The following is a 55728-nucleotide window of genomic DNA, read 5'->3' as shown; positions in this document are numbered from 1 at the left end:
CTTGTACTCGAAGACCTGGCCGCGAGCCAGGTCGCCGCCGCGGACGTGGTGTCGATGGTCGAGGATTCCGTCGTACAGCGGCGCTGGTGGGTGGAGCAGTGGCCGGAGGGCGCGGAGTTCGTGGCGGGCCTGGTCGCGCAGGACGTCCAGGACGCGCTCCTGGAGCGCCACGGCCGCTGGCCGCTGTGCCCGGTGTGCGGTTCCGGTGACCCGCACGCCCTGGAGGTCGAGCCCGAGCTGGGCCCCGCCCCGCACTGGGTGTGCCACCAGGCGGGCGTGAAGGTCGCGGCGATCGGCTCGCTCGGGACCGCGATGGGCGGGATCTCCTCCTCGTGACCGTCTACATCGACCCACCCACCTGGCCGGGCCACGGCCGCATGTGGTCCCACCTGATCAGCGACGCCTCCTTCGAGGAACTGCACACGTTCGCCGAGGAGTTGGGGGTGCCTGCGCGGGCCTTCGAGCGGGACCACTACGACATCCCGTCGCACCGGTACGCCGACGTGGTCGCGGCGGGCGCGGTGGAGGTGAGCAGCCGGGAGGTCGTGCGGTTGCTCACGGGGGCGGGGTTGCGGCGGCCGAAGGGGCGTTAACCGGCCCCGCCGGACAGCACGTACAGCCACAGCCCCGGTTCCGTCTCCCCGTACGCGTGCTCCTCCTCCACGGTCGCCCGCGCGAACCCGGCCCGGGCGATCACGCGTTGGGAGGCGGCATTGTCGGGCTCGATGGTGGCGCACAGGCTGCGCACGTCGTCGCGGGCCAGGGCCCAGTCGCTCAGTGCGCGCAGGGCCTCCGTGGCGTAGCCCTGGCCGCGGGCGCTCTCGGCGAGGTCGTAGCCGACCTCCGCGCGGCCGTCCTCGTCGGGGGCGCCGTGGAAGCCCATGCCGCCGATCGCGCGGCCGTCCTGCCGTCGTACGAGGACGAAGAGGCCGAACTCCGGGCGGTGCACGCCGGCTTCGTAGGCCTTGATGGTCATGCCGGCGGCCTCGCGGGTGCCCTCGAAGGGGCCGTCCTCGACCCACTCGAAGTCGCCGTCGCCGCCCGCGGCCAGTTCGGCGGCGGACGCGGGCGTGACGCCCTGGAGGGTCAGCCGCTCGGTGTGCAGGACGAGGTTGTTGCTCCAGCGCCACTCGGTGCGCGGCGCGCGGCCGGGCAGGTCGCCGCGACCGGTGGTCCACAGGAGGGTGCGCCAGGGGTCGGGGCCCGGCTGGACATCGGGGAAGATCCGGGTCAGCACGTACTCGGGGAGCCGGGCGGGGGGCTCGTACGCCAGGCCCAGGCCGTCCGCGATGTCGTACGTGTGCAGCAGGACCTCGGCGACGCCCATCGCGGCGAAGCCCACGCGGTTCGCGCTGCGGAAGGGGTACGGGTGGAAGGCGCGGGCCTCGCGCGGGGTGCTGCGGATCGTCGCCGCGAGCAGTGTGCCGGCCGTCTCGACGACCTGGAGGGCCCCCTCGGCGTCCGTGTCGTCGTCCAGGAAGATCTCGAAAGGGACCCACGTGTCCTGCGCCCGGCCCGCCAACTGCCCCGCGTACGCGATCAGATTGCCCGCGATGTGCTCGGCCGTCTTCAGACAGCTCCACTCCACCCGGCCGGCCGGCACCCCGGCCCAGTCGCGGTCCACCACCGTCCGCAGGACCGCCACCGCGTCCGCGACAGCCTCCGTCACCCGTTCCGCGCCCTGGTCCGCGCCCATGTCTGCCATGCGGGCAGGCTAAGGCGCCGGACGCCTCAGAGCGACAGCATTTCCAGCTCCGAGGTGAGGTTGTAACGGGCCGTGGCCTCCCACTCCCGCTCCCCGTACGGCGTCCTGTACAGCCGTGGCAGGTCGAGCAGTTGGCGCAGGATCGCGGACCGGCCCTCGCGGAAGGCGTCGCTCGGGACGAAGCCGTACTCCTCGCGGACGGCGGCCGTGTAGGCGGCGTACGCGGAGGGCGGGGCGGCGAGGATCGCGAGGTCGGCGTCGCAGAGGACCTGGCCGTCGCGGTCGTCGTCGGCGGGGTCGTGAGCGGTGGTGAGCCGGACCAGACGGGCGACCTCGGCCGTCGCGGCGGCCGGGACCCCGGCTTCGGCGAGGGCGCGTTCGGCCAGGCGGGCGGAGCGCTCCTCGTTCTCCGAGCGGTCCGGGAGGTAGACGGCGTCGTGGAACCAGGCCGCGAGCCGGACCAGGTGCGGGGCGTCCGCGTACTCCGCCAGCACGTCGACGTGGTCGAGGACCGCCGTCAGGTGGTGGACGGTGTGGTACCGCCGCTGCGGCTCCTGCCAGCGGGCGAGGAGATTGTCGGCGTACGGCGCCGGATCGGGGCCGACGGTCCCGGGGCGGGCACCCTCCAGGGCACGGGCGAAACGGTCGCGGAGGTCGTCGAGATCGGCCATGCCCTCATTGTCCCCCCGGCCGGGGCGTCCGGTGGCGGGGCGGGCGTACGAGCTCGCGGGGGCCGACGCGAAGGAGCTGAACATCTTCGGCTGAGACGCACTGGTGAGAGGGACTCCATGGCGGCGTATTCTGGAATTGGACTAGACCTGTAGCCGCCCGAGACCGTCGACGAATGGGGCCCCATGAGCAAGCGTGCAGTCCTGGAGGTGATCGCCCTCGACGCCGAGGACGCGATCGCCGCCCAGGCCGGAGGCGCGGACCGGCTGGAACTGGTGACCGACATGGCGGCGGACGGTCTGACGCCGACGGTCTCCACGGTCACCGCCATTCGGGCCGCCGTGTCCATCCCGCTGCGGGTGATGCTGCGGCTGTCGGACGGATTCGCGGCGGGTGACGTCTCGCGGGTGGCCCGGGCGGCGCGGGAGCTGCGGGACGCCGGGGCCGAGGAGTTCGTGCTCGGCTTCCTGAACGCGTCCGGTGAGGTGGATCTGGCAGCCGTGGAACGGATGGCCGAGGAGCTGGACGGCTGCCGCTGGACCTTCCACCGCGCCATCGACCACGCGGCGGACCGGGACGCACTGCGCAAGCAGCTCGCCGACCTGCCGGGACTGGACACCTACCTCACGGCGGGCTCCGCGGCCGGGGTCGACGACGGGCTTGCCGTGCTGCTCGCGGAGGCGGCGAGGGCGGGGGAGCCGGGCTACGAGCAGCAGTTGCTGGTGGGCGGCGGGCTGCGGCTGGAACAGGTGCCGCGGCTCCGCGCGGCGGGGATCGACGCGTTCCACATCGGCGGAGCGGCGAGGCCGGGCGGCTGGGAGGCGCCGGTGTCGGTGGCGGCGGTGGGGGAGTGGCGGCGGGTGGTGGACGGACGCTAGCCCTTCAGAGGGTGCAGACACAGGGGCTTGTCGTGGCCCTTGCTGTACATCGGGCCGACGGAGTGGTCCCCAGAGGCGCACGAGTCGTTCGTCCAGGGACGGACGACGTACTGCGCGGTCGAGGAGCCACACGGCTCGGGCTTGAGCTTCTCGTAGGGCCACGTGGCGTCGTTGCGGGCGCAGGAGCCCATCGTCAGGGTCGGGTAGACGTCGTTCGGGTAGTCGGTAAGACCCTTGCCGCTGCTTTCGCTGCTTGCTCCGTTTTCCGTGCTCTCCCTGCTCGGGCCCGCCACCAGTCCGACGACCAGGAGCGCCGTGAACGCGAACACCGCCAGGCCCAGCAAGCCCATCGGGATCAGTGCCAGGATGCCCGCCGGGCGCTTGAACACCGGCTTGCCGGGGTCCAGGGGCGGCCGGAACCCCGGTGCGACCGGTTCCGGGACCCGTCGGATTCCGGACAGCGCGCCGAGGTTGGCCAGCAGGGTGAAGGGCGTGATCAGCACCGACAGCGGGCCCCACCAGCCCAGCACCATCGTGTCCGCCTGCATGTCCCGGAAGCTCGCCAGCGCGCAGGTCCGGCAGAACATCCCCTCACGCTTCAGGAACCGCATGATCACCACCATCCCCTGGTGACCCCGGACCGTCACGGGCGCGGCAGGCGCCGCCCCGCAGATCTGACAGAGGGCCGGACCGGGAGTGGGCACGGAAGTGTGCTGATACGGCCCGGGGGCGGGCGCCTGCTGATAGGGCCCCGGGGGCGGTGACTGGGGGTACGCGCGCGGGGTCGGTGGCTGGGGGTACGCGCCCGGGGTCGGCGCTTGCGGGTACGCGCCCGGTGTCGGCGCCTGCTGATAGGGCCCCGGGGTCGGTGGGTGCGGGTATGCCCCTGGGGCGGGTGCCTCTTGATGCCCGCCTGGCGCCGAGGCCTGCGGGTACGCCCACGGGACCAGCCCTTGTTGATGCCCGCCCGGCGTCGGGGCCTGGGGGTACGCGCCCGGAGTCGGCGCTTGCTGATAGGGCCCCGGGGTCGGTGGGTGCGGGTATGCCCCTGGGGCGGGCGCCTGCTGATAGGGCCCCGGCGTCGGTGACTGCGGGTACACCCCCGGTGTCGGCGCCGGCTGATAAGGCCCCGGCGCCGGCGGATACGCGGGGTGCGAGGGGGGTGGCGTGGTCAACAGGGGGCCTTTCAGGGGGACTCACGGGGACTCAGAGGGCTCACGGGAACATCGCGGAGCGGTTCCGCACCCTACCCGGCCAGCGCCGCGGGCAACGGTGCCGCGTGCGTCACGATCAGGCCCGACACCGCTCGGGTCAGCGCCACGTACAGCCGCCGCAGCCCGGTCCGCTCGTCCGGTTCGCCGTCGACCACCGCCTGGGGCTCGTCCAGGACGACGTAGTCGTACTCGAGACCCTTGGCGAGAGACGCCGGGACCAGGGTCAGCCGGGTCTCGGCCGTGGTCTCCTCACCCGGGGCGAGATACGGGATCCCCGCCGCCGTCAGCGCCTGGGCGAGGACCGGTACCCGAGCGTCCGCCGCGATCAGACCGGTAGAGCCCTCGTTGCGCAGCAACTCCTCGCACGCGGCCACCACATCCGCCGTACCGGAGTTCTCCCGCAGGTCGAAGAAGCCCGGGTTCTCACGCACCGACGCGACCGGGGTCAGGCCCGGCGCGATGTGCGGCAGGAGCCGGGAGGCGTAGGTGATGACGTCCGTCGGCACGCGGAAGCCGGCCGTCAACTCCTCGATCACCCCGTCGGACTTGCCGAGGTGGGCCAGCGCCTCGTCCCAACTCCGCGTCGCCCACGGCGTGGTGCCCTGCGCGAGATCGCCGAGGACGGTCGCCGAACCGGTCGAGCAGCGGCGCCCGACCGCCCGGTACTGCATGGGGGACAGGTCCTGCGCCTCGTCCAGCACCACATGCCCGAGCGAGTGCGTACGCTCCACTAGGTCCGTCGCCTCGTCGATCAACACCGCGTCCGCCGAAGACCACTTGGCCGACTTCACCGACCGCACCGGCTTCGCCCACAGGATCGTCTTCTGCTCGTCCTCGTCGAGGACACCCTCCGCGTGCTCGGCGAGGAAGTCCGCGTCCGTCAGCAGCCGCAGCACCAGCTTCGCCGGATCCACCGGCGGCCAGATCGCCTTCACCGCCGCCTTCACCGCCGGGTTGCGGGCCACCGCGTCCTGCACACGGTCGTCCGGCGCCTCCCCGGACCGCTCCATCTGCACCAGCACGGCGTGTGCGATGCGCTGCGGGAGCGCCTCGCGGGCGGCGCCGTACCGGATACCCCGGTGGAGCAACTCCCTTACGGTCTCCTCGATCTCGTACGCCGGGACCCGCCACCTGCGTGACCCGCGCACCACCATCACCGGCTCGGTCGGCATGGTCACATGGGAGTAGACGGCCCGCCTCAGCACCTCCGCCATCCTCGCGTCGCCCTTGAGGACGGCGGCGGGCGCCTCGTCGGTGCCGCGCACCTCCAGGCCCGTGGCCACCAGGTCGTCGACGGTCGCCTGCTTCACCGTCAACTCACCCAGTGCGGGCAGCACCTGCTCGATGTAGTGCAGGAAGGACCGGTTCGGTCCGATGACGAGCGTGCCGGTGCGCGCGAGCCGCTCGCGGTGGGCGTACAGGAGGTAGGCGACCCGGTGCAGGCCCACTGCGGTCTTCCCGGTCCCCGGGCCACCCTGGACGCAGACCGTGCCGCCGAGCCCGGACCGTACGATCTCGTCCTGCTCGGGCTGGATCGTCGCCACGATGTCGCGCATCGGGCCGACGCGCGGGCGCTCGATCTCCTGCTGGAGCAGCTTGCTGGTGGCCGCGGCCTCGGCGGGATCGGAGAGGTGCTCGTCCTCGTAGGCCGTGATGTCCCCGCGGGTGTACCCGAAACGGCGGCGCAGCCCGACGTCCATCGGGTCCTTCTTGGACGCACGGTAGAACGGCTGCGAGACCGGCGCGCGCCAGTCGATCACCATCGGGTCGCCGTCGTGGTCGTGGACGTGCCGGCGGCCGATGTAGAAGCGCTCGCCCTCCGCGCCTTCCGCCCGGTCGGCGCCGGGGGAGTGCAGGTAGTCGAGGCGGCCGAAGAAGAGGGGGGTGTCGCTGAGGTCGGCCAGCGACTTGATGCGCTCGCCGATCTGGCGGGCCAGGACCTCGGCGTTGACCCAGTTCGCGGTGACGTCCTTGATGTCCAGCGACTCGACGTCCTCACGCATGGCGCGCAGCGCGGCACGGGAACCGGCGAGGTGGGAGCGTTCGCGGGCGAGGGGGTCGTCGTCGATGGGCGCGGGCAGGGCAGACAAGGGGGTGCCTCCGAAGGCGCTGCGGGGTGGGTGGCTACCGGGTGGGTGGCAGCGAGGTGCCGACCGGTTTCCGTCCGGGCGGCGGCACTCCGAGAGGGAGGCGGGCAGGAGCGGAGATTGTAGAGGGACCGGGTGAGAGGGGTCCAACGAATTACTCCGGCCCGCTGTTCTCCGGCCCCCTTCTCCAGCCCCCCTTCTCCAGCCCCTGTTCTCCGGCCCCGTTCTCCGGCCCCCTAAGGGATCGCCCCTCCTCCTCTGGGGGTGGCTCCACCCCCAGGCGGTACTCAGGTAGCACAGAAAGGGGCTACCTGGGACCGATGCCCTCTTTATGCCTGCTCGGCCACCATGGAGGCATGAGCGCAGCGACCTTCACCCCAGCACCTGGTCGCCCGTCCGGGGCGACTCCCCTCTCCGGTAACCACACCACCCACCGCCTGGGCAACGCCCTCCGGGCGGTCCGCGTCTTCGCCGGCGCCGCTTTCGACGTCGTCATACTCGGCGAGTACGGCGAGGAGGCCGGCGTCCGCCGCCGTTGAGCGGGTGGCGCCGGCTCAGGCCCCGTCCGCCAGCAGCTCGTCCGCGTCCACGATCCGGTAGGCGTACCCCTGTTCCGCCAGGAAGCGCTGGCGGTGCGCGGCGAAGTCCTGGTCGATGGTGTCCCGGGCGACCACGGAGTAGAAGTGGGCCTGGTGGCCGTCCGCCTTCGGGCGCAGGACCCGCCCGAGTCGCTGAGCCTCCTCCTGACGGGAGCCGAAGGTCCCCGACACCTGGATGGCGACCGTCGCCTCCGGCAGGTCGATGGAGAAGTTCGCCACCTTCGACACCACCAGCACGCTGATCTCACCCTCCCGGAAGGCGTCGAAGAGCTTCTCCCGCTGGGCGTTGGAGGTCTCGCCCTTGATGACGGGGGCGTTCAGATGCTCGCCGAGTTCATCGAGCTGGTCGATGTACTGGCCGATCACCAGGATCTGCTGCCCCGCGAATCGCTTGACGAGCGCCTCCGTGACCTTCCGCTTGGTCGCGGTCGTGGCGCAGAAGCGGTACTTCTCCTCCTGCTCGGCCGTGGCGTAGGCGAGCCGCTCGGAGTCGGTCAGGTTCACCCGCACCTCGACACAGTCGGCCGGCGCGATGTAGCCCTGCGCCTCGATCTCCTTCCACGGCGCGTCGAACCGCTTGGGCCCGATCAGCGAGAAGACGTCCGACTCCCGCCCGTCCTCCCGCACCAGGGTCGCGGTCAGCCCGAGCCTGCGCCGGGCCTGGAGATCGGCGGTGAACTTGAAGACGGGCGCCGGAAGCAGGTGCACCTCGTCGTAGACGATCAGCCCCCAGTCCCGGGAGTCGAAGAGCTCCAGGTGCGGGTAGACGCCCTTCCGCCGGGTCGTCAGCACCTGGTAGGTGGCGATGGTGACGGGCCGGATCTCCTTCCGCGTCCCGCTGTACTCGCCGATCTCCTCCTCGGTCAGCGAGGTCCGCTTCACCAGCTCGTGCTTCCACTGCCGGGCCGAGACCGTGTTGGTGACGAGGATCAGCGTGGTCGACTTGGCCTGCGCCATGGACCCGGCGCCGACCAGGGTCTTCCCCGCCCCGCAGGGCAGCACCACGACCCCGCTGCCGCCGTGCCAGAAGTTCTCCACGGCCTGCTTCTGGTAGGGCCTGAGCGCCCACCCGTCCTCGGCCAGCTCGATCGGGTGCGCCTCGCCGTCGACGTACCCGGCGAGGTCCTCGGCGGGCCAGCCCAGCTTCAGCAGCGTCTGCTTGATCTGCCCGCGCTCGGAGGGGTGCACGGCCACGGTGTCCGGGTCGAGCCGCGCCCCGACCAGCGGGATGATCCGCTTCGACCGCAGGATCTCCTCCAGCACCGGCCGGTCGGTGGTGGTGAGCACGAGCCCGTGGGCGGGGTGCTTGCTGAGCGTGAGCCGCCCGTACCGGTCCATCGTCTCGGCGACGTCGACGAGCAGGGCGTGCGGCACCGGATACCGGCTGTACTGCACCAGCGCGTCGACCACCTGCTCGGCGTCGTGCCCCGCGGCACGCGCGTTCCACAGCCCCAGCGGTGTCACCCGGTAGGTGTGGATGTGCTCCGGCGCCCGCTCCAGCTCGGCGAACGGCGCGATGGCCCGACGGCACTCGTCGGCCAGCTCGTGGTCGACCTCGAGCAGCAGAGTCTTGTCGGACTGGACGATGAGAGGACCGTTCACGTACATGCATCCTTCCGCACGGGCCAAACGTCCAGTGTGCCTCAATCAGGGACGATCAAGGGAGGGCGAGGGCGGTCGGGGAAGACCGAAGCGGTCTCCCGGGCAACCCCGGCCCCCGCTCGGGTGTCTTGACTGGCGGGAGCGGGCCGGGGAGGACACATGGGTATGTCTGCGGGCAGCTGGGCGGTCGGCGGGGGCGCGGTCGTGGTGCTGGTGGCGACCGGTGCCTGGGCGGTACGGCCGGTGGGCGCCGACACCCAGCTGTGGAACCGGGTGCGGCCGGTCATCGAGGCACGGCTCGTGGACCAGTCGCGCGGCGCCGGGTACGGGGAGAGCGAGCCCGGGCTCCAGACGCGGTGGTTCTGCCGGGCCGAGGAGGTGGACCTCGACGAGCGGGACGGGCTCGTGCGGGCCGGTGTCAGCACGTTGTGCGTCGAGTACGGGGTGCGCGCCGGACACCTGGTGGAGTGCTCGGGCGCCGAGGTACCGCAGGTGCTGCGGCTGCGGCGGGAGGCCGACGGCGACTACGTGGTCGTCTCGCAGGAGGAGCCGCCCGACGGCGCCGGCAACGCGCAGTGGCTGACGTCCCACTTCGGACACGCCACCACCGCCGCGTTCGGCGACGCCGTGCCGTCGGCCACCCTGGAGTCCGCCGCCCGCATCCACTTCGGCCTGCCCGCGGACTCCCCGGTCACGGAGTGCTGACGCGGGACCCGGGCCTGTCCCGAAGGACCTACTCCTCCGCCAGCTCCGCCACCCCGGTCACCCGGTGCAGCGGATACGTGCGGACCTCGTCCGCCGTGTGGTCGTACGCCGTCACGAAGCCGCCCTCGACGCGCACGGGGGCGATGACGCGCTGGCTCGCGGCCCCCTCGGCGTTGACGTAGCCGATCCACAGGGCCTCGCCGGTGAGGACGGCGGCCTGCATGGTGGCGAGGGTCTCGGCGGAGCTGGTGCGGGGGAGTTCACCGCCGGCGGGCAGGGACCGGTCGGTCTGTCTGCGGGGGGTCGTCGAGGCCAGGTCGCCGGCCCGGATGGCCCGGATCGCCGCCGACAGGAGGGTCGCGTCGGGGATCGGCGGGCCGTCCGGGACGGGTTCGGGGGCCGTGCGCGGCGGGGTGCGGTGGGCGTGGGCGCGGGTGATCAGCACATCGCCCTCCGCGGACTCGGCGGCCGGGGCGAAGCCCATCGCGCGCAGGCCCTCCAGCAGCGACGCCGGGTCGGCCTGCGCGGCCAGCACGGTGGGGGCCAGACGGCGCAGCCGCAGGCCCGCGGCGCGCTTGTCGGCGAGGATCTCGTTGAGCACGGCGTCGTCGTCGCAGCGGACGTACGCGGAGGCCGCGCCCACCCGCAGATGACCGTGTCTGCGCGCCACGTCGTCGATCAGATAGGTCAGCGGCTGCGGCACCGGGGTGCGCGCGTGCGCGGCGAGGAAGGCGTGCAGGTCGGAGGCGGACTGGCCGGCGTCCAGGGCACGGCGTACCGAGCCGGGGGTGAAGCGGTAGACCGTCGCCCCGCCCTTCGACTCCACGTCGGCCAGCACGTCCAGCACCTCGGCCAGCGACCGCCGCAGGGGACCGGGGGCCACCGCCGTCAGGTCGGCCTGGAGCAGGACGTGGTCGAGCGGCTCGGGCAGGAGCGGCGCGAGCAGCCGGGCGGCCGCGGCGGACGCGGTGGCCTGCTCGGCCGGGGAGAGGGGCTCCGTGACGGTGGGGCCCTGGTGCACGGGAAGGACGGTGGAGCCTTGGTGCACGGGACCGACGGTGGAGCGGTGGTGCACGGGAAGCTTGTCGCCGGGGCCCTCCGGCACCCTGTCCGGAGTCTTCGGCACGGTCGCGCCCAGCAACGCCCGCCCGTGCCCCGACAGCGCCCCCCGCCCCGTCACTCCCAGCAGCTCCGCCTCCGTCAAGGTCCACTCGGCGAGCCGGGACCGCAGATCGTCCTCGCGCTGCGGCCCCCGCAGCGGACGCTCCCAGCGCAGCCGCGCCAGCACCGACTCCCTCGACGGCGACGCCCCCTCGGGCAGCCCCGCGAGCAGCGTCAGCACCCGGCGCCGTACCTCCGGCGCCGCGCTGCGGTCGAGTCCCGGGCCCAGCGTCGACAGCGTGCGGTCCTTCGCGTCCCGGCCGCCCACCAGCCCTGACACCCGCGTCGCCGTCAGCCACGCCTCCGCCAGGTGGGCCCAGCGCCGCGCCGGGGGCTGCTCCAGCCACTCGTCGTGGGCCGGGGTCGCCGCGTACCGCTCGTCGGCCTCGCCGTCGGAGGCCAGCAGGCCCGCCGCGTACGCCAGCTCGACCCAGAACGCGGCGACCGGTTCGGCCACGTCCAGGGCGACGGCGGTGCGCTTGAGGTCGCGCACGCTCAGGCCGCCCGCCCGCAGCACGGCGGGCCCGCCCTCGTCCCAGTCCTTCAGCAGCTCCTCGACGGTCGCGAGCGCGGTGTACGCCTGCCCGGCCGCCGTCGCGTCCACCACCTGCGGACGGTGCGTCGCCGCGGGTGACACGGTCGGCGGCAGCGGCTCCACCTCCCGGTGCGCGCGGCCGCCGCGCAGATGCAGGGCCACCTCCCGGGGGAGTACGACCGTCCCGGGCGCCGTCGGCACCAGCAGCCCCAGATCCAGCAGCCGGCGCAGATGGGCCGCAGGCTCGGCGGTGACCTGGCCGTACGGCGGACCCCACACCAGCCGCGAGAGCACCTCCCGCGACTCCTCCGGGAGCCCGGCGAGCAGCGCCGACATCCGCCCGCGGTCGGTGAACAGGGCCGTCAGCGACGCCACCGCGGACACCGAGTCGTGGGTCGAGCCGAGCCCCGCCGCCGTGACGATGTCCTGGATGCGGCCCGGCGACATCCCCGACGTGGCCTCGTGCACGGTCGGCCCGAGCCCGGTCGGCGACGGATGCTGCGGTGCGGGCGCGAGCAGCTCACGGGCCGTGCGCACCAGCCGCAGCCGGTCGTCGTCGCCCCACACCAGGGCCTGCTCCCGCAACGTGCCCAGGGCACGCGGGAGCGCCGCCGAGACGGCCGGGTCGCCGCCGTCGCCGGTCAGCAGCGCGAGCAGTTCGCCGTTGGACGCGGGGTCCGCCGCCACCGCCAGCGCCTCCGCCGTCTGGAGCGCGAAACGGTCCAGCCGCTCCAGCGCCCGCACCACCGACGCCCGCGTCCCGGCCCGGGTCGCGAGCTGGGTGAGATCGGTCGGCACCGGGGTGATGAGGTCGGGGCGGGCACGCAGAAGCGCGGCCAGGGAGACGTCGTCCCTGGCCCGGAGCGCTTCCGCGAGGGAGCGCGGCGGTACGGCCGGGTTGCTCATCCGACCAACGTTAGCGGGTGGGGGGCCGGGGCAGGGGTGACGTACCCCGCGCCCGCGGAACCGTCCCCGTCGGCGCCGGGGCCCGTCCGATCGGCGGCGGCCTGCGCTAACGTCGTCCCACGGGGTATCCAACGCACCCGCCCCGGAGGGGACTTCGTGGGTATCGAGAGCGATCAGGTCGTCTACGAGTATCTGAGCCGCGTCGGCGATGTCGCGCAGCAGCGGCAGTTGCCGTCGTCGACCCGAATGCGGCTCGTCTCGGAACTGCGCAACGAGATCGACCGGCGGCGTGCCAAGGTCACCGTGGACTCGCCCGCCGCCGTCCGCCGCATCATCGCCAAGCTGGGCAGCCCCGACGAGGTGGTCACCGCCGCCGGCGGCACGGCGGGCAGCGCCCCGCAGGCGCCGGTCGTCGCCATGCCCGTACAGCGGGACCGGGAGACGGAGGAGACCGAGCGGCCCAAGGGGCTGCGCAAGGTCGTCCCCCGGCCGCGCCCCGGCACCCCGCAGCAGCCCGCCCCGGCCGCCGACCGCGACACCTCCCACGGACCCCACCAGGCAGGCCTGGACGAACTCGGCGACACCGCGATGCAGCCCGACTGGTGGCGGGTCGACAGCAGCCCCTTCGGCGTCGGCGACAGTGTCCCGGGGTTCGTGGGCGGAGTGGAGATCCCGGAACTTCTGAAGCCACCGCCGCCCAAGGAGGAGAAAAAGCCCGAGCCCGCGCCCGCCGTGGAGCCGACGGCGCCCGTGCCGGTGGTGAGGGCCCGGACGGCCTGGTGGAAACCGAGGACGGTCGCCAAGGCCGCGGAACCCGCTGTCGAGGCCGTCCCGGCCCGCCGACGCCGCTTCTTCCGGGCCGGGGGCTCCCGCGCCGACGGCTCCCGCGCCGGAGGTTGGAGCAATCCCCTCCTCCTGCTCGCCGCCGCCCTTCTCGTCGCCGGTGCCGTGCTCGGCAACCTGCTCGTCCTCGTCGTCGGCTGGCTCATCGCGTGGGCCTCGCGCCGGCTGACCGACGCCGAGACCAAATGGGCCGTCGTGTTCCTGCCGAGCCTCTCGCTCACCGCCGGGGTCGTCTGGCTCTGGGGGAGGAACGAGGGCCGCTGGGGCGAGCCGATCGCCCAGGGACACCTGAACGACGCGGTCGCCGAGACCTGGCCATGGGTCGTGCGGGGAGCGGCCGTGGCGTCGGCGCTGTTCCTGGTGTGGCGCTCGCAGCGGCGGCGTTAGGTCATGGGAATCCGGTCACGGGAAATCGTTGTCCGACGGGCGTACCGCTTGGGCACAATGGCTCATATGGCCTCTACAAGCACCTCCGCGCCGACCGTCGGCTTCGACCTCGACATGACGCTCATCGACTCCCGACCCGGCATCCACGCCTGCTGGGTGGAACTGTCCGAGCGGACCGGGACGTACGTCGACGCCGACCTGGTGGTCACGCGGCTCGGGCCGCCGCTGGCGGAGGAGATGGCGTACTGGTTCCCGGCGGACCGGGTCCCGGCGATGTCGGATCTCTACCGCGAGCTCTACCCGTCGTACGCCATCAGCGGCAGCCTGGCGATGCCCGGCGCCCGTGAGGCCATAGCCGCCGTACAGGCCGCCGGCGGACGGGCGATCGTCGTGACGGCGAAGTGGGAGCCCAACGCCAGGCTGCACATGAAGCACCTGGGCCTGGAGCCCGACGCGGTGATCGGCAACCTGTGGGCCGAGCAGAAGGCGGACGCGCTGCGCGAGCACGGCGCGAGCGTGTACGTCGGCGACCACATCGGTGACGTCCGCGGGGCGCGCAGGGCCGAGGCACTGTCGGTCGCGGTGGCCACCGGGCCGTGCAGCGCGGCGGAACTGACCGAGGCCGGTGCGGACGTGGTGCTCACCGACCTGACGGAGTTCGAGGAGTGGTTTTCGGACTACGACGGCTGACGTCCGGCCCGCGCCTGACGCCTTCCCGCCGCGATCGATTGCAGTACGCCGGCACCGGCCACCACGAAGCCGACGGCCATGAGCATGCTCAATCCGAACATGTATGTCGGAAAAGGTGTCGTTCCGATCAGGAACGGGGCCACGGTGACCAGAGTGGCCACCGCACCGACGAAGAACACGATGGCTCCGACACGGATCAGCCGGTCACCGGGAGCCGCGGAATTCGTTTGGGTTTTGTCACGCACCGGACCAGGGTAGTTCCCTGCGCGAAGGAACAACCGGGCGACGTCTTGTCACCGGCCTGAAGACCATTAGCCTTGGTACCGGCGGGTCCCGACGACCCGCCCCAGTGCTATCAAGAGCCGTTCCAGAAGCAGTTTTCCGACGAGTACGAGGACGAGGACAGACATGCCCACCGGCAAGGTCAAATGGTTCAACGGCGAGAAGGGCTTCGGCTTTCTCTCCCGCGACGACGGCGGTGACGTCTTCGTCCATTCCTCGGTCCTCCCCGCCGGAGTCGAGACGCTGAAGCCCGGGCAGCGGGTGGAGTTCGGAGTGGTCGCCGGGCAGCGGGGTGACCAGGCCCTCTCGGTGGCCATCCTGGACCCGACCCCCTCGGTCGCGGCGGCGACGCGCAAGAAGCCGGACGAACTGGCCTCCATCGTGCAGGATCTGACGACCCTCCTGGAGAACATCACGCCGATGCTGGAGCGCGGCCGTTATCCCGACAAGGCCGCCGGCGGGAAGATCGCCGGCCTCCTGCGAGCGGTGGCCGACCAACTCGACGTGTAATGAGCGACATACGGACCGAGGAGCCGTCCCCGCAGCTGCTGGAGCAGATCCGGCGGCAGCGGCGCCACACCCTGGAACTGCTGACCGTCTGCGCCATAGGTCTGGTCCCGTGGACGGTCCTGCTGGCCTTCACGCTGCCCAGCGGGTACACGGTCCGTCAGTGGCGCACCACGTGGGTCGGCTTCGACGTGCTGCTTCTCCTCGCGATGGCCGCCACGGCCCTGCTCGGCTGGCGACGCCACCGGGGGGTCGTGGTGGCGGCCGTGTCGACGGGTGCCCTGCTGGTCTGCGACGCGTGGTTCGACGTGTCGCTGGCCCTGGGCACCCCCGACGTCTGGTGGTCGGTGGCATTGGCGGTGTGCGTGGAACTCCCGCTGGCGGGCTTCCTGATCCACCGGGTCCTGGGAATGTTGAAACTGGCCCAATGGCCGATCGTCCCGAAGCGCGTCAGATAAAAGACAACGCGTCGGGCTGCAAAGCCGGTACAAGACCTTCGGCGGCCGCCCGGGTCAACAGCCCTCGAATCGCCGCATATCCGTCTTCCCCGAGGTCCGCGGTGAACTCGTTGACGTACAAACCAATGTGCTGATCGGCGACGGCGGGATCCATCTCCTGCGCGTGTTCCATGACATAAGGCCGGGAAACTTCGGGCTCGTCCCAAGCGGCCCGCACGGACGTACGGATGGACTCGGCGAGCGACGACAACCGCTCCGCCCCCAGCGACCGCTTCGCGATGATCGCCCCCAGCGGAATCGGCAGCCCGGTTGTCGACTCCCAGTGCTCGCCCATGTCCGCGAGCTTGTGCAGACCGTAGTTCTGGTACGTGAACCGCGCCTCGTGGATCACGAGCCCGGCGTCGACCTTCCCGTCCCGCACCGCCGGCATGATCTCGTGGAACGGCAGCACGACGATCTCCCCGACCCCGCCCGCGAGGACGTCCGCCGCCCACAGCCGGAACAGCAGATACGCCGTCGACCGCTCGGACGGCACGGCGACGGTACGGCCGGTCAGGTCCACGCCGGCCTCCCGCGTCAGCACCAGCGGCCCGCACCCGCGCCCCAGCGCACCCCCGCACGGCAGCAGCGCGTACTCGTCGAGGACGTACGGCAGCACGGCGTACGACACCTTCAGCACATCGAACTCACCGCGCTCGGCCATCCCGTTGGTGACGTCGATGTCGGCGAAGGTCACGTCCAGCGCGGGTGCCCCGGGTACCCGGCCGTGGGCGAGGGCGTCGAAGACGAACGTGTCGTTCGGGCAGGGGGAGTACGCGATCTGCAGTGGCTCAGTCGTCATGGTCTTTCCAACTCTCCAGTACGGGCGTCAGCTTCCCGAACCCCTCCGTCAGGGCCGCGAGCGCGTCGCCGATGCGCCAGGCGGCCCGGTCGCGAGGACCGACCGGGTTGGACACGGCGCGGATCTCCAGCACGGGCACCCCGTGCGCCCCGGCCGCCTCGGCGACCCCGAAGCCCTCCATGGCCTCGGCCAGGGCGGTGGGGTGGCGGTCTCGCAGGGCGGTCGCGCGGGCGGCCGTGCCGGTCACCGTGGAGACGGTGAGCACGGCCCCGGCGCGCGCCCCGGTCGCGGTCACCACGACCCGTACGAGTGTCTCGGGCGGACGGTGGGTGACGGTCCCGAACCCCAGCTCGGTGACGGGCACGAACCCGTCGGCGGTCTCCGCGCCGAGGTCGGCCGCGGTGATCTCGTCGGCGACGACGAGGGAGCCGACCGGCGCGTGCGGCAGGAAGCCGCCCGCGATGCCCGCGGAGACCACGAGGCCGTAGGGAGCGCCCTCCAGGGCGGCCCGGGTGAGCGCGGTGGCGGTGCGGGCGGCGGCGAGGGCGGGTCCGACGCCCACGGCGAGGACGTCGAGGGCGGGTGCCGGGCCCGCGAACGCGCGGACCACCGCGTCCCGTTCTACGGGGACGGCGGTGGCCACGAGGATGCGCATCGGGATACGGCGGATCAGTAGTCGGAGTTCTCCAGCTTGAAGTTCCACACGCCCTTGTACGCCTTGCTCTCGCCGGAGGACTGCTTGTCCTGCTCGACGATGCTGATGTACAGCGTCTTCTGCGGGGCCTGGCCCTGCTGCTGGGCGAAGAGGTCGACGCCGTCGAAGGCGTAGTACGACTTCTTGTACGCGTACGTCATCTGCTGGCCGTTGATCCACAGGGCCCAGCCGGTGTCCGCGATCTTCTGGTCGACGCCGACGCGCAGGGTCTCGCTCTGCTTGACCTTGATCGTCTTGACGTCCGACTTCTCCAGGGCGCACTTGGTGGCCTTCGCCTTGCCGAGGTCGTTGCCGTCGTCGTAGCAGACGGCCTCGGAGCTCACCGAGGTCGATCCGACCGTGACGGTGACGCGCGGCGTCGGCTTGTCGCAGGCCGACAGGACGAGCAGTCCGGCGGAAACGAGGCCGGCGGCGGCGACGGCGCGGCGGCGTCGCACAGCGGATTGCAGCGTGGTCATGGCCGAAGGCTATCGGGCCTGCCCTACGGTCCCTTTATGCGGGGTACGGCGTGCCGTGCGTCGGGGGCCTGGTTAGGCCACTCGCGCCTTGGGCGCGCTGCCGTGCCGTGCCGAGCTGAGCAGCCCTCTCGCGGTGGCCAGCCAGCCCGCGGCCACGACCGCGGCGGCCACGGACAGGCCCAGGTAGCCGTTGAGCGGCATCACGATGCCGACGGCGCCGCCGAACACCCAGGAGACCTGGAGCAGGGTCTCGGAGCGGGCGAACGCCGAGGTGCGGACCAGTTCGGGCACATCCCGCTGGATCAGCGCGTCCAGGGACAGCTTGGACAGGGCCTGCGAGAAACCGGCGACCGCCGTCAGACACGCCACCAGGAACGCCCCGAAGAAGATCGCCGCGGTGATCGCCGCGCCCAGCACGATGGCCACCACCGTCAGGATGATGATCTCCGGCGCTCTCGACCTGAGCCAGGCGCCGACCGCCGTGCCGAGCGCGTTGCCCACGCCCGCCGACACGGCCACCAGGCCCAGGGAGACCGCCGCGCTCTCGCCGGTCAGCGGGTGCTCGCGCAGCAGGAAGGCGAGGAAGAAGGTGAGGAAGCCGGAGAGCCAGCGCAGGGCCGCGTTCGCGCCGAGGGCGTGGGTGACGGCGGTGCCGACCGTGCGCAGTCCGGGGCGCTTGACCGGTTTGAGGTGCGGTCCGTGCAGATGTTCCTCGTCGGCCGCGAGCAGGGCCACGTCCTCGCCCTTGGCCGAGTCGACCTTCGGCGGCAGGGAGAAGGACAGGAACGTACCGGCGATGAAGATCACGAAGGCGCCGTAGAGCGGCCAGCGCGGTCCGACGGCCTGGAGTCCCGCGCCGATGGGGGCCGCGATGCCGGTGGCGAGGAGGCCGCCGAGGGTGACGCGGGAGTTGGCCTTGACGAGGGAGAAGCGGGGTGGGAGCAACCGGGGCACCACCGCGCTTCTGACGACGCCGTACGCCTTGGAGGCGACCAGTACGCCGAGGGCCGCGGGATACAGCTCCAGGCTGCCCGTGGCGACCGCCCCGGCGATGATCAGCGCGAGCATGGCGCGGGCGAGCATGGCACCCGCCATGGCGGCGCGGCGGCCGTGCGGGAGGCGGTCCAGGAGCGGGCCGATCACGGGCGCGAGGACGGTGAAGGGCGCCATGGTGATCGCGAGGTACAGGGCGACGCGTCCACGGGCCTCGTCGGTCGGTACCGAGAAGAACACCGTCGAGGCGAGGGCGACGGTGATCATCACGTCCCCCGCGCCGTTGACGGCGTGCAGTTCGATCAGCTTGCCGAGGCCGGACTCGCCCGCTCCGTGCGCATGGGTCGCCTTGCGGATGCCGCGGGCCGTACCGGTGAAGGGGGAGTGCAGGGCACGGCCGACAGCGCGCACGGACCCCGTCATCCGGCCCGTACCGCCACCGATCCCGGTGGCTCCCTGGTGTGTCCTCGAGGCTGCCACCCCGTCATAGTGCCCCGAGAAGGCTGTGAGTAGTGCGGTTACCGCGCGTATGAACGCATATGAAGTGTCGCCGCGGGCCCACTGGAGGCAACGAACCATCACGTCGGTGTAGGCCGAGCGGCAGCGAACAGGTAGCGTGCGTAGCGCGCCGTGGCGAACGTTCTCGGCCGCGCGCCTCTCTGACATCCCGCAGAATGGATGGGAGTAGGTGCGCCCGAGCGCGATCGGGCGCGGACGTCGACGCGGTCCTCCGGTCCGCTCCGTCCGCACCCACCGCCTTCAGGCCGGCGCACCCGAGTGACGGCGTAGGAGAGAAGCGATACCTGTGAGCGCAGCGACAACGCGAAGCCGCACCCCCGACCGCCTGTGCGCCGAGGCCGTCGACCTCGCCCGTGCCGCCGCCGAGGAGGCCGCCGCGCCCGGTGTGGTGGGCGAGCACTCGGGCCTGGTCTCCGAGGGAGACCGTGTCGTGACGCACTTCTTCGAGTGCAAGGAGCTCGGCTACCGGGGCTGGCGCTGGGCCGTGACGGTGGCGCGCGCCTCCCGCGCGAAGCTGGTGACGCTGGACGAGGTCGTCCTGCTGCCCGGCCCGGACGCGCTGCTGGCGCCGGAGTGGGTGCCGTGGAGCGAACGCCTGCGCCCCGGCGACATGGGCCCCGGCGATCTGCTCCCCACCGACGCCGAGGACCTGCGCCTGGAGCCCGGCTACACCGGCGAGGACGAGCCGCTGCCGAGCGCGCCCGTCTCCGAGGAGATGGCCGAGCTGGTCGAGGCGGAGGACGCGGAGCTCACGGCGGGCACCCCGTCGAACCTGCCCGTGGCCCCGACCCGTGGGTCGATCGCCGCGGTCGCCGAGGAACTGGGCATGCGCCGGGCCCGGGTCCTGTCCCGCTACGGCCTCCATGTCGCCGCCGACCGCTGGGAGGAGTCCTTCGGCGCGAAGACGCCGATGGCCCAGGCGGCCCCGGCGCCCTGTGTCAGCTGCGGATTCCTGGTGCCGCTGGGCGGCTCGCTGGGACAGGCCTTCGGCCTGTGTGCGAACGAGTTCGCCCCCGCGGACGGCCGCGTGGTCTCACTGTCCTACGGCTGCGGGGGCCACTCGGAAGCGGCCGTCATGCCCAAGCCCCCGCAGCCGGCGGAGCCGGTGATCGACGAGACCCGAGTGGACCCGTTCCCGCTGCGCCCGGCACCGGACTCGGGCTCGGTGCCGGTGCTGGCGGACGAGGACACGGCGGAGCTGGGGCACTCGTAGGTCGGCGACGGCTTCGGGGCCGGCAACTGCCGAGGGTCGATGGGCTCTTCGCGAACCGGCGGGTCAGGTGGCAGGAGATCGTCTGATGGCGATGGCGGAATGCCCGCAGGGTGGCCTGGGCCGGTTTTCTGCCGTACCCCTCAAGGAGCCGCTCCTGCCAAGCGCGAAAAGGCCGCCCGCCGGTCGTATTCCGGCGGGCGGCCATTTCCTGGTCATCCGCGTCCTATGAGGCCATGGATCGCGAAAGGGCGGACTTCGCATCGCCCAGAGGCGCCGCGTCCTCGGGCCGCAGCTCGATGGTGCCGCCCGTCCGGTCCAGCAGTACGAGCGACGTGACGAGCAGACCGTGGGCCAGTTCTCGCATGACCTCGTTCGAGGTGGCCGCATACAGGCCGTACAAACGCTCGACGAAGACCTGGAACATCTCGCGATCCACCGCGCAGCCACCCTGAGGTGTCGCCGTCAGTCCTGACGGCACGTCCAGGAATCGGGCTGCTCCCGGAGCAAGGGAGGCATACAGCTTTCCGCTGTGGTAGCCCGCGTCCCAGATTGTCTCGTTGCCGTACTCGAAGGGATAACTCAATCTGCGATCTCCAGTCTGAGGTCGAGATCCGGGTAGGCCTGCCTGAGCTCGGCGAACCGCTGCTGCAATGCCGCCCGGAAACGCGAGTCCATTCCTGACGTCGTGAAGCGGAAGCCGATCGGTGCGCTCTCGTAGCCGGGAAGCAGCGCACGGCATTTCAGGTAGTTGGACAGCTTCAAGTCGATGTGTTTGTCCAGCCACGCGGCATCAGCGTAGGTGGCCGACTTGAGTTCCCACATCACACCGTTCTCGAAGAGGTCGATGTCGGTGATCTTGTTTCCCGTCACGGGATCGAAGACGTCGTGGTCGATGGCGCCTTCCAGGCAGCCGGACACACCACCGTCCGCCGCCTGCGCCGCCACCGTGAACGCCGCCGACCGCACCGACGCCCGGTTGACCGCCTTGCAGCCGCGCTTCAGGAGCTTCAGTTCGTCATAGGCCCGGTTGAGGATCTTCAACTTGCCGCCGAGGACGTCCACCGCGAGGCCGCTGCAACTGTCGAAGTCCTTCTCGCGCAGGCACTCCTCGAGGTCGCTGATGCCGAGGAGCTCCTTCTCGATGTTCCAGAGCATCTCGGCCGCGTCGCTGAACTCGTCGGCGTGCGCGAGGAGGTCGCAGTAGATCTCGTTGTGCTGGCACCAGCGGGCGAAGTCCACCGGGTCGCAGGGCAGGATCGACTGCTGGCAGCGGTACAGCTCGGCCGGCGTCATCCCCTGGTTCTCGGCCGCCTCCTTCGCGGCGACCGCTGCCTTGCGACGCTCCTCCTCCTCTTCGCGGTACTTGGCGACCGCGGCGACGAACGCCTTGGTGGACGCCTCCAGCGCCGCGTCCGCGTCCTTGCCCGCCGCGATCTCCGACTTGCGCGCCTCCTCGGCGTAGTAGGCCGCGGTGGATGCGGAGGCCTGCGCCGACTCGGCGGAGATCGTCGCGTCCGCCGCCGACCTCGCGGCCCTGGACGCGGCGGCGTCCGCGCTGTTCGCCGCGTTGCGTGCCGTCTTCGCGGAGGCGGCGGCCTGGGCCGCGGAAGTCTCGGCCTGATCGGCGTACTGGTCGGCCTGGTCGGCGTACTCCTGCGCCTTGCCCGCGGACTCGTTCGCCTTCTTCGCCCACTCGGTGGCCTCGGCGGCGGCGTGGCGGGCGGTGGCGGCGACCTTCTGCGCGGTGGCGGCGTTCTGCTGGGCGGTGGCCGCGACCTTCGCCGCGTCCGCGATCATCTTCCGCACCTGGGCCACGTGGGTGGCGGTCAGATTGTCCTTGCGCAGCGCCTTGTACTGCCCGGAGACGACGAAGGAGTGCAGCGCGTCCGGCGAACCGGCCAACGCGATCCGGGCCGCCGACTTCACCTCGGGAGTGCCGCTGTCCACCAGCTGCGCTGCCTTCACCCGCTCGTCCTGGGTGCGGGCCTCCCGCTGGGTGGTGGACAGGAACTGGCTGTACTTCTTCGGATCGCCGGTGGCCAGCGCGGCCCGGCCGGCCTCGGCGAGCACCGGTCCGGCACCGTCGATCACCTTGGCGATGTCGACACGCATGCCCTCGGCGCCGGCCTGGTGCCGGCCGGTGGCGACGAACGCGCTCACTGCGTCGGCGTCGCCGTCCAGCGCGGCCTCGGCCGCGTTGCGCACCGCCTTGTCCGAACTCTCCTCGGCGAGCCGCTCGACGTAGGAGCGCTCGTCCTGCTGCCGGGCGGTGATCCAGCCGACCCGCAGATAGTCGAGGACGACTTCGTCCGGTCCTGCCAGGGCGGCCTCGGCGGCGGAGCGGCCCCATGCCGTGCCGTTCTTCATCGCCAGTACGGCGAGGTCACGGCCCTGTTCGGCGATGCCCGCGAGGTCGGCTCCGGGAGCGTTTGCCGTGGCGACCAGCCGGTCCCGCTCGACGTCCCGGTCCTTCGCGGCCTGTTCCAGCGTGGCCCGCGCGGCCACCTGAGCGTCGTAGTCGGCCTTGTCCTGCTCGGCCCGTTCGATGCCCGCGTTGGTGCGGCCCAGCAGTTCCTCGGCCTCGACCTCACGGGCGAGTTCGAAGACTTGCTGGGCCTTGGTGACGGCGGCGGTGGCGGCGTTCGCGGCCGTGGTCGCGGCGTTCGCGTGCTCCGTGGACCGCTCTGCGGCCTTTACGGCGTCACCGGCGTGTTCGGCCGCGTCGAGGGCCGCGTCACCGGCGTTCTTCGCGTGTGTGGCGGCCGACCGTGCGGCGTCCCGGGCCTCCCGGGCCGCGGTGGCGGCCTTGCGGGCCAAGGCCTCGGCAGCGGTCGCGGCACGGTTCGCCTCGGCCGCGTGGCTCTTGGCTGCTGCTGCGGCGGCGCGCGCCTCGGCGGCGGCGGCGCTCGACTGACCCGCGTAGTTGCCGGCCTCGATGGCCGCATCGGCGGCCGCGTTGGCGTTGGCGGTCGCGCTCTTCGCCGAACTGGCGGCGTCACCCGCCGCGTCGGCGGCCACGGCGGCCTGGTCGGCGGCCTCGGCGGCGAGGTTCGCGCCCTCGGCTGCCTTCTGGGCGGCCTGGGCGGCGACCCGCGCGGCATCAGCGTTGGCGGCGTCCACGGCGGCGTCGGCCGCGGCACTGCGAGCGCGGGAGGCCGCCTGGGAGGCACCGGCTGCCGCGGCGGCTGCCTGTGAGGCCGCGTTGGCCGCCACGCGCGCGGAGTTGTTCGCCGCGCTCGCTGCGTCGATGGCCCGCTGCGCGGCGGTGGCGGCCTGGGACGCGGCGGTCGCGGCGCGCTTGGCGGCGCGTGCCGCCTTGGCGGTGTCGTCCTTGGCGGCCTCGGCCTCGGCCGCCGCCTCCAGCGCGGCTTCCTTGGCGAGTTGGGCCGCCTTCACCGCCTTGGCGGACTCGGACTTGGCGGCAGCCGTCTGCGCGGCCGCCTGCCGTCCGGCCTCCTTCGCCTGTGCCGCGAGCTGGGCGACGGTGTCGTGCTCCTGGTCCTTGGCGCGGGCGACGAACTGGCCGACCTGGAGGAACTCCTTGATGTCGGCCGCGCTGCCGCTGAGAGCCAGGCGTCCGGCCGCCCGTACGTTGGTGCCGCCCACGCTGATGATCTGGGCGAGTTGTACGCGCTCGTCCTGCTCCTGCTGGGTGTACTGGAGCTTGGTGAGGAAGTTCCGTACGTCTTCGGAGCCGCCGTTCAGCGCGGCCCGCCCTGCCTCCTGGACGTTGGGCCCCGCGGTGTCGATGATCTGGGCGACCCGGACCCGGTTGTCCTCCTGCATCGGGTCTTCCCAGCCGTCGTCCAGGAAGTCGTGCAACTGGGCGGGGGTTCCTGCCAGCGCGGCGCGGGCCGCGGTCAGCAGCTCCGGTCCGCCGACGCTCGCGATCTGGGCGGCCGTCACCCGCTCGTCCTGGCCGTTGAGTTCCTCGGCGGCCGCCAGGAACGTCCGTACGTCGTCGTCGGTACCGGTCAGCGCGGCCTCGGCAGCCGCCTTGACGCCGGGGCCGCCCGCACGCCAGTAGTCGACGACCTGCCCACGGTCGGCGGCGGTCACCTCCGAGACGTCGGCAAGGAGGACGGCGGACGAGGTGTCCGTGGCCGCCGCGACCGCGGGCGAAGCACCCAGCAGGCCGGCGGCCAGGGCCAGCGGCAGCAGGCCCAGTGCCGTTCTGTGTATCGCGCGTGGCGTTCTTCGACTCATCGGGCCCCCGGTAATTGGTGGATTCTGCACGTCTCCAAGAATGGCCGACACTATACATGCGCTTTGCCTCTGCTTTATTATTATCCAATGTCCCGTTCTGGGGGTATTGGTCATGAATCAAAGTGAGTTGACGATGTGTGAGTCCAGGGTTATCTTGTGACGGATATTTGATGGGAAACGCTTGGGGGGAGCGGCTTTCGGCATGGAAATGCCGCACCCGAAAGGAGGGTGCGGTGTTTATCCGTGCTCGCAATCTGTTTCTTGCCGGTGTCGCCGTTGTCATGGGGGCGGCGATAGGTATTCCTATGGCGGTGGCCGATGATTCCTCGGCTGTCGCGGTCGATACTCCGCCCAGTGCGGTGGAGCAGTTCTCCTATCCCGGGGCGGCGGGCATTCTCGCCTCGGAGGGCATTCAGCTGAAAAAGGGTGACGGGCATATCCTCCTCGCCACCTGTGACGGCACCGCCGATCAGATCAGGGTCTACACCGTGGCGGACAGCACGGTGGGCCGTAAGGGCGACTACTGCTTCAGGGCCACGGCCGCCTCGGGCTGGCTCACGCTCGAACTGCCCCGGGTCTTCGCCCTGGAGACCGGCGACCACCCGATCAGCGCGGACCTCACCGCGAACGGCGCCACGACCACCGTCGCCGTCGCCGAGGGCGGCTTCGAGAGCGTCGGCGAGGGCACCGTGGGCGGCGCCCGCTCCGTCCTCGTCGAGATCCGTGTCACCGGCTGACCCGCAGTGCCCAGCGTCAAGGAATCGAGAAACGTGACCTCCATCAACTCCTCCGCCCCGAGATCCGCCGTCGGTGCGGCGCTCGTGGCGGTCGTCGCCACCGCAGGAGCCCTGCTCAGCGTCCCGGCGCACGCCGTCGCCGGCGATCCGGTCGGCACGGGCTCCTACGCTTTCACCGCCAACGTGGCCCTCGGCGCCGACGACACCGCCCGCGCGTGCAGCGGCGCCCTCGTCGCCTCCGACTGGATCCTCACCGCGGCCAGTTGCTTCGCCGCCGACGTCGAGGTGCCCACCGTCGCTGCGGGCAAGCCCGCCCTGTCGGCCACCGCCACCGTCGCGGGCAAGACCAGCGCCGTGGTCCAGCTGGTGCCGCGGGCCGGCCGTGACCTGGTCCTGGCCCGGCTCGCCCGCCCGGTCACCGGGGTCACCCCCGTGACCGTGGCGAGCACCGCCCCCGCCGCGGGCGACCAGCTCCGCGCGGTTGGCTACGGCCGCACCGCCGGCGACTGGCTGACCGCCACCGCGCACAGCACTGCCTTCGCGGTGAACGCGGTCGGCACCGACGACCTCACCATCACCGGCCAGAACGGCGCCCTGTGCCAGGGCGACACCGGTGCCCCCCTGCTCCGTGAGACGAACGGCACCGCCGAACTGGTCGGCGTCGGCAGCCGGTCCTGGCAGGGCGGCTGCCTGGGCGAGACGGAGACCCGCACCGGCGCGATCGCCGCCCGCTCCGACGACCTGGCCTCCTGGGTGTCCGCCACCACGGGCCCCGCGCCCGTCACCGACTTCAACTGCGACGGCGTCGAGGACATCGCCGTCTCCGACCCCAGGGCCACCGTCGGCGGGAACGCAGGCGCCGGGCTCGTCCGCGTCGTCTACGGCGGCGGCAAGGGCACCGCGGAGATCAACCAGTCCCTCGCCTGGGTCTCCGGCTCCGCCGAGGCGAACGACGGCTTCGGCGAGGCGATCGACACCGTCGACTACGACCAGGACGGCTGCACCGACCTCGTCGTCGGCACCCCCGGCGAGGACCTCGGTACCGCCACCGATGGCGGCATGGTCGACGTCCTGCACGGCGCGACCGGCGGCCTCGGCACCGGCACCGTGAAGGTCACGCACTTCCAGCAGGGCGAGGGCGCGGGCGCCATCGCCGCGTCGAGCTCCGAGTCCGGCGACCGCATGGGCCACGCCCTCGCGGCCGGGGAGACCGCGGCGGGTGAGCCGTACGTCGTGATCGGTGTGCCCGGGGAGTCCCTCGGCACCGTCACCAAGGCGGGCATGGCCTTCTACCTGCGCGGCAAGGTCAACGCGAGTGTCCACCAGGACAAGACCGACGTGCCCGGCAGCGCCGAGGCCAACGACGGCTTCGGCACCTCGGTCGCGGCCGACGCCAACCACATCGCGGTCGGCGCCCCCAACGAGGACATCGGCGGCGACGCCGCGTCCGGCAACCTCGCCGTCTTCTCGCACACCCTGCACGCCGACGGCCACCCCAAGCCGCTGTTCGGCCTCGACCAGGACCTCGACTCCGTCTCCGGCGGCGCCGAGGCGGGCGACGAGTTCGGCAAGTCGCTCTCCCTGACCGAGTACCGCCCCTCGGGTGCCACGGCCGCCACCGACTCGATCCTCGCGATCGGCTCACCCGGCGAGGACCTGCCGGTCGGCGACGCCCCCAACCCGGACGCGGGCCGGGTGATCCTCTTCCGTGTCACCGCCGCGGGCGCCGGCAGCCAGCTGGCCGAGCTCAAGCAGGGCACCGCCGACGACGACGTCAGCGGCTCCGCCGAGCCCGGCGACCGCATGGGCGAGACCGTCACCGCGGTCAACACCGCGCCGCGCTCGGTGAGCACCACGGCGACGATGAAGCTCGCGGTCGGTGTCCCCGGCGAGGCCGTCGGCTCGGTCGCCAAGGCCGGCGCGGTCCACACCTTCTCGCTGCTCGGCACGCCGGGTGCGAACGACCGCTGGCTGGAGGCCGGCGACGGCGACGGCATCCCCGGCACCCCGGGCGCCAACCAGGCCGTCGGCAGCAGCCTTCACCTCACCGGCACCCGCCTGTACGTCGGCATGCCCAACGGCCCGTCCACGTACGGCGCCCTGCACGCGTTGCCGCTGTCCAACGTGACCGCCGGCGGCACGGTCGCCGCGGTGACCACGTACCAGCCCGGCACGGGCGGCCTCCCGGCCGCCGGCAGCCGCTTCGGCTACGCGGCCCGGTAACCCGGCACGTGCATCCACACCGACGGGCGGCGGGGCGCACACCCCGCCGCCCGTCGGCGTCGCGCCGCGAGCCCTCCCCGAGTCATGGTCCCCGCTCGTCGCGGTACCTTCGTCGTCACGCCGACGAGGAGAGTGTGAACGTGAGCAAGTTCGTGCGGCCCGCTGCCGAGGGTGCCGACCCGTTCGGGACCGCCCGCCTCAGGCGAGGGGTGCTGGACGCCTGGGCGACCAGCCCCGCCCGGTTCCGGGAGGACGCCAACGCCGAGGAGGACCTCGTCCTCGGCGGGTACCGGGACCGGCTCGTCGTCGAACTCGCGCAGAACGCGGCCGACGCGGCGGCGAGAGCGGGGGTGCCGGGACGGCTGCGGCTCACCCTCCGCGAGGGCGTCCTGTTCGCCGCCAACACCGGCGCCCCGCTGGACGCGGCCGGTGTCGAGTCCCTCTCCACGCTGCGCGCCTCCGCCAAGCGCGACAACGCCGACGGCTCGGTCGGCCGTTTCGGCGTCGGCTTCGCCGCGGTGCTGGCCGTCACCGACGAGCCCGCCGTCGTAGGCCGCCACGGCGGGGTCCGCTGGTCCCTCGCCGAGGCCCGCGACGAGGCCGCCGACACGGCACGGCACAGTCCCGGACTCGGGGACGAGATCCGCCGCCGCGACGGCCACGTCCCGCTGCTGCGGCTCCCGTTCGCCGCCGAGGGCAGCGCGCCCGACCCCTACGACACCGTCGTCATCCTCCCGCTGCGTGACACCGCCGCCGCCGACCTCGCCGAGCGTCTTCTCGACGCCGTCGACGACGCCCTCCTCCTCGCCCTCCCCGGGCTCGAGGAGGTCGTGATCGAGACGGACACGACCCGTACGATCAGCCGCCGCACCGAGGCCGACCTCACCGTCGTGGAGGACTCGCGAGACGGTACGACCCGGTGGCGTACGGCGTCCGCGCACGGGCCGCTCACCCCCGAACTGCTCGCCGGCCGGCCCGTCGAGGAGCGGCTGCGACCGCACTGGTCGCTCACCTGGGCCGTGCCCGCCGACCCCGACGGCACCCCGGCCCACCCCCGCACCAGCCCCGTCGTGCACGCCCCGACGCCCAGCGACGAACCGCTCGGCGTCCCCGCGCTGCTCATCGCGTCCTTCCCGCTGGACACCACCCGCCGGCACGCGGCACCCGGCCCGCTCACCGACTTCCTCGTGCAGCGCGCGGCGGACGTGTACGCCGAACTGCTCGCCGGCTGGCGCCCGGTGAGCGAGGGGATCATCGCGCTGGTGCCCGGCCCGCTGGGCAAGGGGGAGCTGGACGGGGCGCTGCGGCAGGCCGTTCTCGAGCGCCTTCCGCGCACCGCCTTCCTCCCGCCCGCACTCGAGCCCGGCGACGACTCGGAACTGCCGCAGGCCCTGCGCCCGCGCGAGGCCGAGGTCGTCGAGGGGGCCGGCGCCGACACCGTACGGGTGCTCGCCGAGGTGCTGCCCACGCTGCTGCCCGCCGGTCTCGAACGGCGGGTGGAACTGCGGACGTTGGGCGTCGCCCGGGTCCCGCTGACCGAGGCGATCGACCGGCTCGCGGGCCTGGAGAAGGAACCGGAGTGGTGGCAGCGGCTCTACGACAGCCTCGCGGGCGTCGACCCCGACCGGCTCTCCGGGCTTCCCGTGCCGCTGGCCGACGGACGTACGACGATCGGGCCCCGGCAGGTGCTGCTGCCCACCTCGGACGGGCCCGTGATCGACGCCGAGATCCTCGCCCGGCTCGGCCTCAAGGTCGCCCACCCGGCCGCCGCCCACCCGCTCCTGGAGAAGCTGGGCGCGCTGCCCGCGACGGCGCGCGCGGTGCTCACCACGCCCCAGGTGCGGGCCGCCGTGGCCGCCTCCCTGGACGACGACGGGGGCATGAGCTGGGAGGAGGACACCCCGGACGCCGAGGAGCTGGCGGACACCGTCCTCGCGCTCGTCCGGGACGCGGGCCTGGAGCCCGGCGAGGAGCCGTGGCTGGGCGCGCTCGCCCTGCCCGACGAGGAGGGCGAGCTGGTCCCCGCCGGTGAACTCGTCCTCCCCGGCAGCCCGTTCGCCCAGGTCATGCGCGAGGACGAACTCGCCTACGTGGACGCCGACCTGGCCGGGAAGTGGGGCGAACAGCCCCTCGCGGCCTGCGGGGTGCTCGCCAACTTCGCCCTGGTCCGGGCCACGGATGTGGTCCTCGACCCCGACGAACTGGAGCCGCGCGAGGGCGACTTCGCCGAACCGGACGACGCCGGGCTGCTGGACGCCGTGGACGTGTGGTGCGAGGACATCCTCGACCGCTTCCCGGACAGCCCGGTACCGCCGGTCGCCACCGAACTGGTCGCCGTACGCGATCTCGACCTGGTCGACGAGGACAAGTGGCCCGAGGCCCTGGCTCTGCTGGCTCAGCCGCCCCTGAGGGACGCCCTGACCCAGCAGGTCCGCATCCTCCTGCCGGACGGCACGCACGAGGTCGTACGGCCGTACACCGCCTGGTGGCTGCGCGGGAACCCGGTGCTCGACGGCCGCCGCCCCGCCGGTCTGCTGGCGGCGGGCGGGGACCCCCTGCTCCGCGGCCTGTACGACGAGGCGGACGCGACCGGGTTCGACGACGAGCAGGTGCTGCGGGCACTGGGTGTACGGACGTCGGTGGCCGCGCTGCTGGCGGAGCCGGGGGGCGCCGCCGAGCTCCTCGATCGGCTGGCCGACCCGGAGCGGCCGGTGTCCTCCGGCCAACTGCACGCCCTCTACAGCGCGTTGGCCGACCTGGACCCGGAACAGGTCACCCTGCCCGACGAGCTGCGGGCCGTGACCGACGGCCGGGTGGAGGTCGTGGACGCGGCCGACGCGGTGGTCGTCGACTCGCCGGACCTGCTGCCCTTCACGCAGGGCGTCCCCCTGCTGCCGGTCCGCCCGTCCCGGGCCGCCGAGCTGGCCGAACTCTTCCAGGTCCGCCGGCTCAGCGAGTCCGTCACCGGTTCCGTCGACTCCGAGGGCACCGAGCACGACGTACCGGAGCCGGTACGGGTGCTGCTGGGCGCGCGGACCCCGTCGACCTACGTCGAGCACGACGAACTCGTCGTCGACGGCGTGGAGATCGACTGGCGCCTGACGAACGACGGCGTCCTGCACGCGTCCACCCTGGAGGGCGTTGCCGCGGGCCTGGCCTGGGCGGCGGGCCAGTGGCCCCGGCGCTTCGAGGTGGCAGCCCTCCTGGAGGACCCGACCCGCACGGAGGAACTGGCCAGGGACCGCTGGTTCGACTGAGCGGCTCAGCCGGAGCTGGGGTCCAGGAAGTAGTCGTACTTCTCCAGGTCGAGCGCGATGCCGGTCAACTGCCGGACGCGCTCGGCATGCTCCTCCGTCAGCGGCACATCACCGACCAACTCGTCCGGCCCCATCCCCACGAGGTCCGCGAGGACGTCCACGCCGACCGCGGTGACATCGACGGACGAGTCGAGGAACTCGCCGTCCTTCGGGTAACGGGAGATGGCGAGTCTCACGCGGAACGGTCCTCCTCGGGTTCCAGGAAGTAGTCGTACTTCTCCAGGTCGAGCGCGATGCCGGTCAACTGCGCGACGCGCTCGGCGTGCTGCTCCGTCAGCGGATACACGTCGGCCAGTTGTTCCGGCGCCATCCCAAGGAGTTCTCCCCAGGCTTCCGCGCCCACCGCGGTGACGTCGGTGGACGCGTCCGGACAGTCGTCATCCTGCGGATAACGGACGAGGGTGTAGACGATGCTCACACAAAACTCTTACCAGTCATGCAACCTTTCGCCCCACTGGTTTGTCTGAACAGTGGGTCACACAGACCCACTCATCTCACGTGGGGAACACATGCGTATACGTGCCACCGTGGCCGCCGTCTCCGGTGCCCTGGCCCTTTCCGCCCTCGCCGTTCCGGCCGCGCAGGCCGCTGACGGAGGTATCGACAAGACCACCGCCGCCGAGCGCTTCGGCGTCTCCCGGTCGGTGATGAGCACGGCCGCCGCCGCGGAGGAGCTGCCGGTCGTCTCCAAGGTGACGATCAACGGTGCCAAGAACGTCGTCCTCGGTACGACGGCCGCCAAGAAGTTCACCGTCTCCCTGACGGCCAGCCACTCCGCCGGCATCCAGGACGCCTACATCGACCTGTGGCACGGCAAGGACCTGGACCACGTCGACGGCTGGCTCCCGCCGAACGAGGAGGCCGCCAGCTGCACCGCGGTCAACGCCACCACCTCGAACTGCAAGCTCACCATCACGGCTGTCCCGGGCAGCGACCTGTACATGAACTCGCTGGCCGGTACCTGGCACGTCACGGCGGGTGTCCTCGCCAACGACGAGGCCGGCAGCATCTACTGGAACGACTTCTACAGCACCCACCGGGTCCAGCGCCTCTCGAAGCTCACCGTCAACGCCTCCCCGGAGCCGGTGAAGAAGGGCAAGACCATCACCGTCACCGGCAAGCTGACGCGCGCCAACTGGGAGACCCGCAAGTACGCCGGTTACACGTCCCAGCCGGTGAAGCTGCAGTTCCGGAAGAAGGACTCCAACACCTACACCACGCTCAAGACCGTCAAGACCAACAACAGGGGTGACCTGAAGACCACGGTCAAGGCCACGGTCGACGGGTTCTTCCGCTGGAGCTTCGCGGGCACCTCCACCACCCCGGCGGTCAACGCCGCGGGTGACTTCGTCGACGTCAAGTAGGTCAGCTTGAAGTAAAGCGTTGCGCATGTGCGGACAAAATCACGCCCCACGCGTACAACCGGTCGCGTGAGTGACGGATCTAAGGACTGAGTCATCAGACTCCGAGATCCTTCTCTCCTCATGGGGAACGCACATGCGCATACGCGCCCTCGTCCTCGTCGCCTCCGGCGCCGTGGCACTCTCCACCCTCGCCGTGCCGGCCGCGCAGGCCGCCACGGCCGGGCCCGCCGTCACCTTCTCCAGTCTGAAGGTCAACAGCGGCAAGAACATCGTCGTCGGCACGACGTCGACGGTCACGGTCTCGGCGACCTACACCGTGACCAAGCCCGCGAGCCTGGACCCGAACACCCTCGGTACCCTGCCGGTCCTCTACCGCGGTGCCACTCTCGGTCCGGACTCGGATGACCTCCTCGCCGGTGACGACGCCGGTACCTGCACGGTGGCCTCCTCGACGGTCCTGCACTGCTCCGCCAAGATCCAGTTCCGCCCGAAGTCCTCCGACTCGGACGTCGATCTGGTCAGCAGCGAGGCGGGCACCTGGAAGCTGGGCGCTGTCGCCGGCAACGACAGCAGCGACGACGTCACCTGGCAGGGCGACCTCGGCACCACCCACCTCCAGCGCCGGTCCACCCTCACCGTCAACGCCTCCCCCGAGCCGGTGAAGAAGGGCAAGACGATCACCGTCACGGGCAAGCTGGCCCGCGCCAACTGGGACACCAACACGTACGCGGGCTACTCGACCCAGCCGGTGAAGCTCCAGTTCCGCAAGAAGGGCAGCAGCACCTACACGACCCTGAAGACCATCAAGACGACGTCCACGGGCGCCCTGAAGACGACGACCACGGCGACGGCCGACGGTTACTACCGCTACAGCTTCGCGGGCACGACGACGACGCCGGGCGTGAGCGCGGCGGGCGACTTCGTCGACGTCCAGTAGAACGCTCCCCGCAAGGGGCGCACCCGGCGTCAAGCCGAACCGCGGCGGTCGACCCACCTCCACAGGAGTTCCAGGGCGGCCGCCGCCACCACCGAGATGCCGACCGCGATCCACGGCATCGTCACCCCCACCAGCTTCAGCGCGAAGAAGCCCTGGAGCCAGGGCACGGCCAGGACCAGGACGAATCCGAGGCCCATCGCAAGGACGAGCGCGAGCCGCCACCAGGTGTACGGGCGGGCGATGATCGCCAGCACCCACATCGAGATCAGGAACAGGGTCAGGGTCGCCGCACTGGTCTCCGCGTCCAACGAGCCCGTCCCCGTGTAGTGGTGCCGGGCGATCAGATACGTCACGAAGGTCGCGATCGCCGCCACCACCCCGCCCGGGATCGAGTACCGCATCACCCGCCGCACGAAGTGCGGTTGCGCGCGTTCCGTGTTGGGCGCGAGGGCCAGGAAGAAGGCCGGGATACCGATCGTCAGCGTCGACAGCAGCGTCAAGTGCCGTGGCAGGAAGGGGTATTCGACCTGCCAGCACACCACGAGGACCGCCAGCAGCACCGAGTAGACGGTCTTCACCAGGAACAGGGTCGCGACCCGGGTGATGTTGCCGATGACCCGGCGGCCCTCCGCGACCACGGACGGCAGCGTCGCGAAGCTGTTGTCGAGCAGCACGATCTGCGCGACCGCCCGCGTGGCCTCCGACCCGGAGCCCATCGCCACCCCGATGTCGGCGTCCTTCAGGGCGAGCACGTCGTTGACCCCGTCACCGGTCATCGCGACCGTGTGCCCGTGTGACTGCAGCGCTCCCACCATGTCCCGCTTCTGCTGCGGGGTGACCCGCCCGAACACCGTGCCCTCGTCGAGCGCCTTCGCCATCCCGTCCGGGTCGGCGGGCAGTTCACGCGCGTCGACCACGCTGCCGTTCAGCCCCAGCTTGGCCGCCACCGCCCCGACCGACACCGCGTTGTCCCCGGAGATGACCTTGGCGCGGACGTCCTGTTCGGCGAAATAGCGCAGGGTGTCGGCCGCGTCGGGCCGCAGCCGCTGTTCCATTACGACGAGGGCGGCCGGACGTGCTTCCCGGGCGACCTCGGGATCGTCGAGGTCACGGGAGGCCCGGGCCAGCAGCAGCACACGCAGTCCCTGCTCGTTGAGCCGCCCGGTCTCGGCGAGGGCGGGGTCCTCGGGGGGCAGGAGCACGTCGGGCGCCCCCAGCAGCCAGGTGCTGGACTCGCCGTCGCCCTCGCTGAAGGTGGCCCCGCTGTACTTGCGGGCGGAGGAAAAGGGGAGCGACTCGGTGCAGCGCCACTCCTCGACGTCCGGGTAGGCGTCGATGATCGCCTGGAGGGAGGCGTTCGGCCGCGGATCCGACTCGCCGAGGGCGCCCAGCACTTTGCGTATGTACGACTCGTCGGCGCCCTCGAGCGGCCTGAGCTCGGTGACGTCCATGCCGCCCTCGGTCAGGGTGCCGGTCTTGTCGAGGGCGACCGTGTCGACGCGGGCGAGGCCCTCGATGGCCGGGAGTTCCTGAACGAGGGCCTGTTTCCGGCCAAGCCGGATGACACCGATGGCGAAGGCGACGGAGGTCAGCAGGACGAGCCCCTCCGGGACCATCGGCACGATCCCGCCGACCGTCCGGGCGATGGAGTCCTTGAGGTCGTTGTCCTTCACGAACAGCTGGCTGATGACCAGGCCGATCGCGGTCGGGACCATCATCCACGTCACGTACTTGAGGATCGTGGAGATGCCGGAGCGCAGCTCGGAGTGGACCAGGGTGAACCGGGAGGCCTCCTCGGCGAGCTGGGCGGCGTAGGCCTCCCGGCCCACCTTGGTGGCCCTGAAGGCGCCGCCGCCGGCGACCACGAAGCTCCCGGACATCACCTGGTCGCCGGGCCGCTTCACCACCGGGTCGGCCTCGCCGGTCAGCAGGGACTCGTCGATCTCCAGGCTGTCGGCCTCCACGACCACACCGTCGACCACGGCCTTGTCACCGGGCCCGATCTCGATGAGGTCGTCGAGGACGATCTCCGAGGTGCTGACCGGGGTCGCGGTGCCGTCGCGCCGTACGGTCGGCCTCGCCTCACCGATCACCGCGAGCGAGTCGAGGGTCTTCTTGGCCCGCCACTCCTGGACGATGCCGATCCCGGTGTTGGCGAGGATGACGTACCCGAAGAGGCTGTCCTGGAACGGCGCGACGAACAGCATGACCAGCCAGAGCACACCGATGATCGCGTTGAACCGGGTGAAGACGTTCGCCCGGACGATCTCCGCCAGCGTCCGGCTGCTGCGCACCGGCACGTCGTTGACCTGGCCACGCGCCACCCGCTCGGCGACCTCGGCCGCGGACAGCCCGGTCACCGCCGGGGACAGGGCCGTCGTGCGGTCGAGTTCGGCGCCCGCGTCGATGTGCGTCATGCATTCGACGGTACGTGCGGTTTTGCGGCTTCACCCGCCGAGTGACCGGAAGTTCCGACCTGGGGAGGAGACGGGAACAGGCGAGTGATGCCTCGGTACTAGGGGGCGCTCGTCACTCGGCAGCAGGGGAGGCGGCGGAGTCCGGGCCGGCCGCCTTCCTGATCGCCGCGTCCCGCTTGCGGACGTACCAGGTGCCGTACAGCCCGAGCACGCCCCCGGCCAGGCAGGTCCACAGCCACCAGGTGTGGTCGTGGTCCGCGAACCAGCCGTAGAAGGGCAGCTGCACGAGGAAGAGCACGAACCAGAGGATCGTGCCACCGGTGACGGTGGCGACCACGGGGCCCTCCAGGGGCTCCGGAGCCTCGTGCTTGAGGGGTCCCGAAAAAAAGCCGGCCATGGGGGACAGCTTACGAGGCGATCACATCTACGCGCGGAGATGGCCCCCCCGACCTCATACGTTCATACTGAAACAGTTTGCGTCTGTCCACTTCTGCTCGTAGGAACATCCAATGCCGACCGCCCTCGACCGCTACTTCAAGATCTCCGAGCGGGGCAGCAGCCTGCCGCGTGAGATCCGGGGCGGCTTCGCCACCTTCTTCGCGATGGCCTACATCATCGTGCTGAACCCGATCATCCTCGGCAGCGCCAAGGACATGTACGGCCATCACCTGGACAACGGCCAGCTGGTCACCGCGACCGCCGTGACCGCGGCCTTCACCACGCTCCTCATGGGTGTGGTCGGCAACGTCCCGATCGCGCTGGCCGCGGGGCTCGGCGTGAACTCGGTCGTCGCGCTCCAGCTCGCGCCCCGGATGTCCTGGCCGGACGCGATGGGCATGGTCGTCCTGGCGGGCTTCGTCGTGATGCTGCTGGTCGCCACGGGCCTGCGCGAGCGCGTGATGAACGCGGTGCCCTTCGGGCTGCGCAAGGCGATCTCCATCGGTATCGGCCTGTTCATCATGCTGATCGGGCTCGTGGACTCCGGCTTCGTCTCCCGCATCCCGGACATCGCCCAGACCACCGTCCCGCTCCAGCTCGGCGCCGACGGACACCTCAACGGCTGGCCCGTCCTGGTGTTCATCCTGGGCGCCCTGCTCACCCTCGCGCTCATCGTCCGCAAGGTCCCCGGCGCGATCCTGATCTCGATCGTCACCATGACGGTCGTGGCGATGATCATCGAGGCCGTCGCCAAGGTCCCGTCCTGGGGGCTCACGGCCCCGAAGTGGCCCGGCAACCCGGTCGCCACCCCCGACTTCGGCCTGCTCGGCAAGGTCAGCCTCTTCGGCGGCTTCGACAAGGTCGGCGTGCTGACCGGCGTCCTGTTCGTCTTCACGGTCCTGCTGTCGTGCTTCTTCGACGCGATGGGCACGATCATGGGCGTCTCCGACGAGGCCAAGCTCACCGACGCCCAGGGCCAGATGCCCGGCATCAACAAGGTCCTCTTCGTCGACGGCCTCGCGGTCGCCGCGGGCGGCGCGAGCTCGTCGTCGGCGACGACGGCCTTCGTGGAGTCGACCGCCGGCGTCGGCGAGGGCGCGCGCACGGGCTTCGCGAACGTCGTCACCGGCGGGCTCTTCACCGTGGCCCTCTTCCTGACGCCCGTCGCCACGATGGTCCCGTCCCAGGCCGCGACCCCCGCGCTGCTCGCGGTGGGCTTCATGATCCTGGCCAACTCGGTCCGCGACATCGACTGGGCCGACTACACCATCGCGATCCCGGCCTTCATCACCATGGTGATGATGCCGTTCACCTACTCGATCACCAACGGCATCGGCATGGGCTTCATCACCTTCGTGGTGCTGCGCCTGGCGGCCGGACGGGGCCGGGAGGTGCCGGTTCCGATGTACGTCGTGGCCGCGGTGTTCGGCTTCTACTACCTGATGCCGGCGCTGGGTCTCACGTGATCCCTCACGTCACCCCGTAGAACTTCTCGGTCTCGTCGACGGCACTCTGGAACCGCTCGTCGAAGTCGTCCCGGATGAGCGTTCGGACCACATAGTCCTGGACGCTCATCCCCCTTTTGGCCGCATGGTCCCGGAGCCGGTCGAGCAGCTCCCCGTCTATCCGCAGGCTGAGCACGCTGGTCCCCATGGAGACGAGGGTCGCCGCCCCTGCCGAGCGGCGTTCACATTCCGCCATGGACTCACTCGTATGGGTGAAGATCGGGTTTCAGTGGCCGGAGTCACGGGAATCCCGGTGCGCGCCAGCTTGTTTAGCGAGAGTAATGAGTTACGCTAAAGAGATGCCGGACCTTACCCATGGCGACGACGCTGCCGCCGTGAACTCCCTGCGATCAGCCGTGATGCGACTGTCCCGTCGGCTCAAGCACCAGCGGGTCGACGAGTCACTGAGCCCCACCGAGATGTCGGTGCTGGGCACCCTCTCCATCTGCGGCAAGGCCACCCCGGGTGAGCTCGCCCGCAAGGAGCACGTCCAGCCGCCGTCGATGACCCGCATCGTGGCGCTGCTGGAGGCCAAGGGACTCGTCCGGCTGGAGCCGCACCCCGAGGACCGGCGCCAGAAGGTCGTCACGAAGACCGAGCAGGCCGAGGCCATGCTCGCGGAGTCCCGCGCCAAGCGGAACGCCTTCCTGGCCACCCTGGTCGACGGCCTCGACGAGGACGAGTGGGCGAAACTGCGCGAAGCCGCCCCCGTGCTGGAGAAACTCGCACACCTGTAAGCCGCGAAGAGGAGGCGAACGCACTTTGAGTACGGGACCCGGAGCACCTTCCGCCCCCGCACCGATCCCTTCTACCTCTGTGTCCCGCAAGTCATCCATGTTCAGCTCGCTGAAGGTCAGGAACTACCGCCTGTTCTTCGCCGGCCAGGTCGTCTCCAACATCGGCACCTGGATGCAGCGCATCGCCCAGGACTGGCTGGTGCTCAGCCTCACCGGCTCCGCCACCGCCGTCGGCGTCACGACGGCCCTGCAGTTCCTGCCGATGCTGCTCTTCGGTCTCTACGGCGGTGTCCTCGTCGACCGGCTGCCCAAGCGCCGCGCGCTGCTGTTCACCCAGTCCGCGATGGGCGCCACCGGTATCGCGCTCGCCGTCCTCACCCTGAGCGGCCACGTCCAGGTCTGGCACGTCTATCTCGCCGCCTTCGCCGTGGGTCTCGCGACGGTTGTCGACAACCCGGCCCGCCAGTCCTTCGTCTCCGAGATGGTCGGCCCCGACCAGCTCCAGAACGCGGTCAGCCTGAACTCCGCCAACTTCCAGTCGGCCCGGCTGATCGGCCCCGCGGTCGCGGGCGTCATGATCACCGGCGTGGGCACCGGCTGGGCGTTCCTCGCCAACGGCCTGTCCTTCGTCGCCCCGCTGGTCGGCCTGCTGATGATGCGGGCACGTGAGCTGTACGTCGTCGAGCGCGCCCCGCGCGCCAAGGGACAGCTGCGGGAGGGCCTGCACTACGTGGCCGGACGCCCCGAGCTGATCTGGACCATCGTCCTGGTCGGGTTCGTGTCCACCTTCGGCTTCAACTTCCCCGTCTACCTCTCGGCCTTCGCCGACGACGTCTTCCACGCGGGCGCGGGCTCCTACAGCCTCTTCAACACGGTGATGGCGGTCGGCTCCCTGGCCGGCGCCCTCCTCGCGGCCCGGCGCGGGACCGCCAGGATGCGGGTGCTGGTCGTGGGCGCGGTGGCCTTCGGCACGCTGGAGATCGTGGCCGCGCTCGCCCCCTCGCTGTGGCTGTTCGCCCTGCTCATGGCCCCGATCGGGATGTTCGGCATGACGGTCAACGTCACCGCGAACACCAGCGTCCAGATGGGCACCGACCCGGCCATGCGAGGCCGGGTGATGGCCCTGTACATGATGGTGTTCATGGGCGGCTCCCCGATCGGCGCGCCGATCGCCGGCTGGATCACCGACGCGTACGGCGTCCGCGCCGGCCTCGCGGTGGGCGGCGCGATCGCCGCGGCGGCGGCCGTGACGATCGGCCTGGTCCTGGCCCGCGTCGGCAACCTGCGTCTGTCGGTCGGCTGGAACCGCGGCCACCCGCATGTCCGGTTCGTGCCCCGCGAGGCACGGGAGCAGCTGGCCGCGGCGGCCTGAGCGCTACGGCAGCACGCGCATGGCCAGTACCTGGCCCGGCCAGTCGTTGTTCGCCCCGGCGGTGTACGTGTCCGTCGGGGCGAAGCCGTTGGCCTCGTAGTAGGCCACCAGTTTGCGGTCGTCGCCCGCGTAGCAGTCCACCCGCAGCAGGGCGACACCCGCGCGCCGGGTCTGTTCGGCGGCGTGTGCGAGGAGGCGGCTGCCCACGCCGTGGCCCTTGAAGCGGCGGTCGGAGGCGAGCCAGTGGATGTACCGCTCGGGCTCGCCGGGCGGCGGGAGATGGTCCAGATAGGCGCCGGGCGAGTCGGTGATCGTGAGGGTCGCGGCCGGGACACCGTCGGCCTCGGCGATGAACACACTGCCCTCGTCGATGTACCGGGCGACGGACTCCACGGTCCTCGGGCTCCTGGACAGCGGCTCGGTCCCCCACTGGCGGGGGCGTCCCTGCGCGACCAGCCACTCCACGCAGCTGTCGAGCATGCCGAGGATCACGGGTATGTCGTCGGGTCCGCCGTCCCTGATGCTGATCTCCATGCCCTCATGGTGACAGGCTGATCCCCATGAGACTCTTCGCCGCGGTGCTGCCTCCGCAGGATGTCACCGAGGAACTCGCCGCCGTGGTGGCCGAGTCGAGGAAGCTGCCCGGCGCGGAGGGGCTGCGCTGGACCGGCGTCCCCGGCTGGCACTTCACGCTCGCGTTCTACGGCGAGGTCGACGAGGCCGTCGTACCGGAGCTGTCGGCGCGGCTGGAGCGGGCGGCTCGGCGGACCGCTTGTTTCCCGCTGGCCGTGCGCGGTGGTGGGCAGTTCGGGCACGGGCGGGCGTTGTGGGCGGGGGCCTCCGGCGAGCTGCCGGTGCTGCGGCTGCTCGCGGAGCGGGCGGAGGCGGCGGGGCGGAAGGCGGGGCTGGAGATGGGGGAGCACCGGCGGTACAAGGCCCATCTGACGGTGGCGCGGAGTCGGGAGGCGGTTGAGGTGGCGCCGTATCTGGAGGTGCTCGACGGGTTCACCAGCCGCACCTGGACCGTTGACGAGCTGGCGCTGGTCCGGAGCAACCTGCCGACGTCCGGGGTGCCGGGGGAGCAGCCCCGCTATGAGGTGGTCGCGCGCTGGGCGCTCGGTGGGGGCGGTTAGGCTCGATGCGTGGACCCGAAGACACGGAACCGGATCATGGCCGGTGTGCTGGTGATGATGTTCGTCGTCGTGGCGTTGGCCGCGGTGCTCGGTAGGTAGGTAGGCAGGGGAACCGCGGCCGGCTCTTCGGCTGCCGCGCCGTCGTGGGCGGTCGCGCACGCGGGGCGGAGCCACCTGTCGACTCCGCCCCGCGCCCCTGAAAGGGCCCTACCAGGCGAAGGCCTCCGGAGACGGTCCCGGGCCCGGGAAGATCTCGTCCAGGCCCGCCAGGACCTCCTCGCTCAGCTCCAGCTCGACCGCCCTGATCGCCGACTCCAGCTGCTCCGCCGTACGCGGGCCGACGATCGGGCCCGTGACGCCGGGGCGGGTCAGCAGCCAGGCCAGGGCCGCCTCGCCGGGCTCCAGGCCGTGCTTCTCCAGCAGCTCCTCGTACGACTGGAGGCGGGCGCGGGCGGCCGGGTCGGCGAGGGTGTCGGCGGCGCGGCCGGAGGCGCGGCGGCCGCCCTCGGCCTCCTTCTTGATGACACCGCCGAGCAGGCCGCCGTGCAGGGGCGACCAGGGGATGACACCGAGGCCGTACTCCTGCGCCGCCGGGATGACCTCCATCTCGGCGCGGCGCTCGTAGAGGTTGTACAGACACTGCTCGCTGACCAGCCCGATGGTGCCGCCCCGGCGGGCGGCGATCTCGTTGGCCTGGGCGATCTTGTAGCCGGGGAAGTTGGAGGACCCGACGTACAGGATCTTGCCCTGCTGGACGAGGGTGTCGATGGCCTGCCAGATCTCCTCGAAGGGAGTGGCGCGGTCGACGTGGTGGAACTGGTAGATGTCGATGTAGTCCGTCTGGAGCCGCTTGAGCGAGGCGTCGACGGCACGGCGGATGTTCACCGCCGACAGCTTGTCGTGGTTGGGCCACGCCTCGCCGTCCGCGGCCATGTTGCCGTAGACCTTCGTGGCGAGGACGACCTTGTCCCGGTTCGCGGCGCTCCTCGCGAACCAGTTGCCGATGATCTCTTCGGTACGGCCCTTGTTGTCGCCCCAGCCGTAGACGTTGGCGGTGTCGAAGTAGTTGATGCCCGCGTCGAGAGCCGAGTCCATGATCGCGTGGGAGTCGGTCTCGTCGGTCTGGGGGCCGAAGTTCATGGTGCCGAGGACGAGTCGGCTGACCTTGAGTCCGGTGCGTCCGAGCTGCGTGTACTTCATGGTGGTCAAGCCAACGCCTTGGAGTGGACTCCAGGCAAGCGACCTTGACGCTAACCAAGAGTTAGTGCTTTCCTGTGGATCGCATGAGATTGAACTTTCAAGATTTTGCCGATCTCAGAGAAGAGAGCTCCATGCCCCCCACCACGCCTGCCCGCAAGGCAGTTGTCGCCCTCCTGGCTTCCGCCGCACTGCTGGGCACGGCCGCGATACCCGCCGTCGCGGCCCCCGCCCCGCACGGCGTCTTCGCCGGCCACGCCTACGACCCCGCTCGCCTCGGCTACCAGAAGGCGGTCGCCGTCCGTGTCCTCAAGGGCGTCTTCGAGCAGGGCGACACCGCCGTCGTCGACCGTTTCGTACGGCCCGACTACATCCAGCACAACCCCTTCGCCCCCGACGGTGCGGACACCCTGAAGGGGCTCGCCACCTCGGCCCACGCCCAGTTCCCCGACGCGCGTTACGACGTCAAGCGGGTCATCTCCGACGGCGACCTCGTGCTCGTCCACTCCAACGTCGTCCTCACGCCGGGCACGCGCGGCTCCGCCGTCTTCGACATCTTCCGTTTCCAGGGCGGGAAGATCGCCGAGCACTGGGACACGGGACAGAACGTCCCGGACAGCTCGGTCAACGGCAACGACATGTTCTCCACGGTGAGTTGGCCGCAGACCTCGCAGCCGGGGCCGGGCTTTCTGACCGAGTACAACAAGAAGCTGGTGACCGCCGCCTTCGACCAACTCATCGTCCGGAAGGACCTGTCGGCGATCGACCGGTACTGGGGACCGGAGTACCACCAGCACAACCCCGGTATCGCTGACGGGATCGCGGGCGCGAAGGACGGGCTCGGGGCGTACTTCAAGGCGTTCCCGCAGCTCTCGGTCTCCCGGAAGCGGGTCATCGCGGAGGGAGACCTGGTGGCGGTCCACAGCCACTATGTTCCGGCGCCGGGGGAGCGGGGGCAGGCGGTGGTCGATCTGTTCCGGGTGCGGGGCGGGAAGATCGTGGAGCACTGGGACGTGCTGCAGGACGTGCCGGCGAGTTCGGCGAACGACAACACGATGTTCTAGGAGAGGGCCCTCCCTCAGAGTCCCTCCGCCACCTCGTCGACCCGTTTCGCCTGGAGCTCGCGGTGTGTCGCCCACGCGTCCGCCACCGGGCCCACATGGCCCAGCTTGTCCGGGTTGATCACCAGCCGGATCATGTGGATCCGGCCGTCCAGGACATCGAGGGTGAGGGTGTGGAGAACCTTGCCCGCCCGGTCGTGGAAGATCGCACCCGGTTGCCCGTTGAGCTCGTGCGGCTCGAAGGTGACCGCGATGTCGGCCATCCGTGGGAAGACCGAGCCGAGCAGCCGGGCCACGTTCGACGCGCCGGTGACCGCCCGGGCCAGCTGAGGTGCCTTGCCGCCGCCGTCGCCGACCATCGAGGCGTCGGCGGCGAGCAGCCCCCGGAGGCCGTCGACGTCGCCCTCACGGAGGGCGTCGAAGAAGCGGGAGGCCAGTTCCTCGCGTTCTTCGCGGTGCGCCTCGAAGCGGGGGCGGCCCGCCGCCATGTGGCGCCGGGCCCGGGAGGCGAGTTGGCGGCAGGCCGCCTCCGTACGGCCCACCGCCGACGCGACCTCGGGGAACCCGAAGTCGAAGACCTCCCTCAGCACGAACACCGCGCGCTCCAGCGGGCTGAGCCGCTCCAGGAGCAGCAGGGCCGCCATCGAGACCGAGTCGGCGAGTTCGGCCGCCCGCTCGGGGTCCTCGTAGGGGTCGTCGAGGAGCGGTTCGGGGAGCCAGGCGCCGACGTACTGCTCCCGGCGCACTCGGGCCGAGCGCAGTACGTCGATGGAGAGCCGGGTCACGGTGGCCGAGAGGTACGCCTTCACCGACCGGGGCTCGGCCGAGGCGGTCTCGTAGCGCAGCCAGGTCTCCTGGACCGCGTCCTCGGCCTCGCCGACGCTGCCGAGGATCCGGTAGGCGATCGAGAACAGCAGGGGACGCAGCTCCTGGAACTCCTCGGTCCTGGTCATTGCCTCTTCCCTGGTCGTCGTGGGTCAGCCGGTGAAGGACTCCGGGCCGAAGCGGCCCCACGCGATGAACACCGCGAGGGCCAGGTAGGCCAGGTTCAGCGCCACGAGCGCGGACTCACCGCGGCGGCCGTGGGTGATCATCGCGCCGATCATCAGCAGGACCCAGCAGACGGCGGTCACCGGGACCAGCACGGGTGCGATGCCGAGCGCGGCGGTCAGGACCAGGCCCGCCGCGGCGAGGAGTTCGAGGACGCCGAGGGTCTTGACGAATGCCGTGCTCACCTCCCCGGTCCAGCCTCCGCCGTGCACCGAGGCCAGCTTCTGCCTGGGCACGAAGGTCTTGGTGACGCCGCCGGCCAGGGCCACCGTGGCCAGCAGTCCGGCGGCGATCCACAGCGCGAGGTTCATCGTCCACTCCTTGATCGAGGCTTGCCTGCACCTCTCGGGACGAGACAGTCGCCTCCGGTGTGACATCCCCCTTGTCAGGGGGTGCGCAGGCTCGCGAAGACGGCCCGTACGCGGGTGCCGTCCGGTGCGTCCCAGGCGCCGGAGACATGGCCGATCGCGCCCTCGGGGCCCGTGGGCAGCGGACGCCGGTGCAGGCGGAGGAACGTGCCGTCCGGGAGGGGGAGTTCGGTGCCGTCCTGGTCGTCGGTGACCTCGGCGGGGCCGGTGGCGAGGCCGGGGCCCGTGTAGGAGTGGGTGACCTCGTGGTCGGGGGTGTCGCTGATGCTCTGGGCCATGGCCTGGGCGCGGCCCTCGAACAGGGCGAGGAGCTCGGTGCGCAGGACCGGGTCGTGGATGCCGTCGTAGGCCCAGCGGGGGCCCAGTACGCCGTGTTCCATGGTGCCGACGAGGGCGTGGTCGGCGCCGGGGAGGGGGGCGGCGCGATAGGTGAGCGGGGCCAGATAGGCGACGGGTTCGGGGCCGGAGGAGTCGACGGCCACCATGAACTCGATCCCGACCTCGCCCTCCGGGTCGTCCAGCCGAAAGCCGCCGGCCTTGGCCAACTCCGGTGTGCCGTCGCCGAGATACCAGGGGCGGGTGGGGAGCCAGGTGGTGAGGAGTTCCAACTTGGTGGGCTTGAGGGTGGTGTTGTGGATGATCGCCATGCGGCGGATTCTGTCAGTCAGTCGTGGGGGAACTCATCCTTTTTGAGGGTGAGACCGACGACGCCGGCGGTGCCCTTGGGGTCGGTGTGGATGTGGCACCGCCCTTGATACGGATCCGCGATGACATAGACACGAGCGGAGCGTGCTTCCCGAGCCCGAGCCCGAGCCCGAGTCCAGTCCCGGTCTCGCTCCCCTGCTCACCAGGGCGCCGACCGGGAACACTCGTCGGCGTCCTCGGGTGTCGGTCGCTCAAGTGGTGCTGTCCGAAGGGGGCTCCGGTTTCGTGTGGAGGAGCTCGCGCGCCTGGTCCGCGGCGCGGGTGAGGCTTTCGGAGACGAAGTCGAGGAAGCGGGCGATGTTCTCGAGGCGGGCGGCGGCCGGGGTGTCCCGGCCGAGGACACCCACGCCCTGCCGTGCGGTCTCGGCGAGCTGTACGGTGCCGCGGGCGCTGGCGATCATGGACTGGTACCAGTCGTCGTTGTCGGCGACATAGCGCTCGCGGCGGCGTTCGTCGCGTTCGCGGCGCACCAGGCCCTGGCTCTCCAGGAAGCTGATGGCCTTGGAGATGGACGCCGGGCTGACCTGGAGGCGCTGGACGAGTTCGGCGGCGGTCATGCTGCCGGTGTCGCTCGTGTAGAGACAGGTCAGCACCCTCGCCATCATCTTGGGCGTGCCCGCCTGCATGAGGACGGTGGTGAAGGTCTCCTCGTACTCGCGCACCGCCTCGGGGTCGCGTCCGTGGGCCGTCTCGGGGGCCTGGGTGCCCCGGGGTGCGGTCTGCCGGCGCCGGTGGGCGCGACGTTCGGTGGCGCGGTGGGCCAGGTCGGCGCGGTAGGCGGTGGGACCGCCGTTGCGCATGACCTCGCGGGTGATGGTCGAGGTGGGGCGCTCCAGGCGGCGGGCGATCTCCGCGTAGGCGAGGCCGTCGGCCACCCCCAGCGCGATCTGCTGACGTTCCTGCTGGGTGAGCCTGCCTCCCGGCATCGCGGTCTCCTTCGTGGTTCCTGGTGTCCGCAGCATAGCGTTCGCTTTCATTCTGTTGCAACGGATGCATGGCTGACGTTGCGTTACCTTCAGGATCGTTGCAATGAAATTAACACGTTCACCAGCGATGATTCCATTATTGTGCAACGAATGCGTTGTCGAATCCGTGAATGCAACGTAGCTTTTCGCCTATCGGAAACAGCGACGAACGCAGGAGCACCTGATGCAGAAGTTCGACACCCCCGCCCCCGTCACCGCCGTCATCGACCTGCCCGCCGGGCGCGTCCAGGTCATCGCCGCCGACCGCGCCGACACCACCGTCGAGATCCGGCCCGCCGACCCCGCCAAGAGCCGCGACACCAAGGCCGCAGAGCGGATCGAGGTCACCCACGGCGACGACGGTGTCCTGCGGATCACCGCCCAGGCCGCCAAGAACCAGTACTTCGGGCCCTCCGGCTCCGTCGAACTCACCGTTCAGCTGCCGGCCGGCTCCCGCGTCGAGGCCAAGGCGGCCGCCGCCGAGTTCCGGGCCGTCGGACGCCTCGGCGACATCGCCTTCGAGGGTGCCCACGGACCGGTCAAGATCGACGAGGCCGCGAGCCTGCGCCTGACCGTCGTCGACGGCGACGTCACCGTCGGCCGCCTTGCCGGACCCGCCGAGATCAGCACCCAGCGCGGCGACATCACCGTCAACGAGGCCGTCACCGGCGCGGTCGTGCTGACCACGCAGAAGGGCGACATCACCCTCGCGACCGCCGCCTCCGCCTCCCTCGACGCCGGCACCTCCCACGGCCGTGTTCACAACTCCCTGAAGAACACCGAGGGTTCCGCCGCCGCCCTGACCGTCCGAGCCACCACCGCCCACGGCGACATCACCGCCCGCAGCCTCTGACCCGCAGCCCACACAAGGAGCACGCACCATGACCGACCTGGCCATCGCGGCGAACGGGCTGCGCAAGTCCTACGGCGACAAGACCGTCCTCGACGGCATCGACCTCCAGGTGCCGGCCGGCACGATCTTCTCCCTCCTCGGGCCGAACGGCGCCGGTAAGACCACCGTCGTCAAGATCCTCTCCACCCTGATCTCCGCCGACGCCGGACAGGCCCGGGTGGGCGGGCACCACCTCACCGCCGAAGCCCAGGCGGTACGGGCCTCCATCGGCGTCACCGGCCAGTTCTCCGCGGTGGACGGGCTGATCACCGGCGAGGAGAACATGCTGCTCATGGCGGACCTGCACCATCTGTCCAAGAGCGAGGGACGGCAGGTCGCCGCCGAACTGCTGGAGCGCTTCGACCTCACCGCGGCGGCGAGGAAGCCCGCCTCCACCTACTCCGGCGGTATGAAGCGCCGCCTGGACATCGCCATGACCCTGGTCGGCAGCCCGCGGATCATCTTCCTCGACGAACCGACCACCGGCCTCGACCCCCGCTCCCGGCACACCATGTGGCAGATCATCAGGGAGCTGGTCGCCGACGGCGTCACCGTCTTCCTCACCACGCAGTACCTGGAGGAGGCCGACCAACTCGCGGACCGTATAGCGGTGTTGAACGACGGCCGGATCGTCGCCGAGGGCACCGCCGACGAACTCAAGCGGCTCGTCCCCGGCGGGCACGTCCGCCTCCGCTTCACCGACCCGGACGCCTACCGCGGCGCCGCCCTCGCACTGCGCGAGGTCTCCCGGGACGACGAGTCCCTCGCCCTGCAACTCCCCTGCGGCGGCAGCCAGTCCGAGCTGCGCGCACTCCTCGGCCAACTCGACGCGGCCGGTGTCGAGGCCGACGAACTGACCGTGCACACCCCCGACCTCGACGACGTGTTCTTCGCCCTGACCGGCGGCGCCGACGTCACCGACCAGCCCAAGGAGACCGTCCGATGAGCAGCCTCTCCCTCGCCGTACGCGACTCGTCCACGATGCTGCGCCGCAACCTCCTGCACGCCCGGCGCTACCCCTCGCTCACCCTGAACCTGCTGCTCACGCCGATCATGCTGTTGCTGCTCTTCGTCTACGTCTTCGGCGACACCATGAGCGCGGGCATCGACGGCGGGGACCGCTCCGACTACATCGCGTATCTCGTCCCGGGACTGCTGCTGATGACCATCGGCTCCACCACGATCGGCACCGCGGTCTCCGTCTCCAACGACATGACCGAGGGCATCATCGCCCGCTTCCGGACCATGGCGATCCACCGCGGTTCGGTGCTCGTCGGGCACGTCGTCGGCAGCGTGCTGCAGTCGATCGTCAGCGTGGTCCTGGTCGGCGCGGTCGGTGTGGCCATCGGCTTCCGCTCCACCGACGCCACCGCCCTGGAGTGGCTCGCGGCCTTCGGACTCCTCGTGCTCTTCGCCACGGCGCTGACCTGGATCGCGGTCGGCATGGGTCTGATCAGCCCCAACGCCGAGGCCGCGAGCAACAACGCCATGCCGTTGATCTTCCTGCCGCTCATCTCCAGCGCCTTCGTGCCGGTCGACGCGATGCCGGGCTGGTTCCAGCCGATCGCCGAGTACCAGCCCTTCACCCCGGCCATCGAGACCCTGCGCGGACTGCTCCTCGGCACCGAGATCGGCAACAACGGATGGATCGCCGTCGCCTGGTGCCTCGGCCTCGCGGTACTCGGCTACCGCTGGTCGACCGCGAGGTTCAACGCCGACCCGAAGTGACCGCCATGACAGCGCGGGCCCGCTCCCGCACCCCGTCCCACCTCAGGGCGGCGTACACCGACGCCTCGTCGGAGTGCGCCGCCCCGGTCAGGTGCGAAGTGCCGGCTCAGCCGGCCACGTAGGGCGCGCCGAGGTCCCACGCCTGGTACATGGCGTCCGCGAAGGCCGCCGCGATCTTGTGCTCGCCGCTCGCGTTCGGATGGGTGCCGTCGTAGGTGTCGAGGTTGATGTCGTACGACGACGGAGGCGACGCCGGCAGCAGCGGGGAGCGGGGCTCGTCCAGGTCCGCGATCGCCTTGGCCAGAAGCTCGTTGAAGCGGGCCACCTCCGTCGCGAAGGGCGCGTCCGACTCCGCCCGGACGTTGGGGATCACCGGGAGGACGGCCATCCGGATCCTGGGGTTCGCCCGGCGGGCCTCGGCGACGAAGGCGCGGACGTTCTCCGCCGTCTGCTCCGCGTTCGTGTAGAAGCCCAGGTCGATCAGGCCCAGCGAGACCAGGAGCACGTCAGCGCCGTGCGCCCCTACCGCCTCGCCGATCAACGGGGCCATGTGCAGCCAGCCCTCGCCCCAGCCGGCCAGGTGGGCCCGGGGGAAGTCGGGATCGGCGTACGCGTACGACGTCGGGGCGTCGGCCACCTTGTCGTACAGCGTCTCGCGCGGGCCCACGAGGGCGAAGGGGCCGCCGGATGTGTCGCGCAGGTGCCGCCACATCCGGTACCGCCAGGTGTGCTCGCCCGCGCTCCCGACGGTCATCGAGTCGCCGACCGGCATGAATCGCAGCATGCGCTCATCTTCGGTGATTCTTACCGGCGGGTAACAGATCTTGGGCAACCCGGCGCTGTGAAGATGGCCACGCGCCGCGGTCGACCCGGCCCGCTCGGCGGGGCCGTAGGACACCCGGCGCAGATTCACACCCCCCGCGCCCGGGCGACGCAGGGCACTCTCCCTACCCGGCCTACCCGGCCTACCCGGCCTACCCGGCCCCTCGGCCTACCCGGCCCCTCGGCCCCTCGGCCCCTCGGCCCCTCGGCCCCTCGGCCCACCGGCCCACCGGCCCACCGGCCCACCGGCCCACCGGCCCCTCGGGTCCGGCGGGCAGGCGTCCGGAGGGACACGCTCGCACGGGCCGGATGCGGCTGCCACGCGCAGCCCACCGGCACCAGCGCGTGCCGACGTCGGCGAGAAACACCAGGTGCGCGGGGCAGCGTTGGGTGCCGGATTCCATCTCCGCGCCCACGCCACCCCGCCCCGAGGGGAAGCGATCCAGCCGACACCGCAACACGCGGATCGCACAGGACCACTCAGCTGATCAGAGACACTTGGGTCATGCGTCGACCCTTCGCCCTGCTCGCCGGGATCCTGCTCGTGGGCGCCTTCACCGTGCCCGCCGCCGTGCCCGCCTCCGCCGCCGACGGGGACGGTAAGGGGGACAAGGGCTTCACCATCACCGATCCCCGGATCACCGAGTCCAGCGGACTCGCCGCCTCGCGGCAGCATCCGGGGATCTACTGGACCCACAACGACCAGGACACCGGCGCGTACCTGTACGCCGTCGACAGCGCCACCGGGAGGACCGTCGCCAGGATCACCATGACCGGTGTGGGCACGCCCCGGGACGTCGAGGCCATTGCCATCGGGCCCGACAACCAGATCTGGGTCGGCGACATCGGCGACAACGACGGGGTCACCTGGCCCTACGTGTGGATCTACCAGCTGCCCGAGCCGAAGGTCCTCAAGGACCAGTCCGTCAAGGCCACGCAGTACGTCGTGAAGTACACCGACGGCTCGCGCGACGCCGAGTCGATGGTCGTCCACCCGAAGACCGGGCGCGTCTACATCATTGACAAGCACGAGGACGGCGGGCATCTCTACGAGGGACCCACCACCCTGTCCTCGTCGGGGACGAACGTCTTCAGGCCCGTCGAGCCGGTCGACCTGTGGGCGACCGACGCCGCGTTCTCACCCGACGGCAGGCAGCTCGTCGTACGCGGGTACCTCGGCGGCATCTGGTACGACTGGAACGGCGGCGACATCAAGCGCGGCGGGCGGATCAGCGTGCCGCTCGGACAGGGGGAGTCCGTCTCCTACTCGCCCGACGGGACCAAGATCCTGCTCGGCATGGAGGGCGCGGCCAGCGAGGTGGAGGCGCAGGACGCACCCGGGAGCGGAGGCTCCAAGTCGCCTTCCGGGAGCGGGAGTTCCTCGGCCTCCGGAAGCGACGGCGGCGGGAACTCCAACGGCACGATAAAGATCGGCGTCCTCGCCCTGGGGGCCGTCGCAGCCTTCTTCGGCCTCCGCAGGCTGTTCAGGCGCTGAAGGCGGCGTCCAGTGTCTTGACGTGTCCATGTGACCTGTCTTCCATGGGAGGTGCAGGGTGATGGGAGCGCTCCCATCGAGTTCCGGCCCGCGCCTCCCGAGAGGAAGCAGCGAACATGTTCCGCAACTTGCGAAGAGCGCTGTGTGCGGTGGCGGCGGCTCTCCTGTTGCCGCTGGGGGCCGCCGGTCTTCAGCCGGCCGACGCCGCCGAAGCGGCCGGCGCCGGCTACTGGCACACCAGCGGACGCCAGATCCTGGACGCCTCCGGGCAGCCGGTCCGGATCGCCGGCATCAACTGGTTCGGCTTCGAGACCAGTAACCACGTCGTCCACGGCCTCTGGTCCCGCGACTACAAGTCCATGATCGACCAGATGAAGTCGCTCGGCTACAACACGATCCGCATCCCGTACAGCGACGACATCTTCAAGGCGGGCACGGTCCCCAACAGCATCGACTTCTCCAGCGGCAAGAACGCCGACCTTCAGGGCCGGGACTCCCTCGGCGTCCTGGACAGGCTCGTGTCGTACGCCGGTCAGGACGGCCTCAAGGTCATCCTCGACCGGCACCGCCCGGACTCCGGAGGCCAGTCGGCGCTCTGGTACACGGCGGCGGTCCCGGAGTCGACGTGGATCGCCAACCTCAAGGCACTGGCGACGCGTTACCAGGGCCAGGACACGGTCGTCGGCATCGACCTGCACAACGAGCCCCATGATCCCGCCTGTTGGGGCTGCGGGGACACCGCCACGGACTGGCGCCTCGCCGCCCAGCGGGCCGGGAACGCGGTGCTGTCCGTCAATCCCGACCTGCTGATCTTCGTCGAGGGCGTGCAGACCTTCAACGGCGTCTCCGGCTGGTGGGGCGGCAACCTGATGGGCGTCGCCCAGTACCCGGTGCAGCTGAACGTGGCCAACCGGGTCGTGTACTCCGCCCACGACTACGCGACCAGCGTGGCCCAGCAGAGCTGGTTCAGCGATCCGTCCTTCCCTGCCAACATGCCGGGGATCTGGGACAAGTACTGGGGTTACATCTTCAAGCAGAACATCGCGCCGGTGTGGGTGGGCGAGTTCGGCACCACCCTGCAGTCGACCGTGGACCAGAAGTGGCTGGCGGCACTGGTCTCATATCTGCGGCCGACCTCGACGTACGGCGCCGACTCCTTCCACTGGACCTTCTGGTCCTGGAACCCCAACTCCGGTGACACGGGCGGGATCCTGAAGGACGACTGGCAGACCGTGGACACCGTGAAGGACGGGTACCTCGCGAGCGTCAAGGCGCCGGGGTTCCCCAGCTCGGGCGGTGGCACCGACCCGGGCGACCCGGGCGGCTCCACGGCGGCCTGCACTGCCGCCTACACCGTCAGCAGTGACTGGGGCGGCGGCTTCAACGCCGAGGTGAAGGTGACCAATTCGGGGTCCACGGCTCTCTCCTCCTGGAAGGTGACGTGGACCTGGCCGGGCTCGCAGAAGGTCACCTCCATGTGGAACGCGTCGTACACCCAGACCGGCTCGACCGTGACCGCGACGAACGCTTCCCACAACGGGGCGGTCGCGGTGGGCGGTTCGGCGAGTTTCGGGTTCGGTGGGGCGCCCGGGAGCGGGGGTGTGCCGAGCGTGAGCTGTACGGCCACGTGAGGAGAGGGCGCCCGGTTCTCATCGGGCGCCCTGTCCTGGCACATACGGTCGTACCAGGTCGTCGGACGTTGTCCAGAGGGGTGTCCGAGGGCGTGGAGGAATGTGCCAGCAGTAGCGAGCGTGATACTCACCTCGTCGCAGCCATCTGGGCCCGCAGGACCTGCCTCACCTGTGCCTTCGCCGATGAGGCGATCCGCTGCAGCGCACCGTGCGTCTCCTCGTCCAGCGCCACCGGCACTGCCGCACGTCGCCCCGAGCCCTCGGTCATGAGCAGTGATCACGGTCGAGGACCGGTCAGGGGCGGCAGGATGGGGTCGTGCCGAAGAACCCGCCCGAGTCCATTCAGCACCACCTGCGCCGGCGGCTCAACGCTCATACCGCCGAGCACTGGCCGCAACTCACCCGGGTCCACGTCCGATTCCGAGCCGGATTCGCCTACGTAGAGGGCGAGTTGAAGGACGGTGAGTGGCTTCCGCTGTGCCGCCTGCGCTTCACCGGAGTCCTGCACACCTGGGGCTTCGCCCTCTACCAGGCCAGCAACGACGGCTACCGGGACAGCATCCTCCCCAGCGGCCTGGCGGCCGGCTCAGTGGAAGAAGCCCTGGACTACGCGGGCGACCTCTACCTCAAGCCTCACCCGCCGGGCGACTCCAGGCCGACCCCCGTGCCGGCGGGACTCGTGCTCCTCGTCGGCCCACCGGCTTCCGGCAAGACCAGCTTCGTGCGGGCACTGATCGCGCTCGGCCAAATCGACGAGGATGCCGTGGTCTCCAGCGATGAGATCCGCGCGGAACTCTTCGGCGCCTCACCCACCGATGCGGACCGCGACGCGGCGGACGCTCGAATCTTCGAGGAACGCGACCGCAGGATCGCCGCCCGGCTCGCCGCCGGACGGACAGCAGTCGCGGAGTCCACGAACGTCACCCCACGGGCGCGCGCCCGACTCATCGCCATCGTCAGGCGCTTCAACGCCCCGGTGACCATGCTTCGATTCACCCCGGACCTCGGCCTTCTCCTCCAACAGCACGCAGAGCGAGGCCGTACTGACATCACTGCCGCAGACGTCCGCGCCTACGCCGCGGTCATGGCCCGCCACGCCGGGGTCGACCAACTTCGCGCCGAGGGCGCAAACGCCGTCCACGATGTCCCCGGACGCTCTCAAGGGGCCACGCCCGCCGAGGCCGCAGCCCACTTCTCATTCACCTGACAACCCGACGCGTCCGGACTCGCCTTCCCACAGCCCCCACGAACTTCTGCGGAACAGCACTGAGGCACTTACCGGGTCAGCCCTCCCGCAAGTGGTCGATCCCGTACATTGATCAAGATTTTCGGTACCTGCCTAACGAGCGAGGAACGGACCCAGTGCCGCGCTGAGTTCGGCGGGCGCGTCCATAGCGATGAGGTGTGCGGCGGTGGCGAACTCGACCAGGGTGGCGTCGGCGATCGCGGTGGCGTAGCGGCGGGCGATCTCCTGGAAGTCGGCGACATCCAGCTTGCCGACGCCCACCAGGGTGGGGACGGAGATGGCGGCGAGGTCGCCGGCCGCGGGGCCCTGGGAGTGCTCGTCCACGACGGCCTGATTCTCCAGCGATGTCCGCAAGGGGCCGCGGAGTCGGTCGGCCAGTCCGCCGGCCACGTCGTCCCAGCCGCGAGCGGGTCCCCGCAGCCACATGTCCAGGTTGATCCGTACGGCGGCGTCCAGGTCGCCCGCCTCCAGGGCCGCCGTCTCGGCCTCGTCGTACGAGACCATGTCCGCAGACCAGTGATAGCGCGGCCAGGGGGCGGCGAGCATCGCGAGGGAGTGCACCCGGTCCGGGTGAGTGAGCGTGAAGTCCAGGGCCACGCGGCCACCCCAGGAGGCACCCACGAGCCGGACACGTTCGTGGCCGAGGTGGTCCAGGAGGTGGCGCAGGTCGTCGGTCTCACGGAAGGGGCCACTCGGGGGCGCGGACTCGCCGAAGCCGCGCAGGTCGTACCGGATCACGGTGTGCCGTTCCGCGAGCGCGGGCACGACCGCGTCCCACATGCGGTGATCGGCAACCCCAGCGTGCACGAGCACGACGGGCGAGCCGTCACCGGCTATGTCGTAGGAAAGATGTCCGAAGTCGTCGTTGAGCGTGAGCATGCATGGATGATCGCAGGACTCATCATGTATGAGCCGACGAGAGTGGATCCTCACCGGGGTCACCCATTGACCAGGACTCGATACGCGCCCTAGGGGTTGGCATCCCGGAGAGCAGCACGGTCACCACCAGGTACACCGGGATGGCCGCTGCGCTGTCCGCCAGGTCACCGCGCCAAGTGCCTCCGGATCAAAGAAGATTCAAATCTCTCGTTCATTTGTTTCTCACTCGAGCGGTTTTTCGGCAGGATGCGGTCAGGATCGTGAGTCCTTCGGTCCGGACCCCAACCCCCCATCTGCTGAGAGAACTTCATGAGAAGAAGCGCAGCCGTGCTGTGCGGTGCGACCGTGGTCCTCGCGGGGACCGTCACGTCCGTTCCCGCTGAGGCCACTCCGTCCCTCACCACGGCCACCGCCCAGGCGGTGGCCAAGGTCAGCTGGAAGAAGTGCGGCACCGACGACTACCCGACCCTGCAGTGCGGTTCGGTGAAGGTGCCGCTCGACTACGCCAAGCCGCAGGGCCGGAAGATAACCCTGGCCCTGTCCCGGGTCCCGCACACCGCGAAGAAGTACCAGGGCCCGCTGCTGGTCAACCCCGGTGGCCCCGGCGGCAGCGGACTCGGCCTCGCCGGGTTCGTCGCCTCGAGCCTGCCCAAGGCGGTCGCGGCACAGTACGACGTCATCGGCTTCGACCCGCGCGGCGTGGGCGACAGCAAGCCCGCCCTCGACTGCAAGCCGGGCTACTTCAACCCGGTGCGCCCCGACTCCGTGCCGAGCACACCCGCGATCGAGAAGGCCAACCTGGAGCGCGCCAAGTCCTTCGCCGCCGCCTGCGGGCGCAAGTACGCGGACGTGCTGCCGTACATCAACACGGTCAACGCCGTGAAGGACATGGACTCGATCCGTAAGTCCCTCGGCGCGAAGAAGATCAACTACTTCGGCTACTCGTACGGCACCTACCTGGGCCAGGTCTACGCGAAGCTCTTCCCGGGCCATGTGCGCCGCCTGGTGCTGGACTCGATCGTCGACCCCGACGGGGTCTGGTACGACGCCAACATCTCGCAGGACTACGCCTTCGACGCCCGCCAGAAGGCGTTCATGGCGTGGATCGCCAAGTACAACTCGACGTACAAGCTCGGTACCGACCCGGCCAAGGTCGGTGCCAAGTGGTACGCGATGCGGGCGGCCCTCGCCAAGACGCCGGCCGGCGGCGAGGTGGGCGCCTCCGAGCTGGAGGACACCTTCATCCCCGGCGGCTACTACAACGGCTACTGGCCCTCCCTCGCCCAGGCGTTCGCGGCGTACGTGAACCACAAGGACACGGCCCCGCTCGTCAAGG

General features: G+C 71.0%; 53 protein-coding genes (2 of these 53 running past the window's edge). 27 read left to right on the top strand and 26 right to left on the bottom strand.

What is annotated here, in order from left to right:
* A protein-coding gene (locus tag ABZT93_RS22380) for a hypothetical protein (RefSeq protein ID WP_356106965.1) crosses the window boundary here: on the top strand, positions 1-336 show its 3' portion. 48 nt of this gene lie to the left of the window's left edge; 336 of the gene's 384 nt are visible here — the last part of the coding sequence; its start codon lies off the left edge, out of view; its stop codon occupies positions 334-336.
* Positions 333-593: a DUF4031 domain-containing protein gene (locus ABZT93_RS22375; RefSeq protein WP_356106962.1), complete on the top strand. Its 261-nt coding sequence runs from the start codon at positions 333-335 to the stop codon at positions 591-593. Before ABZT93_RS22380 ends, ABZT93_RS22375 begins: the two co-directional genes overlap by 4 nt.
* Here ABZT93_RS22375 and ABZT93_RS22370 read toward each other — a convergent pair.
* Both ABZT93_RS22370 and ABZT93_RS22365 read right to left on the bottom strand, forming a co-directional pair.
* A complete protein-coding gene (locus tag ABZT93_RS22370; RefSeq protein WP_356107024.1) occupies positions 590-1696 on the bottom strand; it encodes a GNAT family N-acetyltransferase in 1107 nt (368 codons plus the stop codon). The genes ABZT93_RS22375 and ABZT93_RS22370 overlap by 4 nt on opposite strands.
* A 35-nt stretch (positions 1697-1731) precedes the next feature.
* Positions 1732-2376, bottom strand: coding sequence for a hypothetical protein (locus ABZT93_RS22365; protein WP_356106959.1), 645 nt, complete (start codon positions 2374-2376; stop codon positions 1732-1734).
* Positions 2377-2559: 183 nt separating this feature from the next.
* Here ABZT93_RS22365 and ABZT93_RS22360 point away from each other — a divergent pair, with 183 nt between their 5' ends.
* Positions 2560-3252, top strand: a complete 693-nt coding sequence (locus ABZT93_RS22360; RefSeq protein WP_356106956.1) for a copper homeostasis protein CutC — start codon at positions 2560-2562, stop codon at positions 3250-3252.
* Here the strand turns inward: ABZT93_RS22360 and ABZT93_RS22355 are convergent.
* Positions 3249-3863: a hypothetical protein gene (locus tag ABZT93_RS22355; RefSeq protein WP_356106953.1), complete on the bottom strand. Its 615-nt coding sequence runs from the start codon at positions 3861-3863 to the stop codon at positions 3249-3251. The two genes, ABZT93_RS22360 and ABZT93_RS22355, sit on opposite strands and share 4 nt — an antisense overlap.
* Before the next feature lie 635 nt (positions 3864-4498).
* The gene (locus ABZT93_RS22350; RefSeq protein ID WP_356107021.1) at positions 4499-6547 is read right to left on the bottom strand and encodes a UvrD-helicase domain-containing protein; all 2049 of its coding nucleotides are present in this window, start codon (positions 6545-6547) and stop codon (positions 4499-4501) included.
* Between the two features lie 362 nt (positions 6548-6909).
* On the opposite strand from ABZT93_RS22350, the gene ABZT93_RS22345 reads away from it, so the two are divergent.
* Positions 6910-7092: a hypothetical protein gene (locus ABZT93_RS22345; RefSeq protein ID WP_356106950.1), complete on the top strand. Its 183-nt coding sequence runs from the start codon at positions 6910-6912 to the stop codon at positions 7090-7092.
* A 15-nt stretch (positions 7093-7107) separates the two neighbouring features.
* Here ABZT93_RS22345 and ABZT93_RS22340 read toward each other — a convergent pair whose 3' ends face one another.
* Positions 7108-8754: a DNA repair helicase XPB gene (locus ABZT93_RS22340; RefSeq protein WP_356106948.1), complete on the bottom strand. Its 1647-nt coding sequence runs from the start codon at positions 8752-8754 to the stop codon at positions 7108-7110.
* A gap of 159 nt (positions 8755-8913) precedes the next feature.
* On the opposite strand from ABZT93_RS22340, the gene ABZT93_RS22335 reads away from it, so the two are divergent.
* Positions 8914-9459: a hypothetical protein gene (locus tag ABZT93_RS22335; RefSeq protein WP_356106945.1), complete on the top strand. Its 546-nt coding sequence runs from the start codon at positions 8914-8916 to the stop codon at positions 9457-9459.
* A gap of 28 nt (positions 9460-9487) precedes the next feature.
* On the opposite strand, the gene ABZT93_RS22330 is transcribed toward ABZT93_RS22335, so the two are convergent.
* Positions 9488-12061: a helicase C-terminal domain-containing protein gene (locus ABZT93_RS22330; RefSeq protein WP_356106942.1), complete on the bottom strand. Its 2574-nt coding sequence runs from the start codon at positions 12059-12061 to the stop codon at positions 9488-9490.
* A gap of 156 nt (positions 12062-12217) precedes the next feature.
* On the opposite strand from ABZT93_RS22330, the gene ABZT93_RS22325 reads away from it, so the two are divergent.
* Both ABZT93_RS22325 and ABZT93_RS22320 read left to right on the top strand, forming a co-directional pair.
* Positions 12218-13291 (top strand): hypothetical protein, encoded by a 1074-nt coding sequence (locus tag ABZT93_RS22325; protein WP_356106939.1) that lies wholly within the window; start codon positions 12218-12220, stop codon positions 13289-13291.
* Between the two features lie 66 nt (positions 13292-13357).
* Positions 13358-13981 carry a haloacid dehalogenase-like hydrolase gene (locus ABZT93_RS22320; protein ID WP_356106937.1) on the top strand — a complete coding sequence of 208 codons (624 nt, stop codon included), beginning with the start codon at positions 13358-13360 and terminating at the stop codon, positions 13979-13981.
* On the opposite strand, the gene ABZT93_RS22315 is transcribed toward ABZT93_RS22320, so the two are convergent.
* Positions 13969-14226, bottom strand: coding sequence for a hypothetical protein (locus tag ABZT93_RS22315; protein ID WP_356106934.1), 258 nt, complete (start codon positions 14224-14226; stop codon positions 13969-13971). The two genes, ABZT93_RS22320 and ABZT93_RS22315, sit on opposite strands and share 13 nt — an antisense overlap.
* Positions 14227-14389: 163 nt before the next feature.
* Here ABZT93_RS22315 and ABZT93_RS22310 point away from each other — a divergent pair, with 163 nt between their 5' ends.
* Together ABZT93_RS22310 and ABZT93_RS22305 are read left to right on the top strand one after the other, a co-directional pair.
* Positions 14390-14773 carry a cold-shock protein gene (locus tag ABZT93_RS22310; RefSeq protein ID WP_356106931.1) on the top strand — a complete coding sequence of 128 codons (384 nt, stop codon included), beginning with the start codon at positions 14390-14392 and terminating at the stop codon, positions 14771-14773.
* Entirely contained in the window at positions 14773-15228 is a 456-nt protein-coding gene (locus ABZT93_RS22305; RefSeq protein WP_356106928.1) for a hypothetical protein, read from the top strand. The genes ABZT93_RS22310 and ABZT93_RS22305 overlap by 1 nt, the downstream gene beginning before the upstream one ends.
* Here ABZT93_RS22305 and ABZT93_RS22300 read toward each other — a convergent pair.
* From ABZT93_RS22300 to ABZT93_RS22285, 4 genes are all read right to left on the bottom strand, one after another.
* Positions 15221-16069 carry a 1,4-dihydroxy-6-naphthoate synthase gene (locus ABZT93_RS22300; RefSeq protein ID WP_356106925.1) on the bottom strand — a complete coding sequence of 283 codons (849 nt, stop codon included), beginning with the start codon at positions 16067-16069 and terminating at the stop codon, positions 15221-15223. The genes ABZT93_RS22305 and ABZT93_RS22300 overlap by 8 nt on opposite strands.
* Positions 16059-16724, bottom strand: coding sequence for a futalosine hydrolase (locus tag ABZT93_RS22295; protein ID WP_356107018.1), 666 nt, complete (start codon positions 16722-16724; stop codon positions 16059-16061). The genes ABZT93_RS22300 and ABZT93_RS22295 overlap by 11 nt, the downstream gene beginning before the upstream one ends.
* A 14-nt stretch (positions 16725-16738) precedes the next feature.
* Entirely contained in the window at positions 16739-17242 is a 504-nt protein-coding gene (locus ABZT93_RS22290; protein WP_356106922.1) for a hypothetical protein, read from the bottom strand.
* Positions 17243-17314: 72 nt separating this feature from the next.
* On the bottom strand, positions 17315-18658 hold the full coding sequence (locus ABZT93_RS22285) for an MFS transporter (RefSeq protein ID WP_356107016.1): 1344 nt from the start codon (positions 18656-18658) through the stop codon (positions 17315-17317).
* A 382-nt stretch (positions 18659-19040) separates the two neighbouring features.
* Here ABZT93_RS22285 and ABZT93_RS22280 point away from each other — a divergent pair, with 382 nt between their 5' ends.
* Positions 19041-19967 (top strand): DUF3027 domain-containing protein, encoded by a 927-nt coding sequence (locus ABZT93_RS22280; RefSeq protein WP_356106919.1) that lies wholly within the window; start codon positions 19041-19043, stop codon positions 19965-19967.
* 223 nt (positions 19968-20190) lie between these two features.
* Here ABZT93_RS22280 and ABZT93_RS22275 read toward each other — a convergent pair whose 3' ends face one another.
* Together ABZT93_RS22275 and ABZT93_RS22270 are read right to left on the bottom strand one after the other, a co-directional pair.
* On the bottom strand, positions 20191-20550 hold the full coding sequence (locus ABZT93_RS22275) for a DUF6086 family protein (protein ID WP_356106916.1): 360 nt from the start codon (positions 20548-20550) through the stop codon (positions 20191-20193).
* Positions 20547-24173 (bottom strand): ALF repeat-containing protein, encoded by a 3627-nt coding sequence (locus ABZT93_RS22270; protein ID WP_356106913.1) that lies wholly within the window; start codon positions 24171-24173, stop codon positions 20547-20549. The genes ABZT93_RS22275 and ABZT93_RS22270 overlap by 4 nt, the downstream gene beginning before the upstream one ends.
* A 305-nt stretch (positions 24174-24478) precedes the next feature.
* Between ABZT93_RS22270 and ABZT93_RS22265 the strand changes: the two genes are divergently transcribed.
* The 3 genes from ABZT93_RS22265 (at position 24479) to ABZT93_RS22255 (ending at position 30390) form a co-directional block, all read left to right on the top strand.
* Positions 24479-24910, top strand: a complete 432-nt coding sequence (locus tag ABZT93_RS22265; protein WP_356106910.1) for a hypothetical protein — start codon at positions 24479-24481, stop codon at positions 24908-24910.
* Between the two features lie 33 nt (positions 24911-24943).
* Positions 24944-27133, top strand: a complete 2190-nt coding sequence (locus tag ABZT93_RS22260) for a trypsin-like serine protease (protein WP_356106909.1) — start codon at positions 24944-24946, stop codon at positions 27131-27133.
* Positions 27134-27273: 140 nt separating this feature from the next.
* Positions 27274-30390 carry a molecular chaperone Hsp90 gene (locus ABZT93_RS22255; protein ID WP_356106906.1) on the top strand — a complete coding sequence of 1039 codons (3117 nt, stop codon included), beginning with the start codon at positions 27274-27276 and terminating at the stop codon, positions 30388-30390.
* Between the two features lie 5 nt (positions 30391-30395).
* Here ABZT93_RS22255 and ABZT93_RS22250 read toward each other — a convergent pair whose 3' ends face one another.
* Together ABZT93_RS22250 and ABZT93_RS22245 are read right to left on the bottom strand one after the other, a co-directional pair.
* Complete coding sequence (locus ABZT93_RS22250; RefSeq protein WP_356106905.1) at positions 30396-30626, bottom strand: hypothetical protein; 231 nt, start codon at positions 30624-30626, stop codon at positions 30396-30398.
* Positions 30623-30868 carry a hypothetical protein gene (locus ABZT93_RS22245; protein ID WP_356106903.1) on the bottom strand — a complete coding sequence of 82 codons (246 nt, stop codon included), beginning with the start codon at positions 30866-30868 and terminating at the stop codon, positions 30623-30625. The genes ABZT93_RS22250 and ABZT93_RS22245 overlap by 4 nt, the downstream gene beginning before the upstream one ends.
* Before the next feature lie 91 nt (positions 30869-30959).
* On the opposite strand from ABZT93_RS22245, the gene ABZT93_RS22240 reads away from it, so the two are divergent.
* Positions 30960-31814 carry a calcium-binding protein gene (locus ABZT93_RS22240; protein WP_356106902.1) on the top strand — a complete coding sequence of 285 codons (855 nt, stop codon included), beginning with the start codon at positions 30960-30962 and terminating at the stop codon, positions 31812-31814.
* Positions 31815-31947: 133 nt separating this feature from the next.
* Positions 31948-32751: a hypothetical protein gene (locus ABZT93_RS22235; protein WP_356106900.1), complete on the top strand. Its 804-nt coding sequence runs from the start codon at positions 31948-31950 to the stop codon at positions 32749-32751.
* 29 nt (positions 32752-32780) lie between these two features.
* On the opposite strand, the gene ABZT93_RS22230 is transcribed toward ABZT93_RS22235, so the two are convergent.
* Both ABZT93_RS22230 and ABZT93_RS22225 read right to left on the bottom strand, forming a co-directional pair.
* Entirely contained in the window at positions 32781-35168 is a 2388-nt protein-coding gene (locus ABZT93_RS22230) for a cation-translocating P-type ATPase (RefSeq protein WP_356106898.1), read from the bottom strand.
* A gap of 112 nt (positions 35169-35280) precedes the next feature.
* The gene (locus ABZT93_RS22225) at positions 35281-35565 is read right to left on the bottom strand and encodes a DUF2530 domain-containing protein (protein WP_356106895.1); all 285 of its coding nucleotides are present in this window, start codon (positions 35563-35565) and stop codon (positions 35281-35283) included.
* Positions 35566-35677: 112 nt separating this feature from the next.
* Between ABZT93_RS22225 and ABZT93_RS22220 the strand changes: the two genes are divergently transcribed.
* On the top strand, positions 35678-37072 hold the full coding sequence (locus tag ABZT93_RS22220) for an NCS2 family permease (RefSeq protein WP_356106892.1): 1395 nt from the start codon (positions 35678-35680) through the stop codon (positions 37070-37072).
* 4 nt (positions 37073-37076) lie between these two features.
* On the opposite strand, the gene ABZT93_RS22215 is transcribed toward ABZT93_RS22220, so the two are convergent.
* On the bottom strand, positions 37077-37307 hold the full coding sequence (locus ABZT93_RS22215; RefSeq protein ID WP_356106890.1) for a ribbon-helix-helix protein, CopG family: 231 nt from the start codon (positions 37305-37307) through the stop codon (positions 37077-37079).
* Between the two features lie 103 nt (positions 37308-37410).
* On the opposite strand from ABZT93_RS22215, the gene ABZT93_RS22210 reads away from it, so the two are divergent.
* Together ABZT93_RS22210 and ABZT93_RS22205 are read left to right on the top strand one after the other, a co-directional pair.
* On the top strand, positions 37411-37848 hold the full coding sequence (locus ABZT93_RS22210; protein ID WP_037709597.1) for a MarR family transcriptional regulator: 438 nt from the start codon (positions 37411-37413) through the stop codon (positions 37846-37848).
* Between the two features lie 97 nt (positions 37849-37945).
* A complete protein-coding gene (locus tag ABZT93_RS22205) occupies positions 37946-39220 on the top strand; it encodes an MFS transporter (protein WP_356106887.1) in 1275 nt (424 codons plus the stop codon).
* A gap of 3 nt (positions 39221-39223) precedes the next feature.
* On the opposite strand, the gene ABZT93_RS22200 is transcribed toward ABZT93_RS22205, so the two are convergent.
* Positions 39224-39754, bottom strand: coding sequence for a GNAT family N-acetyltransferase (locus ABZT93_RS22200; protein ID WP_356106884.1), 531 nt, complete (start codon positions 39752-39754; stop codon positions 39224-39226).
* Between the two features lie 26 nt (positions 39755-39780).
* Between ABZT93_RS22200 and thpR the strand changes: the two genes are divergently transcribed.
* Positions 39781-40353 carry an RNA 2',3'-cyclic phosphodiesterase gene (gene thpR, locus ABZT93_RS22195; RefSeq protein ID WP_356106881.1) on the top strand — a complete coding sequence of 191 codons (573 nt, stop codon included), beginning with the start codon at positions 39781-39783 and terminating at the stop codon, positions 40351-40353.
* Between the two features lie 207 nt (positions 40354-40560).
* Here thpR and ABZT93_RS22190 read toward each other — a convergent pair whose 3' ends face one another.
* Entirely contained in the window at positions 40561-41553 is a 993-nt protein-coding gene (locus tag ABZT93_RS22190) for an aldo/keto reductase (protein ID WP_356107012.1), read from the bottom strand.
* Between the two features lie 131 nt (positions 41554-41684).
* Here ABZT93_RS22190 and ABZT93_RS22185 point away from each other — a divergent pair, with 131 nt between their 5' ends.
* Positions 41685-42614, top strand: a complete 930-nt coding sequence (locus ABZT93_RS22185; RefSeq protein ID WP_356106878.1) for a nuclear transport factor 2 family protein — start codon at positions 41685-41687, stop codon at positions 42612-42614.
* Between the two features lie 14 nt (positions 42615-42628).
* Here ABZT93_RS22185 and ABZT93_RS22180 read toward each other — a convergent pair whose 3' ends face one another.
* From ABZT93_RS22180 to ABZT93_RS22165, 4 genes are all read right to left on the bottom strand, one after another.
* Positions 42629-43564, bottom strand: a complete 936-nt coding sequence (locus tag ABZT93_RS22180) for an RNA polymerase sigma-70 factor (protein ID WP_356106875.1) — start codon at positions 43562-43564, stop codon at positions 42629-42631.
* A 24-nt stretch (positions 43565-43588) separates the two neighbouring features.
* Positions 43589-43972, bottom strand: a complete 384-nt coding sequence (locus tag ABZT93_RS22175) for a DoxX family protein (protein ID WP_356106872.1) — start codon at positions 43970-43972, stop codon at positions 43589-43591.
* A gap of 74 nt (positions 43973-44046) precedes the next feature.
* A complete protein-coding gene (locus ABZT93_RS22170; protein ID WP_356106870.1) occupies positions 44047-44676 on the bottom strand; it encodes a 1,4-alpha-glucan branching protein in 630 nt (209 codons plus the stop codon).
* Positions 44677-44925: 249 nt separating this feature from the next.
* On the bottom strand, positions 44926-45660 hold the full coding sequence (locus tag ABZT93_RS22165; protein WP_356106867.1) for a helix-turn-helix domain-containing protein: 735 nt from the start codon (positions 45658-45660) through the stop codon (positions 44926-44928).
* A gap of 223 nt (positions 45661-45883) precedes the next feature.
* Between ABZT93_RS22165 and ABZT93_RS22160 the strand changes: the two genes are divergently transcribed.
* The 3 genes from ABZT93_RS22160 to ABZT93_RS22150 are packed head-to-tail and all read left to right on the top strand — an operon-like array spanning position 45884 to position 48319.
* Complete coding sequence (locus ABZT93_RS22160; RefSeq protein WP_356106864.1) at positions 45884-46552, top strand: DUF4097 family beta strand repeat-containing protein; 669 nt, start codon at positions 45884-45886, stop codon at positions 46550-46552.
* A gap of 28 nt (positions 46553-46580) precedes the next feature.
* Positions 46581-47537, top strand: coding sequence for an ATP-binding cassette domain-containing protein (locus ABZT93_RS22155; protein WP_356106861.1), 957 nt, complete (start codon positions 46581-46583; stop codon positions 47535-47537).
* Positions 47534-48319: an ABC transporter permease gene (locus tag ABZT93_RS22150; protein ID WP_356106859.1), complete on the top strand. Its 786-nt coding sequence runs from the start codon at positions 47534-47536 to the stop codon at positions 48317-48319. The genes ABZT93_RS22155 and ABZT93_RS22150 overlap by 4 nt, the downstream gene beginning before the upstream one ends.
* Positions 48320-48425: 106 nt before the next feature.
* Here the strand turns inward: ABZT93_RS22150 and ABZT93_RS22145 are convergent, their stop codons facing one another.
* Positions 48426-49103: an SGNH/GDSL hydrolase family protein gene (locus ABZT93_RS22145; protein WP_356106856.1), complete on the bottom strand. Its 678-nt coding sequence runs from the start codon at positions 49101-49103 to the stop codon at positions 48426-48428.
* Positions 49104-49646: 543 nt separating this feature from the next.
* Between ABZT93_RS22145 and ABZT93_RS22140 the strand changes: the two genes are divergently transcribed.
* The 3 genes from ABZT93_RS22140 to ABZT93_RS22130 all read left to right on the top strand — a co-directional run bounded on the left by ABZT93_RS22140 (position 49647) and on the right by ABZT93_RS22130 (position 53474).
* Positions 49647-50636 (top strand): WD40 repeat domain-containing protein, encoded by a 990-nt coding sequence (locus ABZT93_RS22140; protein WP_356106853.1) that lies wholly within the window; start codon positions 49647-49649, stop codon positions 50634-50636.
* Positions 50637-50752: 116 nt separating this feature from the next.
* Complete coding sequence (locus ABZT93_RS22135; RefSeq protein WP_356106850.1) at positions 50753-52267, top strand: cellulase family glycosylhydrolase; 1515 nt, start codon at positions 50753-50755, stop codon at positions 52265-52267.
* 316 nt (positions 52268-52583) lie between these two features.
* On the top strand, positions 52584-53474 hold the full coding sequence (locus ABZT93_RS22130; protein WP_356106847.1) for an ATP-binding protein: 891 nt from the start codon (positions 52584-52586) through the stop codon (positions 53472-53474).
* Positions 53475-53606: 132 nt separating this feature from the next.
* On the opposite strand, the gene ABZT93_RS22125 is transcribed toward ABZT93_RS22130, so the two are convergent.
* Positions 53607-54392: an alpha/beta fold hydrolase gene (locus tag ABZT93_RS22125; RefSeq protein ID WP_356106844.1), complete on the bottom strand. Its 786-nt coding sequence runs from the start codon at positions 54390-54392 to the stop codon at positions 53607-53609.
* Positions 54393-54701: 309 nt separating this feature from the next.
* On the opposite strand from ABZT93_RS22125, the gene ABZT93_RS22120 reads away from it, so the two are divergent.
* A protein-coding gene (locus ABZT93_RS22120) for an alpha/beta hydrolase (RefSeq protein ID WP_356106842.1) crosses the window boundary here: on the top strand, positions 54702-55728 show its 5' portion. The gene runs 590 nt beyond the window's last position; only the first 1027 of its 1617 coding nucleotides appear in the window; the start codon lies at positions 54702-54704; its stop codon lies beyond the right edge, outside the window.

This window comes from Streptomyces sp. NPDC005303 (assembly GCF_040607335.1).
In the GTDB taxonomy this organism is placed as follows: Bacteria; Actinomycetota; Actinomycetes; order Streptomycetales; family Streptomycetaceae; genus Streptomyces.
This window is presented reverse-complemented; position numbering and strand designations above follow the sequence as displayed.

Excerpts from the sequence above, each read along its gene's own strand:
- ABZT93_RS22150 (WP_356106859.1), top strand. The coding sequence starts at position 47,534 with ATGAGCAGCCTCTCCCTCGCCGTACGCGACTCGTCCACGATGCTGCGC.
- ABZT93_RS22330 (WP_356106942.1), bottom strand. The coding sequence starts at position 12,061 with ATGAGCAACCCGGCCGTACCGCCGCGCTCCCTCGCGGAAGCGCTCCGG.
- ABZT93_RS22140 (WP_356106853.1), top strand. The coding sequence starts at position 49,647 with ATGCGTCGACCCTTCGCCCTGCTCGCCGGGATCCTGCTCGTGGGCGCC.
- ABZT93_RS22210 (WP_037709597.1), top strand. The coding sequence starts at position 37,411 with ATGCCGGACCTTACCCATGGCGACGACGCTGCCGCCGTGAACTCCCTG.
- ABZT93_RS22370 (WP_356107024.1), bottom strand. The coding sequence starts at position 1,696 with ATGGGCGCGGACCAGGGCGCGGAACGGGTGACGGAGGCTGTCGCGGAC.
- ABZT93_RS22125 (WP_356106844.1), bottom strand. The coding sequence starts at position 54,392 with ATGCTCACGCTCAACGACGACTTCGGACATCTTTCCTACGACATAGCC.
- ABZT93_RS22270 (WP_356106913.1), bottom strand. The coding sequence starts at position 24,173 with ATGAGTCGAAGAACGCCACGCGCGATACACAGAACGGCACTGGGCCTG.
- thpR (WP_356106881.1), top strand. The coding sequence starts at position 39,781 with ATGAGACTCTTCGCCGCGGTGCTGCCTCCGCAGGATGTCACCGAGGAA.
- ABZT93_RS22215 (WP_356106890.1), bottom strand. The coding sequence starts at position 37,307 with ATGGCGGAATGTGAACGCCGCTCGGCAGGGGCGGCGACCCTCGTCTCC.
- ABZT93_RS22320 (WP_356106937.1), top strand. The coding sequence starts at position 13,358 with ATGGCCTCTACAAGCACCTCCGCGCCGACCGTCGGCTTCGACCTCGAC.
- ABZT93_RS22190 (WP_356107012.1), bottom strand. The coding sequence starts at position 41,553 with ATGAAGTACACGCAGCTCGGACGCACCGGACTCAAGGTCAGCCGACTC.
- ABZT93_RS22145 (WP_356106856.1), bottom strand. The coding sequence starts at position 49,103 with ATGCTGCGATTCATGCCGGTCGGCGACTCGATGACCGTCGGGAGCGCG.
- ABZT93_RS22175 (WP_356106872.1), bottom strand. The coding sequence starts at position 43,972 with ATGAACCTCGCGCTGTGGATCGCCGCCGGACTGCTGGCCACGGTGGCC.
- ABZT93_RS22225 (WP_356106895.1), bottom strand. The coding sequence starts at position 35,565 with ATGGCCGGCTTTTTTTCGGGACCCCTCAAGCACGAGGCTCCGGAGCCC.
- ABZT93_RS22335 (WP_356106945.1), top strand. The coding sequence starts at position 8,914 with ATGGGTATGTCTGCGGGCAGCTGGGCGGTCGGCGGGGGCGCGGTCGTG.
- ABZT93_RS22265 (WP_356106910.1), top strand. The coding sequence starts at position 24,479 with ATGGCGGTGGCCGATGATTCCTCGGCTGTCGCGGTCGATACTCCGCCC.
- ABZT93_RS22165 (WP_356106867.1), bottom strand. The coding sequence starts at position 45,660 with ATGCCGGGAGGCAGGCTCACCCAGCAGGAACGTCAGCAGATCGCGCTG.
- ABZT93_RS22360 (WP_356106956.1), top strand. The coding sequence starts at position 2,560 with ATGAGCAAGCGTGCAGTCCTGGAGGTGATCGCCCTCGACGCCGAGGAC.
- ABZT93_RS22310 (WP_356106931.1), top strand. The coding sequence starts at position 14,390 with ATGCCCACCGGCAAGGTCAAATGGTTCAACGGCGAGAAGGGCTTCGGC.
- ABZT93_RS22235 (WP_356106900.1), top strand. The coding sequence starts at position 31,948 with ATGCGCATACGCGCCCTCGTCCTCGTCGCCTCCGGCGCCGTGGCACTC.
- ABZT93_RS22205 (WP_356106887.1), top strand. The coding sequence starts at position 37,946 with ATGTTCAGCTCGCTGAAGGTCAGGAACTACCGCCTGTTCTTCGCCGGC.
- ABZT93_RS22155 (WP_356106861.1), top strand. The coding sequence starts at position 46,581 with ATGACCGACCTGGCCATCGCGGCGAACGGGCTGCGCAAGTCCTACGGC.
- ABZT93_RS22290 (WP_356106922.1), bottom strand. The coding sequence starts at position 17,242 with ATGACCACGCTGCAATCCGCTGTGCGACGCCGCCGCGCCGTCGCCGCC.
- ABZT93_RS22230 (WP_356106898.1), bottom strand. The coding sequence starts at position 35,168 with ATGACGCACATCGACGCGGGCGCCGAACTCGACCGCACGACGGCCCTG.
- ABZT93_RS22170 (WP_356106870.1), bottom strand. The coding sequence starts at position 44,676 with ATGGCGATCATCCACAACACCACCCTCAAGCCCACCAAGTTGGAACTC.
- ABZT93_RS22240 (WP_356106902.1), top strand. The coding sequence starts at position 30,960 with ATGCGTATACGTGCCACCGTGGCCGCCGTCTCCGGTGCCCTGGCCCTT.
- ABZT93_RS22285 (WP_356107016.1), bottom strand. The coding sequence starts at position 18,658 with ATGACGGGGTCCGTGCGCGCTGTCGGCCGTGCCCTGCACTCCCCCTTC.
- ABZT93_RS22305 (WP_356106928.1), top strand. The coding sequence starts at position 14,773 with ATGAGCGACATACGGACCGAGGAGCCGTCCCCGCAGCTGCTGGAGCAG.
- ABZT93_RS22180 (WP_356106875.1), bottom strand. The coding sequence starts at position 43,564 with ATGACCAGGACCGAGGAGTTCCAGGAGCTGCGTCCCCTGCTGTTCTCG.
- ABZT93_RS22220 (WP_356106892.1), top strand. The coding sequence starts at position 35,678 with ATGCCGACCGCCCTCGACCGCTACTTCAAGATCTCCGAGCGGGGCAGC.
- ABZT93_RS22300 (WP_356106925.1), bottom strand. The coding sequence starts at position 16,069 with ATGACGACTGAGCCACTGCAGATCGCGTACTCCCCCTGCCCGAACGAC.
- ABZT93_RS22200 (WP_356106884.1), bottom strand. The coding sequence starts at position 39,754 with ATGGAGATCAGCATCAGGGACGGCGGACCCGACGACATACCCGTGATC.
- ABZT93_RS22135 (WP_356106850.1), top strand. The coding sequence starts at position 50,753 with ATGTTCCGCAACTTGCGAAGAGCGCTGTGTGCGGTGGCGGCGGCTCTC.
- ABZT93_RS22295 (WP_356107018.1), bottom strand. The coding sequence starts at position 16,724 with ATGCGCATCCTCGTGGCCACCGCCGTCCCCGTAGAACGGGACGCGGTG.
- ABZT93_RS22355 (WP_356106953.1), bottom strand. The coding sequence starts at position 3,863 with ATGCGGTTCCTGAAGCGTGAGGGGATGTTCTGCCGGACCTGCGCGCTG.
- ABZT93_RS22345 (WP_356106950.1), top strand. The coding sequence starts at position 6,910 with ATGAGCGCAGCGACCTTCACCCCAGCACCTGGTCGCCCGTCCGGGGCG.
- ABZT93_RS22160 (WP_356106864.1), top strand. The coding sequence starts at position 45,884 with ATGCAGAAGTTCGACACCCCCGCCCCCGTCACCGCCGTCATCGACCTG.
- ABZT93_RS22185 (WP_356106878.1), top strand. The coding sequence starts at position 41,685 with ATGCCCCCCACCACGCCTGCCCGCAAGGCAGTTGTCGCCCTCCTGGCT.
- ABZT93_RS22365 (WP_356106959.1), bottom strand. The coding sequence starts at position 2,376 with ATGGCCGATCTCGACGACCTCCGCGACCGTTTCGCCCGTGCCCTGGAG.